Genomic DNA, 56,103 nt, shown 5'->3' on the forward strand with positions numbered 1-56,103 from the left:
TCTACCCGCCGCCCGGCCACTGATCCGGCACGCACCGGGGGCCCGGCCGGTTGCGTCAACCGGCGGTGCCACCGGTGGGTGGGATGCGTGTGCACGAGAGCGGGAACGGCACATGGCGCATGTGCGATGCTCAACCCGTGAGCGAGTCAGCCGGCCATGAGCACACCGGTACCGCGCCCGACATGGCAGCGCCGGCCAAGGTCGTGGCCAGACAGCGTGCCGAAATGGACTGGTTGCGGGACCAGGTCGCCACGTCCGTGGTGCTGGAGCGGGCCAAGGGCGTGATCATGGCGCTGACCGGGTGCACCCCGGACGCGGCCGGCGAGGATCTGCTCCAGCGCGCCAAGGCCGGCAACCGCACGCTGCTGGAGCAGTGCTGGATCACCCTCGGCTCCCTGTCCCCGCTCGGCGCCGCCGCACAGCCCCACGTCGGCGACGACCTGCCCGGCGCGCCGTTGTCCGCGGTGCCCGGCCCGGCCGGTCCCCCGTCCCTTCCGTCGGGCGCCACCGCCCCCGCCGGGCGGGACACCAGCGACCTGGACGACGGCTTCACCGCGCTCGGCCGCCTCGGCAAGGCCCTCGTCCATGTGGCCACACCGCAGGACCTGGCCGACTGTCTCCTGGAGGAGCTCAGGGAGGACGTCGACGCCGACGCGCTCCTGCTCTTCCGGTCGCTGCCGTCCGGAGGACTCGAACTGATCGGCCACGCCGGTGTCGACGCCACCCTGGCCGGCCAGTGGGCGCGGGTTCCCCCGCTGAGCGGCATCGCCGCGCTCGAAGCGCTCCGGGCGCGGGAGCCGCGCTGGCTGGAGGACTTCGCGGCGGACCGCGAGCGGCACCTGCTCAAAGGGGATCCGCCCGAACGCTGGCTGTCCCGCGCCTGGCTGCCGGTGCCGACCGGCGACGGGGCCGAGGTCTGCATCGGGATACTGCGCGCCCGCGGCGGACCGTTCTCCCCGCAGGACCGGCAGCTCCTGCGGGCCGTCGTGCGGCTGTGTGCCGGCCGGCTGCGGTCCTTCGGCGCCCGGCCCCGGCCCGGGGCCGCCGCCACGGCCGCGGCCGTGCAGCCCGTGCTGGACTCGCTGCCGGGCTCGGTGATGCTGCTCACGCCGCTGCGCGGCCCCTCCGGAGAGGTCGCGGACTACCGTGTCGACGCCGCCACCGAGGAGGCGGTCGACGTCGTGGGCCGCACCCGCGGGCAGCTGCTCGGCCGCCGGATCCTGGAGTGCTTCCCGAGCATGGCGGACGAGGCGGTGTGGCACGGCCTGCTGCGCACGCTGACCACCGGCGAGCCGTTCGGGGGCGAACCGTTCGCCTACCAGGAGGTCGTGGACGGCGCCGCCGAACTGGTCACGTACGCGCTGCACGCGGCCCGCCTCGGCGGCGCCCTGGTCGTCACCTGGGTCCGCCACGACTCCTCCGACCGGCAGGAGCAGCGCCTGGCGGACGTGCAGCGGCTGGGGAACCTGGGCTGGGCGAACTGGAACCTGGTCACCGGCGAGGGCAGCTGGTCCTCCCAGACCTTCCTCGTCATGAACCGGGATCCCGCGCTCGGACCGGTCCGGCTGTGCGACCTTCCGCGGCTGGCGCTGCCCGAGGACGCATCGGTACTGGCCCACGCCGTGCAGGAACTCGTGCGCGCCGGCCGTCAGTTCGACGTGCCGTTCCGGATCCGGGCCGGGGACGAGGTCCGCCATCTGCGGATGGTCGCCGAAGTCGTCACGGACACCGAGAACGAACCCGTCGAGGTGCACGGCTTCGTCCAGGACCTCACCGCGCAGCGCAGCGCCGAACTGGCCCTCGTCGAGAGCAAGCAGGCGATCGTCACGCAGCACGGGGTGCTGCACGCCGAGCGGGCCATGGCCGCCCGCCTCCAGCACGCGCTGCTGCCCCTGCCCACCCGGCCGGTCCGGCTCGCCGGACTCCGGGTCGAAGTGGCCTATCTGCCCGCCCAGTCCGGGATTCACGTCGGCGGCGACTGGTTCAGCGCCATCGAACTGCCCGACGGAGACGTGCTGTTCGTGGTCGGTGACGTCGCCGGGCACGGTATCGACGCCGTGGCCACCATGGCCCAACTGCGCTTCACCGCCAAGGGCATGGTCATCACGGGCTCGTCGCTGACCGGTGCGCTCGCCCGTCTCAACACCCTGCTGCTGCACTCGCGCGACTCCCACGGCACCGCGACCATGGTCCTGGCCCGCTACGACCCCGACGAGCGCTGCCTGGTGTGGGCCCAGGCGGGCCATCCGCCTCCGCTGCTGGTGCGCGGCGGACAAGTGCGCTATCTGGAGCGGCCGTTGGGCATGCTGCTGGGGGCGTGCTCCGATCCGGACTTCCAGGAGGCGCGCTGTCTTTTGGAGCCGGGTGACCGCGTCCTGCTCTACACCGACGGCCTGGTCGAGAGGCCTCCGGACGGCATCGACCACGGCCTGGACCGGCTCGCCGCGGCCGTCGCGGCCCACCCCACGGACGAGCGCGGCTCCCTGGCCCCGCTGCTGGCCTCGGTACTGGAGGGCGAGCGGCGCGACGACGTCTGTGTCGTGGACATCCGGGTGCCGTCCGGGCGAGAGTGAGCCGCCGGCACCCGCGCGGTGTTCCCGGCCGGGTGATCCGGGGCGTGCGCTCCGGTGAGCCGGTGAGCAGGGCGTTCAGTGCGCCGGTGGCGTCCTTGCCGGTCGGCCTGCACGACCAGGAAGGCGATGAGGACGGCCACGGCGACGGTCAGGACCGTCATCGTCGGCTCGACGACCACCATACGGCGCCGGGTGGCCAGTAACTACCGGCGGCCCTGCGTCCAGGGGCGCCGCTGCTCGTCCGCCGCCGGTTTCAGGGTCGAGGTCGTCGGACATCTGCCGTGCTCAGTCCGCCGGGTGGCCGGGCGAGATGGAGACGGCGTCGGACAGCCGCAGCAGCTTCGCGCCCCCGGTGTCCTCGCGCTCACCCCACGCCTCCGGTTCCAGGACGAACCCGACATGGTCACCGCCCTCGACACGCTGCACGACCTTGCCGACGAACCACGCCGCCGCCTCCTCCAGTACGACGGCCCCGCCGGCCTCCTCCCGCCAAGGGACCTGGGCGAACTTGTCGGTCCGGTCCCCCGTCTCCCCGCCGAACAGCTCGGCGAGGCCACGCTGTTCGCGGGTGAGGAGGTGGACCGCGAGACGGTCCGCGGTGCGGGCCACCCGGTAGGTGCGGTTGGCCTTCGACAGCCACACCGCATACCGCACGGGCTCGATCGAGCACTGTGAGGCGAATCCGACGAGACAGCCCGCGCGGTCGCCGTCCGTGGCGGCGGTCACGACGCACATGTCGGGGTCGAGCCGGTCGATGAACGCGTCCATGCCGGCCATCTTCCACGATCAGCCGCCCGTGCGGGACTCCAGGTCGCGCCGGGTGTCGTCGCCGTACACACCGTCCTCGTCGCCGCGGATGCCGTACCAGAGCTGGAAGCGGGCCACGGCGGCGGTCAGGGTCGTGTCGTAGGTGCCGTCGGTGGAGCCGTTGTCGTAGACGTTCGGGATGTGCCGCAGGCGTTCCTGCAGGTCGGTCACCTCGGGGCCGCTGTCTCCCTGGCGGAGGGTGCCGGGGCCGTCGGGATCGGCGGCGCCGGAGGCCGTCGGGGTCGGCGTGGGTGTCGCGGCGGTGGTCGAGGTCGGCTGCGGGGCCGCTGCGGCGGTGTTCTCCGTGCGGTCGGCGAGCAGGAGGGCACCGCCGAAGCCGATCACCGCGGCGGCGGTGACGGCCACCGCGATCGCCGTGCGGCGCAGTCCCGGCACCCGTCCGCGCGGGATGTCACGGGAGCGCCGGGTGCGGTCGTGGTCGTCCCTGACGGGCGGCAGTTCCTCGGTCGCGTCCTCGGTTTCCGACGGCCGGCCGGGCAGCGTGAAGGACTCGTATCCGACGGCCGCTCGGGGCGGCAGGTCCTTCATCAGCTCCGCGAGCGCGTCGGTACGGCGCGGACGCAGCACCCGGATGGGTTCGAGCGGCGTGCGGTCCGGCGGCGCCCCTCGGTCGGACGGTGTCGGCATCCTGGTCTCCTTCCGTCCCGCGCTCACGGGTCTGGCCGTCCCCCACGAAGAGATACGGCGAGGCGGGCCCGGGAGTTCAGCGCTCGCGCTCCGTACCTCGGGCGAGAAACCCGTGCAGGGACGTCTTCATGGCCGCGACGAAGGCGTCCCTGCCCGCCTCGTCCAGGGCGTCCAGGGAGAGATACGGGTTGAGGTCCTCCAGCTCGACCAGCAGGAGTCCGCCGCCCGGGGCCCGGCAGGCGTCCACGCGCTGGATGCCGTGACCGAGGGCGTTCCAGTCGATGAAACGCCGGGCGAACTCCAGGTCGTCCGGGGTGGGTTCGTACGGCTCGAGGGCCCAGCGCCGGTCGGCGTGCGGGGCGTAGAGGGCGTACTGGAAGTCGTGGTCGACGAAGTAGAAGGACACCTCGTAGGCGAAGTCGACGCACGGCTGGACGAGGACCTGTCCGTCGACGTGGTCGCGCACCTCGCCGGCGGACAGGATGCGCAGGCCGATGGAGTCGGCGCCGAGCCTGGGCTTCACGACGTACCGGTCCGTCGCGGGCAGCCGGTCCAGGTCCTCGGCGCGGTCGACGGTCGGGATGACGGGGTGGCCCGCGGCCGTGAGATCGAGCAGGTACTGCTTGCCGGCCATGTCTGCCTTGCCGGACAGGGGGTTGTACACGCGTGTGCCCTGTCGCAGCGCCTGCTCGCGGAAGGCGTCGTACGCCTCCTGGTACGCCAGGACCGGCCCGCTGTTGCGAACGACGACGGCGTCGAAGCGGTCCGCCAGCGCGGCGGCGTCCAGGGGGTGGCACAGTACGAGGTCGAAGTCCTCTCTGAGGCGGGAGGTGAGGAGGATGTCCTCGTCGCAGTAGCGACGCCCGCGGGCTTGGTAGGCCAGGTCGGTGACGTACAGGAGGGTGGGGCGACGGGACATGCGGGGCTCCTCGGCGGGCGACAGCCGATCGTATGCGGCGAGACCCCACCGACACGCCACCGGGCAACACAAAGGGCACTCAGTTCCCTCCTCATACTGCACCCAGTGCCAGAGCGGCGGTTCAGGTGCTACGTTCGCGACCATGAGCTCCACCAAGCCCGCCATGCGGGACGCGCTGGTCGCGGCCGCCTTCCAGCTGTTCCTGGAACGGGGTTACGAGCAGACCACGGTCGACGACATCGTCACGCTCGCCGGAGTCGGACGCCGCTCGTTCTTCCGGTACTTCCCGTCCAAGGAGGACGTGGTCTTCCCCGACCACGAGCGGTGCCTGACCGACATGACGGCCTTCCTCGCCGCGAGCGACCCCGGGTGCGACCCGCTCGAACGGGTCTGTGAGGCGGTGCGCCTCGTGCTGCGCATGTACACCGAGAACCCGACGTTCTCCGTGCAGCGCTACCGCCTCACCAAGCAGGTGCCCGGTCTGCGCGCCTATGAGCTGTCCGTGGTGTGGCGCTACGAGCGCGCCTTCGCCGAGTACCTGCGCGGGCGGCTGAAGGGGCTGCACGACGGGACGCTCCGGGCCGACGTGATCGCCGCCGCCGTGGCCGCGGCGCACAACAACGCCCTGCGCTCCTGGCTGCGCTCGGACGGGCACGGCGACGCCGAGCAGGCGGTGGAGCACGCGCTCGGCTATGTGCAGGCCGCCTTCGGGGGACCCGGCGCACCGTCCGCCGACGAGCCGGCCGAGGACGTGGTGGTGATCGTCTCCCGCCGTGGTGCCCCGCTGTGGCGGGTGGTCCAGGAGATCGAGTCCACGCTCGACCGGGACTGAGCCGTACCGCCCGCCCAAAAAGAGGGTACGCAGTACCTTTACGGCTGACACTCAGTGCCATACATTGACGGTGTGCACGGCGGCACAGGGAGCCGCGCACGTCCGTGCACGGTTACCCGAGCACGTGGGATTCCGGCCGAGCGCAGGGAGTTGACCAGCGTGTACCACCACTCAGGAAGCATTGCTCGTCAGGCAGCCGGATCCGGGACGGGCTTGCTCGAACCCGCCGCCCCGGCCACGGACGCGATCCTCTTCCAGCGCTGCACCTGGTGCGGTACCGCGATGTACCACCGGCTGCTGTGTCCGGTCTGCCAGGGCGGCGACCTGCGCACGGAGCGCAGCGAGGGCGTGGGCACGGTCCGCCACTCCACGGTGGTCCACCGCAACACCCCCGCCGCCCGCAATGTGTCGCTGATCGAGCTGGCCGAGGGATTCGTCGTCCGGGGCCGGGTCATGGGCCCGCCCGCCGCGATCCACAGCGGTGACCGGGTGCGGATGTCGACGGCCAAGGACCCGGTCCGCGGCGAGCCGGTCTTCCAGCTGCTCGACGAGCCGTACCGCGCCTGGAGCTGACGCACCATCAACTCCTGCTGATTGCACGGGGTCTCACCAGGCGCCGGGGATCAGATCCCGCACCCGCACCGGCTGCCCCGTCTCGAAGCACCGGTTGGCGGCGATGCCCACGCCGAGCGCCAGGGCGCCGTCCCGTTCGGTGGCCGTCGGATGCCCCGCCGCACCGGCGTCCTCGCTCACGGGCCCCGCGCCGGGGTCCACGGGCCCGAAGAGCGCGTCGAGCATGCGCGGGTCTCCCCCGCCGTGCGCCTCGTGGGCGGTGACGAGCGGCACGTCGACCGGGGGCTGCCACAGCGGGCGCAGGGTCAGCCGAGCACCGCCCGCGTGGTCGGCCGCGGTGTCCCCGTGCAGCGCGCCGCTCGCCGAGCTGATCCTGGTCCGGGGTGCCTGCCAGCGGCTCTCCTCGACCTCCAGTTCCAGCCGGCCCGCACTGCCGTTGAACATGACCCGGTAGCCCTCCCACGGGGAGTAGGCGGTGAGGTGGTACGTCATCGTCGCGCCCCGGGCATGGCGGACCAGGAGCGCCATGTCGTCCTCGATGGTGACGGGCCCGTCGAAGACGTTGCGGTCGCGGAGGTAGCCGTCGTCCTGCTCCGCGTCGAGGTACAGGGCGCGCAGGGTGTCGTCGGTGGCGAGGTCGAGGGCGAAGGGGTCGTCGGCGGCCGGGCCCGCCTGGTGGGCCCGGGTGTAGTCGCGGCGCAGGCCGTGGCGTTCGCCCGCCGCACGGCCGTAGAAGCCGAGCCGTCCGTAGCCGAAGACCTCCTGCGGCTCGTCGGCGAGCCACCAGTTGACCAGGTCGAAGTGGTGGCTCGCCTTGTGGACCATCAGGCCGCCACTGTGCCGTTTCTCGCGGTGCCAGCGGCGGAAGTAGTCCGCTCCGTGCCGGGTGTCGAGGAGCCATTCGAAGTGCACGGAGAGGATCTCGCCGATCGCACCCTCGGCGAGCAGGGCGCGGACCTTCTCGTGGACGGGGTTGAAGCGGTAGTTGAAGGCGACGGTGAGGGAGTTGCCGGTGGCCTTGACCGTGTCCAGGATGCGGGCGCAGCGGTCGGCGTCCACCGTCATCGGCTTCTCGGTGACCACCCGGCAGCCTGCCTGGAGCGCGGGGACGATGTAGCGGTCGTGTTCGGCGTCGACGGTGGTGACCACGACCTCGTCGATGCCCTCCTGGGCGAGCAGCTCGGCGAAGCGCTCGGGTTCCCACTGGGCGGCGGTGGGTTCGCCGGCCTCGGTGAGCAGGCGGTTGTGGAAGGCCATGCGGGTGGGGCTGGGATCGCACAGGGCGGCGACCCGGTGACCGGGGCGTGCGGCCAGCGCCCGGGTGAACAGCTGGGCGCGGTGGCCGGTGCCGACGACGGCTGCGCGGAGGTGGGGAGTTCGGCTCATAGAAAGCGCTTCCCCCGTCCGGTGATCCGCTAGTCCCCGCGCCTTCAGTGGCTTGTTCGCGTTCCCGTTCCGCGATCCACGGCACCTCACAGACAACCCACAGACGCCTCCCTCTCGTCCTAGGTGACGCGAGAGGCGCCCGGGACCGACGGGACGTCTGCGCACGGGGTTTCGAGGAGAGAACCATTGATCCATGCCCGGCGAATATGTGTGACCGCCGTGGCGGTGGTGGCGGCCCTGGCGGGCTCGCCCGGACTGGCACAGGCTCAACAGCCGTCTCCGACACGGTTGTTGAGCACTACGGACGACAACAGACTTCCGCCGGGATGGCGGATCGACGGGGAGCACGGGGCGCGTGAGCTGGTCTGGCGCGCGCCGAAGTCCGTGCCCATGGGGGACGCACGCGTCGAGTTCCGCGCCGGGGACCGGCTGCTCGGTGTGCCGAAACCGGCGAAGGACGGGCGGACCTTCCGGCTCGCGCTCGACGAAGCCGGATCAACCGCACTGACCGACCTGCAAGTCACCGCCGCGGGACGCCGGTTGGACGCGGCGGCCGACCAGCCGCGCGAGTCCGACGCACCAAAGGTGCGGCTTCCCGCGCAGGCACCGGCGAACGGTGTCGATCCCGGGAAGCCCGGCTCGTACCGCACGGTCAGCGGCTCGTACGACCTCGCCCCCGTGCGCCTGCCGGGGTTCGCCACCCCGGTCGAGATGCGTGCCCAGGTGGTGGCCCCGAAGGGTGCCACCGGCAGCCGGCCGCTCGCGCTGTTCCTGCACGGCCGTCACGGGACCTGCTACAAGCCGGGCAGCGAGGACGACGTGACGATCGACTGGCCCTGCGCGGACGGCTACAAGCCGATCCCCAGCGACAAGGGCTATCTGCGCGACCAGAAACTCCTGGCCTCCCAGGGCTATGTGACCGTGTCGATCTCGGCCAACGGCATCAACGCCCAGGACTGGCAGCCCGAGGACGCCGGCGCGCAGGCGCGCTCCTCGCTGGTACGGCAGCACCTCGCCCGCTGGGCCGACTGGACCGCCCACCGCTCCACCGCCCCGGCCGTCGTACGCCAGGCGCCGAAGGCCGACCTCTCGCGGGTCCTGCTCGTCGGCCACTCGCGCGGCGGCGAGGGCGTCAACCGGGCCGCCATGGACAGCCTCTACCCGCCGCCCGCCGCCGAGGACGGTTACCGGGGGCCGGTGCGCTGGAAGGTACGCGGGACCGTGCTGATCGGACCGACGATCTTCGGCCAGAATCCGGTCGCCGACGTGCCGTCCGTGACCCTGCTGCCGGGCTGTGACGGCGATGTCTCCGACCTCCAGGGCGAGGACTTCGTCGACGGCACCCGCGGTGTCAGCCGGGGCACCGCGCTGCACAGCGCGGTCTACGTGGTGGGCGCCAACCACAACTACTTCAACAGCGAGTGGACTCCGGGCACGGCCGAGGCTCCGGCTCAGGACGACTTCGGAACCGACCCGGAGCAGACCGACCCGGTGTGCACGCCGGGCGCCCCGACCCGGCTGACCGCCGCCCAGCAGCACAAGGCGGGTTCCACCTACATCGCCGCGGCGGCCCGGCTCTTCCTCGCCGGTGACGACCGGGTGCGTCCGCTGCTCGACGGTTCCGGCAGGCGGGCCCCGTCCGCCGATCCGGCGCGGGTGCTGACCCACGCGGTCGGCGGTCGGCGCATCGGTGGCTTCCTTCCGGACGCCGGCGCCAAGGTGACCGGCGCCCGGCGGTGTTCGGCGATCGATCCGAACCCGGCCGTGGCCTGTCTGGACCCGGAGACTCCCGGCTCGTCCCCGCACTTCGCGTGGTGGGAGACGGAGAAGGAGACCGGCCGCAGCGCGGTGGCCCTGAAGTGGTCCGCGCCGGGCACGGCCGCGCGTGTCACCCCCGCCAAGCCGCTTTCCCTGCACGGCTCCCAGAAGCTCGCACTGCGGGTCTTCGTACCGCCGAACACGACCGGCACGAAGTTCGACGTCTCCGTCACCGACTCCGCCAACCGCCGGGTGACGCTGGGCCGGGCCACGGTGGCGGGCCTGCCGGGCTCCGCGAGGACCGCGTCCTACTGGGCTCAGGAGCTGCGGGTCCCGCTGACGGCGGCGACCCGGGCCGGGCTCGATCTCCGGCACGTCAAGTCCCTTGAGCTGACACCCCGTTCGCGGTCCGGGCGGGCCTGGCTGATGGACGCCTGGGGCTGGGCGCCCGGCACTCCCGCCGTCAAGGCGGCCGCACTGCCCCGCGTCGATGTGGGCCGCACGATCGTCAAGGAAGGCGACTCGGGCACCCGCACCTACCGCGTCCCGGTCAGGATCTCCGGGCACGGCAGCGGCCAGGTCCGGGTGTACGTCCTCGAACCGGACAGCGGTCGGGCCCGGAGCAGGCTGGTGACGGTCCGGCCCGGCAGCCACGCGATCGACGTGCCGGTCGAGGTGAAAGGCGACACGGTCTACGGCGAGGACGTGCAGCACGACATCGCGGTCAAGGCCGTGCGGGGCGCCGTCGTCGGCAAGCACCGGGGTGGGCTCACCGTCGAGAACGACGACCCCGAGCCGGTGATCACCCTGTCGCCGGTCGCGGACCGGGTGACCGAGGGAGAGACGCTGACCTGGCGGCTGTCCATCGACGCGTCCTCGGTGGTCGACATCTGGCAGCCGGTGCGGGTGCTTCCGGTCACCGAGGGCACCGAGCTGTCCACCAAGGACGTGGACCCGCAGTGGCTCAAGGACTGGTCCGGCGACGTGCCCGACCCCGAGCGCCGGCTGTCCGACGCGAACCTGTGGGTGTGGCTGAACATCCCGCCCGGGAGCACCAGCGTGGACTTCGTCACGCCGACCGTGCGGGACCAGGTGGCCGAGCCGACCGAGTCGATGCGTATCGCGCTGACCGACCGCAACGCCGAGCCGCTGCCGGACAGGCCGGCGCTGACCGGCACGGTGCTCGACCGGCCGTGAGTCCCCTCTCGCGCGGTTGAGCCTGTGGTGCGGGGCCCGGAAGACCGGGCCCCGCACGTCAGAGGGTCACGCGGATCCCGACCGTGCCGTCCAGCCCCCGCCGCAGCCTGCTGCCGAGGAGGCTGAGCCGGCCGAGGACGCCGTATTTGCGGGCCAGGAGTTTTCGGTAACGGGCGGTGGTCGCCGCGTCGCAGATCTCCGCCGCGGCCGGCATCTGGTCGCCGGTCGGGTTGCCCCGCGCGTCGCAGGGGCCGACGAGGACGTCCGCGCGGGCCCGGATGCGCTTCACCTTCCACGCGTCGGCGGCCGACCACACGCCGAGCGCGTCCCCGTCGCGGACCACCCACACCGGGGTGGCGACCGGCGTGCCGTTCTTGCGGAAGCTGGTGAGCAGCAAATACTTGCCCGCGCCGAGCCGCTCCAGCGGCGTGTCGTCCATGACGGAAGTCTAGGCAATGGAGTGCGATCCGCGCGCGGGCGCGGTGCGGGTGCCTGGTCGTGGAGCACGGCACAGGGGGCGACGGCGTGGCCTGCCGTGACGGGATCGCGAGCGCCGAGTCCGTGCAGTGGGCCGACGTGCTCATCGAAACCGGGGGCCCGGGTGCACGTGGACCGGCCAACACCGCTGCGTGCATGGCTGGTTGAGGCGCCTCGGGGCGATCCCGTCGTACCGGATCACCGACTGTCGTGAACGCGCCCGGGCCGGGCCGCGTATGGAAGGAGGGCACTCAACGACCGGAGGGCCCTGCGGTGCCTGGCACCGCTTGTTCGGGTTCGGGAGCCATGCATGAGGCACGCACGACGACGGGTCGTCCGGCGAGTGACACGGCTGGCGGCAGTCGGCGGACTCCTCCTGGGAGGTGCGATGGTCACACGAGCCGTCGCCAGCGAGCCTCCCGCGACCACCGCCGTGCCGCACACCTACGCCATGAAAGCAGGGCAGACGGGCGCGGATCTCGTGTCGCGGCTCGGCAGCTCCCGTACCGCCGGCACCTGGATCGGCGCCGACGGCAAGCCGGTCGTCGCGGTCACCGACGAACAGGCGGCGGCCGCGGTACGCGCGGCGGGTGCCAGGGCCAAGATGGTCGGGCACAGCATGGACGAGCTCAAGTCGGCGGCGAAGACGCTGCGTTCGGCGCCCAGGGTCGCCGGGACCGCCTGGTCCATGGACTACCGGACCAACGAGGTGGTCGTGCAGGGCGACAGCACCGTCTCGGCGTCCGACTGGGCGGCGATGACTCAGGTCGCGGACGGTATCGGCGGCTTCGTCCGCATGGAGCGCACCGAGGGCACCTTCACTCCCCGTCTGAACGGCGCGCAACCCATCCTGTCGACCGGCGGCCGCTGTTCGGCCGGTTTCAACGTGACCAACGGCCAGAGCGACTTCATCCTCACGGCCGGACACTGCGGTCCCACCGGGTCGGTCTGGTTCGCGGACACCGGGGGCACCAACCAGCTCGGCAGGACGGTCACCCAGAGCTTCCCGGGCAACGACTTCTCGCTGGTGCAGTACGCCAACGGGAAGGCGGGCGACGGCGCCGGGGTCGTGTTCATCGGCAACGGCAAGGGCGTGCAGATCACCGGCGCGGGCGATCCGTCCATCGGGCAGCGGGTGTTCCGCAGCGGCAGCACGAGCGGGCTGCGCGACGGTCAGGTCACGGGGGTCAACTCGACGGTGAACTACCCCGAGGGCACGGTCACCGGGCTGATCGAGACGAACGTGTGCGCCGAGCCCGGGGACAGCGGCGGTCCGATGTTCTCCGAGGGGATCGCGCTCGGCATCACCTCGGGCGGCAGCGGTGACTGCACCCAGGGCGGTACGACGTTCTTCCAGCCGGTGACGAAGGCGCTGAAGGAGCTCGGCATGCAGTTGATCGTGTCGAACCCGGCCGCCACCGCGGGCGGGGCCTCTCCCGCGCCGTCCGCCACCTCCGCGCAGGGCTCGATCGCTCCCGGCGCCGCCTCTCCCGGTTCCGCGGCTGCGGTGCAGGGGGCCGAGGGCACGCCCCTGCTGAGCCGGCTCACGGACACCCGGAACGTCGGGCCCGGTCTGCTGATCGTCGGAGGAAGCCTTGTCGCGCTGGTGGCGACGCGGTACATCCGCTCGGAACAGGACCGCAAGGCGTATCAGCGGTATTACTCGGCGACTTGGGGCTGAGCCCCGCCCGCCCTTCCTCATCCCAGGCTGAGCAGGACCGTCGCGACCCCGGCCGCCAGGAGGCCCACCACCTGTGTGCGGCCCAGCCGTTCGTGCAGCAGGGCCAGTCCGAGGATCACGGGCAGGGCCGGGTAGAGGGAGGCCAGGACGACGGCGACGGCCAGCAACTGCCGCTGTGCGGCGAGCAGATAGAGGATGAGCCCGAGGGCGGCGCCCGCTCCGACGAGCACCGCCTGAAGGGCTCGCACGGGCGGCAGGCGCAGCCGCCGGGGATGCCGTGCCGCAGCGGGCAGCAGCACGAGTACGGCGGCGGCCCGCCCCGCGGCCACCGGCCACAGTCCGCTGGAGGCACCGGCCTGGGCGAGGGCGATGCACTGGAGCGCTACACCGGCACTGGCCAGCAGCCCGTCGGGGACTCCCCGCCGTCGTCGGTGCCGCCGCCGCAGACCATCCACAGCGCGGGCGCCGAGAGGGCGATCCCCAGCCAGGCCACGGCGGTCGGCCGGTCGCCGAGCGCCACCCCGCACACCACGGAGAGGCCGACCCCGGTGACGGCGCTGACGGGTACGACGACGCTCATCGCGCCGTGGCTGAGGCCGCGGTTGAGGAAGTGCATGGCGGCGCCGCTGCCGACGCCGGACAGGGCACCCCACAGGAGGTCGACGGGATGTACGGCGTCGGCGGAAAGGAGCAGCGCGGCGGTGGTCGCGAGCAGCAGGCCGCCGATCTGGCCGAGGAGGGTGACGGCGGCGAAGTGGACGCGACGGGACAACAGACCGCCGGTGAAGTCGACGATGCCGTAGCAGACCGCTGAGGCCAGTGCGAGGAGAGGGCCCATCCCGTCAGGGGTGCCCAGGGACGGGGCGGTGATACCCCGCGCGGTACGCGGGGGTCAGGCCGCCCGGACCGGCTGCGGAGCGGCGGCGGCCCACTCCAGGACGAGGCGCTGGTATTCCTCACGCTGCTCGCCGCTCAGTGTCCCGCCCGCCCGGCGCCACAGGGCCCGGATCTCCTCGTTGACCTCGTCGGCCGATCGATCGGTCACGGGTTCAACAGTGGTGGACATGGTGTGAAGCATACGGCTCCGGAAGTGAAGGCGCCGTGAGTAATCACATCAGAAACGGGCATAGCGGACCGTGTTACTGATCACGTCCTCCTGTCAAGGCGCCCGATGTCAAGGGGCGCGGCCAGATTCACACTTGGTGACCCGCTTCACACTTCGGCCACACCCAGGACCAGCACCTGGATCGCCAGTACGGCGGCTCCGCGGGCCCAGTCGTGGAAGTCGGACACCCTGGTCTCCAGATCGATCGGGGCGGCCAGGGGATGGCGGTGGGAGCGGATCGTGTCCTTGACGGTCTTGCCTGCCACGTCCATCAGCCCGACGCCCTCTCCGGCGAGCATGATCTTCTGCGGCATGGCGAAGTTGGCGATCTGGGCGACCAGGACACCGAGGGCGCGCCCGGCCTCGTCGATCACGCGGGCGGGCATGGGGTCGCCGGCCGCGGCGCGGGCGAGGATCTCCTCGTAGGTGTGGTCGCGGCCGGTGGCGGCCTGCACCTGGTAGCGGATGTTGGGGATGGTGAGCAGGGAGACGGCGCTGCCGCGGTTGCCGTCGGGCGTGAGGGGTCCGTTGGGGTCGATGATCCAGTGCCGCCCGAAGCCCCGGTCCTCCTCCGCGTAGGGGACGCGCCGGCCAGCGAGGACCAGGCCGTAGCCGATGCCGGCGCCGATGGTGAGGACGACGAAGCGGTCGAGGCCGCGGCCGGCGCCGAACCAGGTCTCGGCCTCGACGAGGGCGGAGACGTCGTTCTCGACGACCACCGGCAACCCCGTGCGTTCCTCGACGAGTTCACCGAGGGGGACGTCCCGCCAGTGCAGGAAGGGGGACTCGCCGACCACGGCATGCTCCTGGACGAAGCCGCCGACCCCGATGCCGATTCCGGCGAGCCGCGGGTACGCGCGGGCCAGTTCGCTCGTCATCTCCGCGAGCAGGTCGGCCACTTCGGCGGGGTCGTGGCTGGTCAGGGGGCGGTCGTGGCGGGCGACGATCTCGCTCCTGAGGGTGGTGACGACGCCGTAGACCATGTCCTCGGTGATCTTGAAGCCGATGAAGGAGCGGGATTCGGCGACCACGTCGAGGGGCTGCGAGGGGCGCCCCTGGCGCACCTCGGCCGGAGTGCCCGCCTCGGGGACCTCGATCAGCAGGCCCGACTCGATGAGCGGCTTGGTCAGGCGGGTGAGGCTGCCCGCGGAGAGGTCGAGGCGGCGGGCGAGTTCGGTGCGCGACAGCGGGCCGTGGACGAGCACCTCGATCGCCACCGAGCGCTCACCGGCGCTCAGGGGAAGCCAGCTGGCGGCAACTGCGGTCATGAAGGTCAGACTCCCACATGATTTCTTTCACCGTAAAAGCAACACGACCAGACTAAGGCACTATCAACGGCCCTGAAAAGATGTTCGCCGAGGTATTGACGCATGGATTCTTTCGCGACAAAAGTAAGTGGCCCGAGGACGAGCCACCGAAGACGAGGGAGTCTCCCGATGACCATCGCCTCCAGCAGCCCTCCGTCGCGTCTGCCGCTCAGCGGCGCCGCGGAGGCACGGACCGAACCGGGCACGCAGCGGAGCTCCGGCGGGTCGAACGGGGGCGACGGGCGCCTGGCCGCGGTGTTCATCGCCCCGGCCCTGGTGGGCTTCGTGGTCTTCCTGCTCTGGCCCACGCTGCGGGGCATCTATCTGAGCTTCACCCGCTTCAACCTGCTGACCCCGGCGGAGTGGGTCGGCCTCGCCAACTACGACCGGATGATCCACGACCCCATCTTCTGGGAGTCGCTGAAGGTCACCGTCGAGTACGTGGTCATCAGCATCGGTGTCCAGACGGTGTCCGCCCTCGCCATCGCCGTGCTCCTGCAGCGCCTGACGCAGTCCCCGGTGCTGCGCGGGATCGTGCTCACGCCGTACCTCATGTCGAACGTCGTCGCGGGCCTGGTCTGGCTGTGGATCCTCGACAACCAGCTCGGCATCGGCAACGAGATCATCGCCGGGCTCGGCTTCGACCGGATCCCCTTCCTCGCGGACGAGACCTGGGCGATCCCGACGATCGCCCTGATCAATGTGTGGCGGCACGTCGGCTACACCGCGCTGCTGCTGTTCGCGGGGCTCATGGCCATCCCGAACGACATGTACGAGGCGGCGAAGGTGGACGGCGCGAGCGAGTGGCGGATGTTCTGGCGGATCACCATGCCGTTGCTACGGCCGGTGCTGGCGGTCGTCCTGATCATGACGGTGATCGGTTCGTTCCAGGTGTTCGACACGGTCGCCGTGACCACCGCGGGCGGTCCGGCGAACGCCACCAACGTGCTCCAGTTCTACATCTACCAATCGGCCTTCGGCCGCTTCCAGTTCGGCTACGCGTCCGCGATGTCGGTGGCCCTCCTGGTCGTGCTGAGCGCGATCACCGTCCTGCAGTACCGGCTCACCCGGGCCGGCCAGACCGATCTCGGCTGACCCGGAAGGAGTCCACATGGCTGCCGTGACCACCACCACGACGACACGCGTACGGCCCACCGGGCGCCGCCCCCTCTCCCCCGGCCGCATCCTGGCCTGGACGGCGATGGGCGCGATCGTGCTCGTGGCCCTGCTGCCGTTCTACTGGATCCTGCGCACCGCGCTGTCCACCAACTCCGGGCTCGCCGCCCACGCCTCCGACCCCCTGCCGGTGAACCCGACCGGCACCGGATTCGCCCGCGCCCTGGGCCTGGAGTCCACGAAGGACGCCATCGCGCAGGGCGGCGCGGGCGGCGGGCTGAAGTTCTGGCGCTATCTGCTCAACTCGGTGATCGTCTCGACCCTGGTGACCGTCTGCCAGATCTTCTTCTCCGCGATGGCCGCGTACGCCTTCGCCCGGCTGCGCTGGCGGGGCCGTGACCAGGTGTTCGCGCTGTTCCTGGCCGGACTGATGGTGCCGACCATCTTCACGCTGCTGCCGAACTTCGTGCTCATCAAGGAACTCGGCCTGATCGACAATCTGTTGGGCATCGCCCTGCCGACGATGTTCATGACGCCGTTCGCGGTGTTCTTCCTGCGGCAGTTCTTCATGAACGTGCCCCGCGAGGTCGAGGAGGCGGCCCTGCTGGACGGCGCCGGGAAGGTGCGGATCTTCTTCCGGGTGCTGCTGCCGATGGCGTCCGCTCCGGTCCTCACCCTGGCCGTGCTGACGTACATCACGTCCTGGAACGACTACTTCTGGCCGCTGATGGTGTCCTACAGCGACAACTCACGCGTCCTGACCGTCGCGCTGGCCATCTTCCGGGCCCAGACCCCGCAGTCGGGTGTCGACTGGTCGGGCCTCATGGCGGCGACGCTCATCGCCGCGCTGCCGATGCTGGCGCTGTTCGGGTTCTTCGCGCGTCGCATCGTGTCCACCATCAGCTTCACCGGGATCAAGTGAGGGACTCCTGATGCGACTTCGTACGCTGACCGCACTGGCCGGCGCACTGGCCCTCTGTCTGACCGGGTGTGCGCGGAGCGGCTCCGCCGGGTCGTCCTCGCACACGGTGACGTACTGGCTGTGGGACTCCAACCAGCAGCCCGCCTACCATGCCTGCGCCAAGGACTTCGAGAAGCAGAACCCCGGACTGCACGTGAAGATCACCCAGTTGGGCTGGGACGACTACTGGACCAAGCTCACCGCGAGCTTCATCGCGGGCACCGAGCCGGACGTGTTCACCGACCACATCCAGAAGTTCGGCCAGTTCGCCGACCTCAAGGTCCTCGAACCCCTCGACGACCTGGGCATCGACGACTCCGCCTACCAGCCCGGACTGGCCGCCAACTGGATGGGCCAGGACGGCCACCGCTACGGCGCCCCCAAGGACTGGGACACCGTCGCCCTCTTCTACAACAAGAAGCTGACCGACGCGGCCGGGCTCACGGCGGCCCGGCTGAACGATCTCGCCTGGAACCCGAAGGACGGCGGCAGCTTCGAGAAGGCCGTCGCCCACCTCACCGTCGACAGGAACGGCAGGCGTGGCGACGAGCCGGGCTTCGACAAGAACAACGTCAAGGTGTACGGCCTCGCCACCAACGGCGGCGGGGACGGCGACGGCCAGACCCAGTGGAGCACCTTCACCGCCTCCGCCGGCTGGAGCTACACCGACAAGAAGCGGTGGGGCACGAAGTACCGGTACGACAGCCCGGCCTTCCAGTCGGCCGTCAAGTGGTACTTCGGACTGGCGAAGAAGGGCTACATGGCACCCTTCACCGACTACAACTCCCAGTCCAACCAGGCCAACACCCAGGTCGCGGCGGGCAAGGCTGCCACCGCCTTCGACGGGGCCTGGATGATCTCGACGTACGCCGGGTTCAAGGGCCTCGACATGCGCACCGCGGTCACCCCCGAAGGCCCCACCGGCAAGCGCGCCACCATGATGAACGGCCTCGCCGACTCCATCACCAAGAACGCCCGCAACAAGGAGGGCGCCCGCAAGTGGGTGACGTACCTGTCCTCGGACGAGTGCCAGAGGACGGTGGGCAGTTACGGCATCGTCTTCCCCGCCACCCCTGACGGCACCGCGGCCGCCGTGGCCGCCTACAGGAAGAAGGGGATCGACGTCACGGCCTTCACGAAGCCAGTCGCCGACAAGAAGGACTTCACGACCTTCTCCTACCCCATCACCAACTACGCCGCGGACGTGTACGCGTTGATGCATCCCGCCATGCAGGACATCTTCGGCAACGGCAGGTCCGTGACCAGCCTCGACCGGACCAACGACCAGATCAACCTGATCCTCTCGCAGTGATCCCGCGACCAGTGAAGGACACACCCCGCATGACGTTCTCCCTCGGCATCGTCGGCGCCGGCCAGTTCTCCGGCCAGTTCGCCACGCTGTTCCAGGCCCACCCCGGTGTCGGCGACGTCTACGTCACCGATCTTCTGCCCGAACGGGCCGAGCAGCTCGCCTCGGCGCAGGACCTGGCCGGCACCTTCCCCACCTACGAGGCCATGCTGGAGTCGAAGGAGGTCGACGCGGTCGCGATCTTCACCCAGCGCTGGACGCACGGCCCCCTGGTGCTCCAGGGCCTGAACGCCGGCAAGCATGTGTACTCCGCGGTCCCCATGGCCATCACCACCGAGGAGACAGCGGCGATCATCGACGCGGTCCGGGCGACCGGGCTGACGTACATGATGGGCGAGACCAGCCAGTACAACCCGGCGACCGTGCACGCCCGCAACCGGATCGCCGAGGGCGCCTTCGGGCGGCTGTTCTACGCCGAGGGCGACTACGTCCACGACATGGACCTCGGGTTCTACGAGGCGTACCAGTACAGCGGCGGCGAGACGTGGAAGGAGACCGCCAGCTATCCCCCGCTGCTCTACCCCACGCACTCGGTGGGCGGGGTGCTCGGCGCCTGGCAGACGCACGCGGTGAGCGTGTCGGCGATCGGTGTCGTCGACGACCGCGGAGACGGGGTGTTCGACAAGGAGGTCAGCCAGTTCGGCAACGACTTCTCCAACGCGACCGCGCTGTTCGAGGTCGCGGGCGGCGGGTCGTTCCGCACGAACGAGTTCCGGCGGGTGGGCTACCCCTCCCACATCCGGGAGTCGCGTTTCCGGTTCTTCGGGACCGAGGCGAGCATGGAGCAGCTCGCGACGGTGGCCCTCTGGCAGGACAAGAAGGGCGTGCAGGACATCAGTGAGCTCCTGGAGCCCAAGCCCACCATGACTCCTGACGACCCGTCACTCCAGCACATCGCGCCGGACCTGCGGGCCGCTTTCACGTCCGGGTCGGCACCCGTGCACGACCGGGCGCGCCTGCCGCGGGAGTTCGACCACCTGCACAACGGCCACGAGGGCAGCCACCACTTCCTGGTGGACGACTTCGTGACCGCGGTGAACACCCGCACCCTGCCGTCTGTGAACGCCTGGGTGGCGGCCCGCTACACCCTGCCGGGCATCGTCGCGCACGACTCCGCGCGGCAGGGCGGGGCAAGGCTGGAGATCCCGGACTTCGGGGACGCGCCTGACGCGTGACCGTGCCCTCGCGCCGGGCGCCTGGTGTCTCAGGTGCCCGGCTTGCGGCCGTACACGAAGACGTCGTCGCCCTTCTTCAGCAGCGACCAGTACTTCTTGGCGTCCTTGGGGGTCATGTTGGTGCAGCCGTGCGAGCCCGGCGGGTTCCACATGCTGAGGTTCACCGAGTGGAAGGCCTGGCCGCCGTCGAAGAACTGGCTGTAGGGCATCGGCACGTTGTAGATGTTCGACACGTGGTCGATGTCGCGCCAGTAGATCTTCTTCAGGCCGGTGCGGGTCTCGTAGCCGTCGCGGCCGGTGCGGACCGGGACGGGGCCGTAGACGAGCCGGTCGCCGTCCTGGATCCAGCTCAGCTGGAGGGTGAGGTTCACGCACGCGATGCGGCCCTTGTTCGTCGGGCACTTGCCGTCCCGGTTGGGGTTCGAGCCGACGGCCTTCTGCTTGTTCATCAGGTCCATCACACCCCAGGTGACGGACCCCGCGTAGCCGATGTTCGGTGAGATGCCGTGCTTGGTCTGAAAGGCCTTGGTCGCCTTGCAGTCGGCGGCGGACTGCCTGCCGTCGACCGGGCGGCCCAGGAACTTCTCCACCTTCTTCTGGTACGGCCCCGCCTGCGTGGTGCAGCTCGCCGCCTGCGCGGGCGCGGCGCCCAGCGCGATGGTCAGCGGTGCGACGAGTCCGGTGATGCCGAGTGCGATGGCACCCCGTCTGCGTATGTCCCCCATGGCCCTGTCCCCTTCATAGGTCCTGCGATCTCTTACCTCTAGACAGGTCTCCGAGCCACTTCGTTGTACCCCGGGGCGTGCTGGGACGGAACGGTGACAAATCTCATGACGAAGACTTCCGGCCGGGGTGGACCGCCGTGTGGAAGCCGGTGTTGACCGCGGTGAGGCCTCCGTCGACGACCAGTGTCGTGCCGGTGATCCACGCCGCGTCCGAGGAGGCCAGGAAGGCGATCGCGGCGGCGATGTCCTCGGGTTCACCGACCCGGCCGAGAGGATACAGCTGCTGCAGCTCGGTGAGCTCGCTCTCGCGCCCCTCCCAGGCGGAGGTGCGGACCGTGCCCGGGACGACCAGGTTGACGCGCACCCCGCGGGCGGCCGCGTGCCCGGCGAGGGTACGGGTCAGGGAGCCGAGTCCCGCCTTGGCTGCGCTGTAGGCGTGGTTGCCGAAGTCCTGGAGGCCGTTGACGGAGCCGATGTTGACGATCGCGCCGCGCCCCGAGGAGACCAGGTGCGGGAGCGCGGCCCGCGAGCAGCGGTACGGCCCGCCGAGGGTGACGTCCAGGTCTCGCGCCCACTCGTCGTCCGAGTCGTCCTCGAAGAGCGGGGTCTCCGGGGTGCACCGGGCGGCGCAGTTGACCAGGACGTCGAGCGAGCCGAACGCGTCGACGGCATGGGCGACCGCTGCCTCCACCGCCGTCCGGTCCGCCACGTCGCACTCCGCCGCCCGGGCGGTGAGACCCTGGTCACGCAGGCGCGCGGCGGTGTTCTCGACCACCGGCCCGTCGCGGTCGGCCAGCACGACCCGTGCCCCCTCCTCGGCTAGCCGACGAGCCGCCGCCGTGCCGATCCCGCGGGCCGCGCCCGTGACCAGAGCCGCGTATCCCTCGAAGCGCTTGGTGTGGGTCATGGGCCGAAGATAGCCCGTCGGTGATCAACGTGGCAGATACCGTGCGTCCATGGCCGCGTTCATACAGCAACTCCCCGCGCTCATCGGTGTCGTCATCGGCGCACTCGGTTCGCGGAGGACACGGCCAGCCGCCGCTCCTCCCAACGGGCCGCCTTTCACGGTGAAAGCGCGCGGTCGCTGCGCACGACCGCCACATACAGGAGGCCGCCCCGCTGTTGGCGGAGTCCACGCTCGCCCGGGACCCGGACGGGGAGGCGCTGCTTCTGCTGGGGAGCCCCGAGGTGGTGGAGAAGGCGCGGGTCTGGGTCACGGTGGTGCTGGAGACGGAGCAGTTCCTGCGCGACGGGACGCGCGATCCGGCGGCGTGGCGGGCGCTGCTCGAGCGGCATCGCAACGGGCGGGACGGCTACTACGCCGCCGTACGCGACGACCTGGCACTGCCACCGGGCCTGGCGGTGCGGTGGCAGCTGCCGCCGGTGCACCCCTCCTGATCTAGCGGTAACCCGTCACGTCCGCCGGCTTGCCCGCGTCCTGGACCTCGACCATGTACCGCCAGGCGTCGGGGCGGCTGCCGTCGACGTCCGTGAAGCCGTAGGTCCGGGCGAGCGAGCCGCTGTCGAGGGACGTGCCGTTGAAGCGGGCGACGTCGGGGTCGGTGGCCAGCGCGGCGACGGCGCGGCCCACATAGCGCGGGGTCTCCGAAATGGCGAAGTGGGGGACGCGGTCGAGGGCGTCGCGCCAGTTGTCCTCCCGCACCCCGAAATGGTCGAGCATCATCTCCGAGCGCAGCCAGCCCGGGGTCAGGGCGACGGCGGTGGCGCCGCGCGGACCGAGTTCGTGGCCGAGGGAGAACGCCATGCGCAGGACGGACGTCTTGGCGAGGTCGTAGAAGAAGGAGACGCGGTAGTTCTCGCGGTTGTAGGCGTCGGTGCCGTCGGTCATCTCGACGACCAGGCCGCCGGGCCGGCGCAGCAGCAGAGGCAGGGCGTGGTGGCTGGTGATCGCGTGCGTCTCGATCGCGAGCCTGAGCAGACGCAGGCCGTTGTCGAGGTCGTGCTCCCACACCGGGCTGTCCCATGCGAAGAGGTGTTCGCCGCCCCAGATGTCGTTGACGAGGACGTCGAGGCGGCCCTGCTCGCCGGCGATCCGGTCGACGAGCGAGCGGACCTGCGCGGGGTCCAGGTGGTCGGTGGGTACGGCGATGCCCTGGCCGCCGGCCGCGGTGACGAGGTCGGCGGTGTCCTCGACGGTCTCGGGGCGGTCGTACTCGGAGCGGCGGGCCCGGGTACTGCGTCCGGTGACGTAGACGGTGGCGCCCGCCGCTCCGAGCTCCACGGCGATCCCGCGCCCGGCTCCCCGGGTCGCCCCGGCGACCAGCGCGACCTTGCCCCGCAGTGGCTGTGACATGTCCGACCTCCCGTTGTGCCCGATGTCCCTTCGAGCATGACCGGGAAGCCGGACAACCTCTGTCGTGATTTACGGGCGGTTCACCCGGTCGGCGTCAGTGACCGCGGTCGATCCATTCCTGGAGGTGGGGAGCCTCGGCGCCGATCGTGGTCGGGTCGCCGTGCCCGGTGAGGACCTTCGTCTCGGGCGGCAGGGCCAGCAGGCGGTCACGGATCGAGTCGATGATCGTCGGGAAGTGGGAGTAGGAGCGTCCGGTGGCGCCCGGACCGCCCTGGAAGAGGGTGTCGCCGGTGAAGACGGTGCCGAGGCCCGGGTCGTAGAGGCACACGGCGCCCGGCGCATGGCCAGGGGTGTGCAGCACCCTGAGATCGGCGCCCGCGGCCTCGATGACCTGGCCGTCGCGCAGATGGGCGTCGGGGTCGCGGTCGGGGTGGGTCTGCTTCCACAGCGGCAGGTCGTCGGGGTGCAGCCAGATCGTGGCGCCGGTGCGGTCGGCGAGGGCGGGTGCGGCGTCGATGTGGTCGTTGTGGGCGTGGGTGCAGACGATCGCGGTCAGCCTGCGGTCCCCCACCGCCTCCACGATGGCGTCGGCGTCGTGGGCGGCGTCGATGACGATCGCCTCGTGGTCGTCGCCGACGATCCAGACGTTGTTGTCGACGTCCCAGGTGCCGCCGTCGAGGCTGAACTGCCCGGAGGTGACAAGGCGTTCGATGCGGACGGACATCAGAGCACCACCACCGAGCGCAGGACGTCGCCGTGGTGCATGCGCTCGAACGCCTTCTCCACCTCGTCGAGTTGGATGGTCTCGGTCACGAACGCCTCCAGGTCCAGGCGGCCCTGCAGATGCAGGTCGATCAGCATGGGGAAGTCGCGGGAGGGCAGGCAGTCGCCGTACCAGGACGACTTGAGCGACCCGCCGCGCCCGAAGACGTCCAGGAGCGGCAGCTCCAGCTTCATCTCGGGGGTGGGCACGCCGACGAGGACGACCGTGCCGGCGAGGTCGCGGGCGTAGAAGGCCTGCTGGTACGTCTCGGGGCGGCCGACCGCCTCGATGACGACGTCGGCGCCGAAGCCGCCGGTCAGCTCGCGGATCGCCTCGACCGGGTCGGCGTCCTTCGAGTTGACGGTGTGGGTCGCGCCCATCGTGCGGGCCTTCTCCAGCTTCCGGTCGTCGATGTCCACGGCGATGATCTTCGCCGCGCCCGCGAGGTTCGAGCCGGCGATCGCCGCGTCACCGACGCCGCCGCAGCCGATGACGGCGACGGTGTCGCCCCGGCCGACGTTGCCCGTGTTGATCGCGGCGCCGATGCCGGCCATCACGCCACAGCCCAGGAGCCCCGCGACGGCGGCCGAGACCGAGGGGTCGACCTTGGTGCACTGTCCGGCGGCGACCAGCGTCTTCTCGGCGAAGGCACCGATGCCCAGGGCGGGCGAGAGTGCGGTGCCTCCCCCAGACTTCGTCCGGGAGGTGCCCCCAGTGAGGGTCATCTTCTGCTTCGCGTTGTGGGTGTTGAAGCAGTACCAGGGCCGCCCGCGCAGACAGGCACGGCAATTGCCACACACGGCACGCCAGTTGAGGATCACGAAGTCGCCGGGCGCGACATCGGTCACCCCCTCGCCGACCGACTCCACGACACCGGCGGCCTCGTGGCCGAGCAGGAAGGGAAAGTCGTCGTTGATCCCGCCCTGCTTGTAGTGCAGGTCGGTGTGACAGACCCCGCAGGCCTGCACCTGGACGACGGCTTCTCCCGGCCCCGGATCGGGCACCACGATCGTCTCCACCCGCACCGGCTCGTCCTTGCCGGGTGCGATCACTCCGCGTACCTCCTGCGCCATGGTCCTGGCCCTTTCCGTCGCCCGGTGCACGTCCCTTCGACCCTACGCGCGACTGATCGGTAACGGCACGCCAGACCGGGAACCGCCGGCCCCTTCCGCGCGGCGCCGGCCCGAGGGCTCTCTGTTCGCGGCGGTGACCTCCCCCTGCGGCCACCGGCGGGGCGGTGTCCGGGCGGCCGCCGTCCGACCCTCGGGATCGCTCAGCCACTGCTGCAGCCCCGTCTCGCTCGTCTTGATCACGCCGTCCCGGTCGCATCCTGGTCCGCGCCGCGCGGGAACGCGGACGTAGCCTGAAGGCTCCGCACGCCGTCGGGCCCGAAGGAGCACCGTGAGCAGCACCGAGACGGAGACCGGTCTTCCCACCTGGCGGCTGCTCCTCGGGTACGTACGGCCGCACCGGTGGACCCTGCTCGGGGGTGCCGTGCTGTCGCTGCTGACGGGCGCCACCGGTCTGCTGCTGCCGCTGGTGGCCCGGGAGTTGATCGACGACCTGTCCCACGACCGCACGATCACCGGCGCGTTGCTCGTCATGTCGGTGCTGGTGGTCGGCAACGCGGCGGTGGGGGCGCTGGGTTCGTATGTGCTGCGGCGCACCGCGGAGTCGGTGGTGCTGGGTGCGCGGCGGGCGCTGTCGTCGTATCTGCTGCGCCTGCGCATCCCGGCCGTGGACCGCACCGAACCCGGCGACCTGATGGCCCGCATCACCTCGGACACCACCCTGCTGCGCGAGGTCACCACCGACTCGCTCGTGGGTCTGGGGACCGGCGGGCTCACGCTGGTGGCGACCGTGGTGATGATGGGCCTGGTCGACCCGGTGCTGCTGGGCGTCACGCTGGCGGTCATCCTGGTGGCGGGCACGGTCCTCGGTGTGATCGTGCCGCGCATCAACCGGGCGAGCCGGCAGGCCCAGGACGCCGTCGGCGTGATGGGTGCCGCACTGGAACGCATCCTCGGCGCGCTGCGCACGGTCAAGGCGTCCGGCGCCGAGCACCGCGAGGAGCGGACGCTGCACGCGGCGGCCGAGGAGTCGTGGCGGCAGAGCGTGCGGGCCGCCAAGTGGTCGGCAGCCGCGGGCAATACGGCGGGGCTGGCGATGCAGATCGCGTTCATCACGGTGCTCGCGGTGGGCGGCGCGCGGGTCGCGACCGGTGCCATCGAGGTCGGCACGCTGGTCGCGTTCCTGCTGTACGTGTTCTATCTGATGTCGCCGATCCAGCAGGTCGTCGGCGCGATCACGCAGTACCAGACCGGGGCCGCGGCGCTCGCCCGGATCCAGGAGGCGCTGCGGCTGCCCGCCGAACCGGCCGCGCTGCCCGCGCCGTTGCCGACCGACGGGGCCGCGCCGGCTTCCGTCGCCTTCACGGACGTCCGGTTCCGGTATGCCGACGATCTGCCGTACGTCCATCACGGGGTGACCTTCGAGGTGCCCGCGCGGGGCATGACGGCGTTCGTCGGGCCGTCGGGCGCGGGCAAGACGACGGTGTTCTCGTTGATCGAGCGGTTCTACGACCCCGAGGCCGGGGTCGTGACCCTGGACGGCCGGGACCTCGCGGAGTGGGATCTGCCTCAACTCCGGTCCGCGATCGGGTACGTGGAGCAGGACGCGCCCGTCCTGTCGGGGTCTCTGCGGGAGAACCTGCTGCTCGGGAATCCCGACGCGGACGAGGACGCGGTGGCGCGGGTGCTGAAGACGACCCGGCTCGACGGTCTGGTGGCCAAGCTGCCCAGTGGACTGGAGACGCTGGTCGGGCACCGGGGGACCAAGCTGTCGGGTGGGGAGCGGCAACGGGTGGCGATCGCACGGGCGTTGCTGCGGCGGCCTCGGCTGCTGCTGTTGGACGAGGCCACGTCCCAGCTGGACGCGGTGAACGAGGCGGCCCTGCGGGACACGGTGGCGGATGTGGCGCGTACGACCACGGTGCTGGTCGTCGCGCACCGGTTGTCCACGGTGACGATGGCCGACCGGATCGTGGTCATGGACGCGGGGCGGGTCCGCGCGGTGGGGACACATCGGGAACTGGTCGCCGGGGACCCCTTGTACGCGGAACTCGCGGCGACGCAGTTCCTTTCCACGGCAGGCTGAGCGGACATGCGTCGAGGGCCGCCGGGTGATCCGGGCGGCCCTCGTCTGCGTGCGGGAGGGTCAGTGGACGGCCGGTACCAGCCCGGTGACGGGGGCGACGAGACCGGTGAGCTGGCCCAGCTGGTTCAGGTCGTTGAGCTGGTTGAGGCCCGCCAGCTGCCGGGAGACCGACGGGATCTCGCCCTTGTGCTCCGCGGGGATGCTGCTCGCCGCGAGCGAGTCGATCACGGCGACCGGGTTGAGCCCGCCGCCCGGGGCGGCCACGTCGGCCGCGTTCGCGAGGGGGGCGGTGAGGCCGGTGACGCCGACGGCGAGACCGACGGCGGCAACGATACGTCGAGTTGAGATCATGTTCTCAGCAACGCGGGGCCGCCCCTCACGGACACGGCCTGCCGACGCCCCTCACCCGTCAGGCGGAGCACCCGGTCTGCGCTTGCCGTGGCCGCCGGTGCGGAGGAGTCTCGAAGAAAGAGGCCCTACGGCCCGCTCCTTGTCGGCCGGGGCCTTCGAAGGAGGTCATCATGGGCACCGCGGCACGACCCGGCTTCGACACCGACATCCTGCGCCAGGGCATCGAAGGACACACCCCGGAGACGCTTCTGTCTCTGTACGCGGACGACGCGGAAATACGCCTCGTCAACCGGAACGCCACACCCAGCAATCCCAAGGTCCTGCACGGCCGTGACGAGATCGGCGAGATGCTGAGCGACGTCTACAGCCGCGACATGACCCACAAGCTGGAAGGGTGCGTGGTCCAAGGCGATCGCGCCGCCTACAGCGAGTCCTGCCAGTACTCGGACGGCATGCGCGTCCTGTCGGAGTCGATGGTCACCCTGCGCGACGGCAAGATCTCCGAGCAGATCATCATCGAGGCCTGGGACGAGTAGGAACCAGAGCCGGGAGGGACCCGTCACATCACGGCTGACCTGGGCCTTCCCGGCCCGTCCGGGGATGACTCGGCGGCCACGACCAGCTTCCGCAGCAGGTCCGCGAGTGTGCGCCGCTCTGCCGGGGTGAGCGCCGAGAGCAGCGCGAGCTCACCCGCTTCCTCCGAGACGACCTGCTGTTCGAACGCGGCGTGCCCGGCTTCGGTGAGCCGGACCCGCACCCGTCGCCGGTCGTCGTCCTCGTGCGTCCGGACGATCAGCCCGGCGTCCTCCAGCGGCGCCAGCCGGGCCGACAGGGCTCCCCGGGTCAGTCCGAGATGGTCGGCGAGGAGCGAGGGGCTCCCGGTGTACGGCGGGCCGAGCCGGCGCAGGGTCAGCAGCACCTTGTACTGCCAGTTCCGCAGTCCGTCGGAGTCGAGGGTGTCGCGGCGGGCCTGAGACGCGTGCCGGGCCAGGATGGCCAGCCGCGCGAAGATCGCCTCCTTGACGGGGTCCATCCAGTCGAGTTCCTTCGCCCACCCCTCGACGTGCTGGTCGACCGAGTCCCGCATTACCCGCCCCCCGCAATGGTTTTCTTGTGGATGGTTTTTCGTCTGACTACCTTGCCCTGTCATGACCAACACCACGGGCACAACCGTCGAATTGGACGAACTCCTCGCCTCTGCACGCGAGTTGTCGCTGGCAGGAAGGTGGGACCGGGCACTGCGCCTCCTGGACGCGACGACCTGTGACACCGCCGGGGACCGCGCCCGGCTCGCTCTCGCGGCGGCCGAAATCGCCCTTCAGAGCGACTGGTTCGGCGGTACGGACCTCACGGCCGGCCGTGCCGAGCAGGCGGAGAAGGAATCGTCGGGCGCCGACTGGGATCTGGCCTTCGTCCGGCTGCGGCACGACTACTTCCGGCTGCTGCGCAGCGAGGGCACCTTCCGGCCCGGCCCCGAGGGCAAGGATCCCGAGGCACTCGCCGGCCTCCGGCGCGACGCGCAGGCCCTGCGCGAGGACGCCCCGGACGAGGTGCGGCGCGGCTGGGCCTCGATGTATCTGGGGCTGATCGCCGACAACCTCTTCGCCGAGCGCACGACCGCCCCCGCCCACTACGAGGCCGCCCTGGGCGCCGGTGAGTCGGGCGGCGACGATCTGCTGGTCCGGGAGGCGCTGCGGCATCTCGGCGACCACGACCACGACGCCGGCGATCACGAGGGCGCCCTGGAGCTCTGGCAGCGGGCCACCGCCCTGGGCGCTCGGGCCGGGATGGTCCCCGGTGTACTCACCCAGCAGATGCTCCTCGCGGTCCACGCCCGCGACACGGGTGACGAAGCCGGAGCGACCGCGCTGGCCGGGGAGATCGCCCGCTGGGCCGGGGCGATCGGCGCCGACCACGTCCAAGCCCAGGCGGCCGGTTTCCTCGCGGGGGCCGATCCGACGGCTCCGCCGCGGGAGAACGGGGCGTGACCGCCGTAGCGCGTCGGCTAATCTGAGGTACGGACCGTGACTGGCGCTGAGGTGGAGCACCACCGGGGAGCGGTCCGCACACTCGATGCCGTGCGCCTGGGCGATTTCTTCGATCGGCCCAGGAGTGGATCATGTCTCAGGCACGGCTCATGGACGGCACCGCGCTCGCCGGGCGCATCCTCGAGGAGACCGCCAAGCGGGCGGCCGACCTCACCGGGCGCACCGGACGGGCGCCCTGTCTCGCGACGGTGCTGGTGGGCGAGGACCCCGCCTCCGTCACCTACGTCCGTATGAAGCGCAACCGCTGCCGCAAGGCGGGTATCGAGTCGCGGCACGTGGAGTTGCCCGCGGCCACGACCACCGAACAACTCGTCGGCACCCTGCGGGAGTTGTCGGCCGACCCCACCGTGCACGGCATCCTGCTCCAGCACCCGATGGGCCCGCACATCGACGAGCGGGCGGCGTTCGAGGCGATCGCTCCGGAGAAGGACGTCGACGGCGTCACCTTCGCGTCCTTCGCGACGATGAGCTTCGGACTTCCGGGCTTCGTGTCGTGCACACCCGGCGGCATCATGCGGCTGCTCGACGAGTACGAGGTCGACCCGGCAGGCAAGCGTGCCGTGGTCGTGGGCCGCAGCGCGATCCTCGGCAAGCCGGCCGGCATGCTGCTGCTCGCCCGGGACGCCACGGTCACCTACTGCCACTCCCGTACGGCGGACCTGTCGGCGGCCGTACGGGAGGCGGACATCGTGGTCGCCGCGGTGGGCCGGCCCCGGTTGATCCGGGGCCAGGACATCAAGCCCGGCGCGGTCGTGGTCGACGCCGGGTACAACGCCGGGAACGTCGGTGACGTCGACTTCGACTCCGCGGTGGAGCGGGCCTCGCTGATCACGCCGGTGCCGGGCGGGGTCGGTCCGATGACCATCGCCACGCTGCTGGAGCAGACCGTCGACGCGGCGGTGACCGCCGCCCGGCAGAGCTAGATCAGTTCAGGGTCCACTTCTGGTTGGCCTGGCCGCCGCACGACCACAGGACCATCTGGGTGCCGTTGGCCGTGCCCGCACCGTAGGCATCCAGGCAGAGGCCGGCGTTGACGTTGGTGATCGTGCCGTCGCTGTTCACGTTCCACTTCTGGTTGTTCTGGCCGTTGCAGTCCCAGATCACGACCTTGGTGCCGTTGGCCGTGCCGAGGTTGTAGGCGTCCAGACACTTGTTGCCGTACACCACGAGTTCCTTGCGCGAGGTGTACGTCCACTGCTGGTTCTGGCCGCCGTTGCAGTCCCACAGCTCGGCCTGGGTGCCGTTGGTGATGGTGTTGTCGTAGATGTCCAGGCAGCGGCCGGACTGGGTGCCGACGGCGAGGGTGCCGTTGGTGCCGGGCAGCGGGCGGACCGTGATGTCAGCCAGGGTCGGGGCGCCGGTGAAGGTCAGCGTGTTCGAGGAGCCCTTGGACAGGCCGACCTGGACCGAGACGGTGCCCTGGGAGGAGCCGGTGGGCGGGAAGGAGACCGTGGTCGCGCCCTGGCCGTTGACCTTGAGGGTCGCGGTGCGGGCCGCCGAGGTGTTGTTGGTGTAGGCGACGTCGACGGTCTTGATCCCGGTGTTTCCGGCGACCACGCCGGTGAAGCTCGAGGTGCCCGGGTACGTGCTGCTCGCCGCCTCCGTGCCCCCGGTGACCGTGAGCATCACCGAACCGCCCGCCGGGACGCTCGTGGTGTAACCCGTGCCGTACGAGCCGACGTCGGAGCGCGCCCACAGGTCACGGACGGTCGCGTTGGCGTTGGTCAGACCGAGGTCGGACCAGCGGACGGTGATGTTCTGGGCGGAGGAGGTGCGGTTGAGGAGGACGACGGCACGGTTTCCGGTGCCGGACAGGACCTTGCCGTAGACCTGGAGCCCGGTGGTGTCCTCGGCGACCTTGACGCCCTGGAGCCCGCGCGAGTCCTGGTCGACACCGATGACCTCGGGGTTCTTGAGGATGTTCGCGGTCTCGGTGGTCATGGTGGCCAGGTTGTTGCCGGCCAGGAGCGGGGCTCCGGAGATGGCCCACAGGTTCATGTGGGTGCGGTTCTGTGCGGCGCTGAAGCCGTCCATGCCGACCATCAGCATGTCCGGGTCGTTGTAGTAGCCGGTGTGCTGGGCCGTGGGGTGGAGGTTCCGGTCGAAGTTGGTCAGCAGGTTCGTCATCGACGGCTTGTTGCCGTAGAGGATGATGTCGTCGTTGGTCCGCCACATCGCGCCCTGCCCCGGAGCCCAGTTCCACGGGTTCTGCCTGCCCCAGTTGCACAGCGACAGGGTCATCGGACGGCCCGTGGTGGCGGTGGCCCGGGCGATCGCGTCGCTGATCGACTGGTACGTCGTCTTCGCGTCGAGTCCCTCCGCGTCGCCACCGCACCAGTCGACCTTCACGAAGTCGAAGCCCCACTGGGAGAACTGGAGCATGTCCTGGTCGTAGTGGCCCTCGCTGCCGGAGCCGGGGGCGGCGGGCCTGCCCGTCGGGTAGTAGTAGCCGCAGCCGTCCTTGCCCGCGTCGGTGTAGATGCCGGCCTTGAGGCCCTTGCCGTGGATGTAGTCGGCGATGGCCTTCATGCCGCCGGGCCACTCGGACTGGTCGACGGTGATGTTCCCGGCGCTGTCGCGAGTGCCCTGCCACCAGCCTTCGTCGATGTTGATGTACTTGTATCCCGCCGCGGGCAGACCGGACGCGACGAACGCGTCGACCTGCGCCTTGATCACGTTGTAGTCGATCTTCGCGGCGAAGCTGTTCCACGACGCCCAGCCCATCGGTGCCGAGGGCACCGGAATCTGCCGGCTCGTCGCGGCCAGCGCGGGGGTCGGCTGGGCGAAGAGCAGCGCGGCGGTGGCGGTCAGGGCGAGGGCGAGAGCACGGACGGCGGCGGTTCTGAAACGTCCTGCGAGACCTCTGCGGGTCTTTCGCGGCGGGGGGTACATGCGGCTCCTTCTAGCGGGGGGGGTGCCGAACCGATCGAAATGTCGAACAAGGATCGGCTATTCGAACACCATGCGCGCCGAAGCTAGAGTCCGGAGAGGGGGAAGTCAACGGCTGTGACAGGAGTGAACTGGCCGGTGTGTACGGGTCGTTCGCGCGGGACGACGGCCCCCGGCGCCATACTGTCCGTTGTGCGGGTAGCGATCATGACAGCGGGTTCCCGGGGTGATGTGGCCCCCTTCACCGGGCTGGGTCACGGACTGGCGCAGGCCGGGCACGAGGTCACCCTGGTCACCCACGGCCGCTTCGAACCGCTCGCGGCGCGGGCCGGCATCGGCTTCCACGCCCTGCCGGTCGATCCCCGTACCGAGCTGGAGTCCTCGCGCGGTCGGGCCCTGCACCGCAGCAGAACCGGCGTGGGCAAGCTGGCGCGGGTGGTCATGATGGCGCGGGCGCTGGCCGTGGAGATGGCCGACGACCTGGTGGCCGCCGCCCGGGTGAGCGACGCGCTGCTCCTGTCCGGATCGGTGGCCCCGCTGGGCCACGCCGTCGCCGAGGGCCTGAGACTGCCCAGCCTGGGCCTCAACCTGCAACCCCTCGCGGCCACCCGGGAGTTCGCCCCACCGCTGCTGGGCACCGGCTCCTGGGGCCCTGTGGGCAACCGGCTCGCCGGGCTGGCCCTGAACCTGGCGGTGGAGCAGGTCTTCACCGCGGCGCTCCCCTCGGTACGGTCCCGGCTGGGCCTGCCCCCGACGGGCCCGGCCGCGGCACTGCGCACCCGCGAACGGCAGGCCTGGCCGGTCCTGCACGGTTTCAGCCCACGGGTGGTCGCCCGGCCCCGCGACTGGCGGTCCGGACTCGACGTGGCGGGCTACTGGTGGCCGTACGACGGCGACGCGCCGCTCCCCGACGACCTGCGGAGGTTCATCGACGCCGGACCGCCTCCGGTGTTCGTCGGTCTGGGCAGCGCGACGGTGCCCGATCCCGCGCGGGTCAGCGCCGAGATCGTGCGGGCGCTGCGCCGGGCCGGTCTGCGCGGAGTCATTCAGCGCGGCTGGGCGGACCTGTCGGCGACGGGCGACGACATGCTGACGGTCGACGAGGTGCCGCACTCCGCGCTGTTCCCCAGGATGGCGGCGGTGGTCCACCACTCGGGCGCGGGCACGACGGCCGCGGGCCTGCGCGCCGGGGTTCCGGCGGTCCCGGTGCCGATCCAGTTCGACGAGAGCTTCTGGGCGGCGAGACTGGTCACGCTGGGCGTGGCGCCGCGTGCGGTACCACTCAGACATCTGACCGCCGACTCGCTGGAGGCGGCCCTGGTCCGGGTCACGCGGGACACCGGGTACCGGGAGCGGGCGCGGGCACTCGGGGTGCACATCCGCGGGGAGGACGGCGTGACGCCGGTGCTGGACGCGGTGGACAGGTTCTGAGGCAACCGCCCGCCGACCCGCTCACGCCCGAACCGGCTCCCACCCGGGCGGCCGCAGGATCCCCAGCAACTGCCGTACCAGCTCCTCCACCACCTCGTCCAAGGTCGCGTCCACCCACCCGGCGTTCCAGTCGTGCAGCAGCCCGTTCACACTGCCGATGAACCCGGTCGCCGCCAGCCGGTAGTCGCGCGGGGCCGCCTCCCCCCGCGCGACGGCCCGGTTCGCCTCGGCGCACACCAGATCCACCCAGTGCGCCCGACGGGCCAGCCGCTGCTCCTCCAGCCGCGCGCTGACGCCGATGATCTCCACGAACGTGATCCGTACCCGGCGGGGATCGGAGGTGACGTTCGCCGCGTACGCGCGGAAGATGGCGGCCGCGCGCTCGGCGAGCGGCAGGTGGTCCGCGTCGGCCACCGCGGTCACCACGGCCGCCGTCGCCCAGTCGTTGACCTCCAGGTGAAGCTCGGCCAGGACGTCCTCGAGGGTGCGGAACTCCTCGTAGAACTGGCGGGTGGACAGGCCCGCGGCCTCGCTGAGGGCCGCGACGGTCGTGGCGCGGTAGCCGGGAGCGTCCCCGAAGAGCTGGAGTGCCGCGTCCAGGAAACGGCGGCGTCGTTCGGCCTGCCGCTCGGCGGCCGTCTTGCCGCCGTAGCGACCGGTCGGGGCTCTGAGCCTGCCCGTCACCGCACCTCCCACCCGGGCCGGAGCGTCCGACCTCCCGTATGAGTGCAATTTTGTCGTGTACGGAGTCTTGTGGAGAAGGGCCCCCCTTCCTTACTTTGCAGTAAGTTCAATCTGAAAGTACGCGTCTTCAGTTTTGCCGCCTTGGCATGCCCCCGTCATGAGCCGCCCAGAGGGAGATCCGTCATGCCTGTTCTCAAGCCCAGACACCTGTGTGCCATGGCCGCCGCCGTCGTCCTGACCGTCACCGCCCCCGCGACCGCCGCCTCCGCCGCGGACTCCGCCGCGCTGCGTGAGGTGCTGTTCGTGGCCAACAACTGGGACGGCACCGCCGACGTCATCAAGTCCTCCGGCGACCTCGCGAAGATCGGCCGGATCAACGTCATCCCCGACAAGGACGCGCGGATGGCGGAGATCAACGCGAATCCGATCAAGTGGATCTACTTCATGGCGATCCGCAACAGCGTCGGCGAGGGCCACGACCAGTTCGCCGACGACATGTACTCCACGCCGGACGGAAAGTCGGTGGTCGTATCCCGGCCGAGTTTCGCGGACGTGGTGTCGATCGACCTGGCCACCGGGAAGGTTAACTGGCGCTTCCCGGTGTCGGGTTACCGCGCGGACCACATGGCGGTCTCCCCCGACGGCACCCGGGTCGCGGTGTCCGCCTCCACCGCGAACACCGTGCACGTGCTGAACATCAACACGGGGCAGCAGCTCGGTTCGTTCGCCACCGGCGACAAGCCGCACGAGAACATCTTCACCAAGGACGGCAAGTACATCTGGAACATGGGGATCGGTGACGTGAACACCGACTCCGACGCGCCCTGGCTGGACTGGACGAAGGGCGACCGGCACATCACGGTGGTGGACGCGACCACCTACAAGCAGGTCAAGACCATCGACATGCGGGACAAGCTGGACGCGATCGGTCTCACGGACTACTCGGACGCCGTCCGCCCCGCCGTGTTCTCTCCGGACGAGTCCAAGCTGTACTTCCAGGTGTCGTTCTTCAACGGCTTCTTCGAGTACGACGTCGCCACCGACAAGATCACCCGTATGAAGACCCTGCCGAAGAACCCGGCGACCAGCGACGACCGCACCACCATGGTCAACGACTCGCGCCATCACGGCATCTCGATGAGCCCCGACGGCAGCAAGCTGTGTGTCGCGGGCACTATGGACGACTACGCGACCGTCGTGAACCGCACCACCCTCCAGGAGGGCCCGCTCGTCCCCGCCTCGAAGCCCTACTGGGCCACCGTCAGCGGTGACGGCAAGAGCTGTGTCGTCTCGGAGAGCGGGGCCGACCAGGTCACCGCGATCGACTTCGCGACCGGGCAGAAGACGGTGTCCGTGCCGGTGGGCGACCACCCGCAGCGGGTGCGCCTCGGGCACGTGGCCGCCAACTGGACGAGTCCCTCCTCGTAACGGCTCAGGCACCTGCCCTCGCGTCGGGGCCCGCTCAGGCCCCGACGCGAGGGGACGGTCACCCGATCTTCTGGTTCGCCCAGTTGGCCAGCTCGGACCTGGCCGCGTTCAGCACGGACGCCGAGGGCGAGCTCGCCCCGTTGGTCACCAGCGCGTAGTGCAGGACGCCGGAGTCCGAGTCGGTCAGGAGCAGCCGCCGGCTGCCCGTGCCGCCCGGTTCGACAGCCGCCCCGACCGGGGTGGACGAGGTGTACGCGGGCGGGCCGTAGACCGTGCCCAGGTCGGAGACCACCGTGGTCGTCGCGGTCGGGAAAGAGGCGGGCAGGTGGAGCTCGGTGGGCGCCGAGCCGCTTCCCGAGCGCCACACCAGGACCGCGTACTGGCCGGACCCGACCAGCGACGACACATTGGGCAGGCTGCTCGGCACCGGGTTCCAGGTCAGCGTCGTGGAACCGTCGCGCGAGCGGTCCTCGTAGGTGAAGGCGAGCGTCGTACCCGAGGCGGCGCTCGGGTAGATCCGGTCGAGGAGCCGGGCGTCCTGGCGGAGTACCGCCGTGCCCGAGTCGTCGAGCCGCACGGCTGACAGATCCTCGTCGTTCCAGGCGTCCCCCGAGGTCATGACCTTGTCGGGGTTGTCGTTCATCAGCTCGTGGTGACGGCCGTTGTAGATGTCCCACTGCCACTGCGTGCCGGAGAGGACCGGTCCCGAACCGGCGGGCGCGGACCACCAGTTGGCGCCCTTCACCCGGGAGTCGAGGGCCTGGTACATGGCCTTGAGGACGGTCGGCGCCTTGCCGGCCGTCGAGCCGTTCAGCGGGTGCCCGAACTCGCTGACCACGGCCGTCGTGCCGGTGGCCGCCGCGCGGTCGCGGATGGTGCCGAAGTCGCCGACGTACTGGCCGTCGGAGGCGTTGCCCCACATCAGGATGCCGGAGATGGCCTTCTGATCGTAGAAGTGGGTGTTGAAGACGTACCGGGAGCCGAGCGTGCCGACGTCGAGGAGGCCGCCCTCCTCCTTGCTGACGTTGCCGTTCCAGAAGAGGTTCGGCTCGACCATGGCGGGCTTGTCCGTCCAGCCCGCCGCGTCCATCCGGGCCCGGAACTTCACGTAGAAGGGCCACAGCAGGTCACGCTCCCAGGTGCGGCTGTTCTGCCCGGAGTCGTAGCTGCCGGCGTAGGGCTCGTTGTAGGGGTCGAAGCCGACCACGCCGGCGAACTCCTCGGAGCTGAGGTTCGCCTTGAGGTACGCCATGGTCTTCTGGGCGGTGGCCAGGAAGGCGTCCTGGAGGCCGTGGTTGTTGTGCCAGAAGTCGTACTGGCCGGCCTTCACCGCGCCGTTCTGGGTGATGTTCTGGCCCCACGTGAAGCAGATGCCGCAGGACTCGGCGGGGTAGTTGCCGAGCGCGACGGCCCACGCGGGGGCGCCGTCGCCGGTGTACCAGCTGCCCGAGTTGAACAGCCAGCGGGAGTACAGGTCCTGGTGGAAGTCGGGGTAGACCCGGATGCCCGCGTCGAGGAAGGCCCGTAGCTGCGCGGTGGCGTTCGCCAGGTACGCGGTGTCGACCTGGCCCTTCACCGGTTCCGCGTAGGCCCAGGAGAGCAGGAAGCGCACGGAGTTGCCGCCGCCGAGGGCTCTCAGCGCGGTGGCCGACTTCCTGGCGTCGGCGACCGAGGCGAAGGGCAGGCCCTTGTTCTCGGCGAGCTTGGTCTCGCCGGAGACGTTGTAGCCGCGCAGCACGACCTCGCGGCCGTTGCCGTCGACAAACCGTCCGTTCTGGACGGTGAGGGGGGTGTCGTCGAAGGAGAGGGAGTCGGCGATGGTGGCGGCGGAGGCGGACGGGGTACCCGCCACCGTCAGGAATCCACAGAGGACAACCAGAACAACGAGCAGACGCGCACGCATATTCGGCATGTCCATAACAGTCCGACTCATCCGGCACACCGTCAACACTTATGACTGATGAGTAAGTTTCAGCTTTTCCGGGTAGGGGTCGTCCGATAAGGGACCGGGGAGGGCGGTGGCGAAAGGAGCCGAGGATGCGTGACATCCTCCCGGTGCTGAACGGCTGGTACACGGCAGGGACGCCGTTCGGCCTGGCCACGGTCGTCTCGACGAGCCGCAGCGCGCCGCGCGACCCCGGCGCGGCCATGGCCGTGGGCCCGGACGACGAGGTCGTCGGCAGTGTGTCCGGCGGCTGTGTCGAGGGGGCCGTCTTCGAACTGGCGCAGGAGGTCGTGGCGAGCGGCGAGGCCCGTCTGGAGACCTTCGGGTACAGCGACGAGGACGCGTTCGCGGTGGGGCTGACCTGCGGCGGGGAGATCACCCTTCTGGTACGGCCCGTGACGGCCGCCCTCGATCCCGCGTTCAGCGAGATCGCGGAGTCGGTCGCCGCGGGCCGCCCGGTGACCGTGGCGACGGTGACCGACGGCCCCGCACCCCGCGGTGCCACGCTGGCCGTGTGGCCGGACCGCGTCGCGGGCACCCTCGGCACCACGGGCCTGGACGTGGCGGTCACCGCCGACGCACGCGGCGAACTCGCGCTGGGTGCAACGGGGTTGCGACACTACGGCCCGCGCGGGGAGCGCCGTGAGGACGCGGTCACGGTCTTCCTGCACTCCTTCGCCCCGCCGCCCCGCATGCTGGTCTTCGGCGCGATCGACTACGCGGCCGCGGTCGCCCGGATCGGCGCCTTCCTCGGCTACCGGGTCACCGTGTGCGACGCCCGCCCGGTCTTCGCCACGCCGAAGCGCTTCCCGGAGGGCGTGGAGGTCGTCGTGGACTGGCCGCACCGCTACCTCGGCGGCACCGCCACCGACGAACGCACCGTGATCTGTGTCCTGACCCACGACCCGAAGTTCGACGTGCCCCTGCTGGAGGTGGCGCTGCGCCGGCCCGCCGCGTACATCGGGGCGATGGGCAGCCGCCGTACCCACGACGACCGGCTGAAGCGGCTGACCGACTCGGGGCTGTCCGAGGCCGAGCTGTCCCGGCTGCGCTCGCCGGTCGGCCTCGACCTCGGAGCCCGTACGCCGGAGGAGGTCGCCGTGTCGGTGGCCGCCGAGATCGTGGCACTGCGCTGGGGCGGCAGCGGTGCCCCGCTGACGGCGACGGCGGGGGCGATCCATCCGCCTTCGTGAAGCCCGCCTGGCGGGAGTGCCGGCTCGGTGAAGGTCGCTGTACGAAGAAGGCGGAAGCGGCGCGTGTGAGCCGCGCTCGAAGGGGTACGCGGCGAGCAGCCGGAGAGGGTTTCCGAACCCTCACCCCGCCTCCGATCGGGAAGGAGGTCCGTGAAAGCGCACACTCGCAGCGTCCGGGCCGCTTTCCGCTACGCGGAGCGGCCCGGATCCATGAGTGCCGATGGGTCGGTGTGAGCGCGCCCGGCAACAGAGGAAGGCCGGCAGCAGATCGGCGAACCCTGAAGGGGTCCCGGCGCGGGCCAGGAGCGCGAGCCGGAACGGCGGTCAGCGCTGGGGCAGCCGGTGCAGTTCCACGTCCTGGAGGCGCCCGTCAGCCGCCGTGGCCGTCATGTAGGTGCAGCGGGGCTGGCGGCGGCGATCGGTCGGCGAGCCGGGGTTGAGCAGCCGCAGTCCGCCGGGGGCGGTGGTGTCCCAGGGAATGTGACTGTGGCCGAAGACCAGGACGTCGGTGTCGGGGTAGCGGGCGGCGCAGCGGGCCTCGCGTCCCTGGGCGGCGCCCGTCTCGTGGACGACGGCGAAGCGCAGGCCGCCCACTTCGGCGTACGCCACCTCGGGCAACCTGGCGCGCAGCTCGGGCCCGTCGTTGTTGCCGTAGACCGCGACGAGCCGTGCGCTGCGGCTCTCCAGCAGGTCGAGGGTGGCGGTGTCGACCCAGTCGCCGGCGTGGAACACGACGTCGGCACGCGGGAGTTCGGCGAGCAGCGGGGCCGGGAGCTGCTTGGCGCGCTTGGGGAGGTGGGTGTCGGACATCAGCAGCAGGCGCACAGGACCACCCTAGAGGGGCTTGCGGCCGGCCCCGCGCCACATGGGCGGCGCGCCACTCGGTCAGCTGGATGACTCCGGTTGCGGCGACCTCTTCGGCCTCGCGCAGGTCTGCCCGGAGGTGGTCGGTGGCGCCCCCATGGGTGTGGTCGGCGGGGGGAATGACGTGGACGCAGGGGCGGTAGCGAGGGCCCAGTGCGGAAGCACCCGACGGGCGCAATGCCGGCGGTCAGCTCCTCGGTGGCCCACCCCCGCGCGTGTCCGCGACCCCTTGGCTGGACGGCCGCGACAACCACCCCGCTGACCAAGCCTCCGCCGCCGACCCGTGCATCGTCCCCGCCGCCCGGGCCGACCGGGACTCCCTGGCACGGGCGGGCCGTGCGCGAACGGGCCGCAAAGGCGGGCACTCGCGGGCCGCACATGGAAGACTCGTCCGGCGGTCACCCGGACCGTCCCGGCGAGCGCCGCCAAGACGGCCTGCTGACACGGCACTTACCCGTCGCCGATAACATCGGCGCACAAAGCGTCGATCCGTGACGCAAGCCACAAGCCACCCAAGGAGTCCGGACACCGATGCCGGTCAAGGTCAGCGTCGTCATCCCCGTCTACAACCCGGGGAACTACATCGAGGACTGCATCGCCTCGCTGCGCAGGCAGTCCCTGCCCCCGGACGAGTTCGAGGCGATCTTCGTCGACGACGGTTCGACCGACGACACGCCGGCCCGGCTCGACGCGCTGGCCGCCGAGGTCGCGAACATGACGGTCATCCACCAGGAGGCCTCGGGCTGGTCGGGCAAGCCCCGCAACGTCGGGATCGCCGCCTCCCAGGGCGAGTTCGTCATGTTCGTCGACAACGACGACTACCTCGGCGACGAGGCCCTGGAGCGGATGTACGACTACGCGGTCGCCAACGGCGCCGACGTGGTCGTGGGCAAGATGGCCGGCAAGGGGCGGGGCGTTCCGGTGGAGCTGTTCCGCCGCAACCATCCGCGCGCCACCGTCGACAACGCCCCGCTGATCGACAGCCTGACCCCGCACAAGATGTTCCGGCGGGCCTTCCTCGACCGGATCGGTCTGCGCTTCCCCGAGGGCAGGCGCCGGCTGGAGGACCACGTCTTCGTCACGGAGGCGTATCTGCGCGCGGACAACGTCTCCGTGCTCAGCGACTACGTCTGCTACTACCACCTCAAGCGTGACGACGCCTCGAACGCGGGCTTCCAGCGCTTCGACCCGGTGGGCTACTTCGCGAACCTGCGCGAGGCGCTCGACGTCGTGGAGAAGTACACCGAACCGGGTCCCGCCCGCGACCGGCTGTTCCGTCGCTGGCTGCGCAACGAGATGGTCGAGCGGATGCGCGGCAGGCGGCTGCTCGCCGCGCCCGAGGACTACCGCAAGGAGCTCTTCACCGAGATCCGCGGGGTGGTCGTCGAGCGTTTCGGGCCCGGTGTCGCGGCCGGCCTCCAGCCCACCCAGCAGGTCGTCGCCGCGCTCATCGCCGACGGCCGGCTCGAGGACCTGGTCGCGTTCGCCGAGTGGGAAGCCTCCGTCGCTTCCCTCATCGAGCCGGACGGCGTCGAGTGGGACGGCGGTGTGCTGCGCGTCGGCCTGTCCGCCGAGCTCGCCTCCCGCGGTACGCCCATGACCTTCCCCGCCGAGGGCAGCACCGCCCCGCTCACCGAGCCGCCGGCCACCGTCGCACAGGCCGTGGACTGGGTCGGCGCCCACAGTGTGGCCGGCTTCAAGCGCGCCACGGTCGAAGTGCTGCTGCAGGAGCGTGCCAGCTCCGCCCAGTACTTCCAGCCGGTGGAGTTCACCCGGGACACCGTCCCGGGCGAGGACGGCCGGGTGCGGCTGGTGCTGCGGGGCACGGCGGCCCTGGACCCGGCCACCGCGGCCGACGGCGGCCCCCTCGACGCCGGACTGTGGGACGTGTTCGTCCGCATCAAGCTCGGCGGCTGGACCAAGCAGTCCCGGCTGGGCCCGGTCTCCCTCCGGGGGCGGACGGCCGCGGACGCCGGTGTGGCGGGCGGCCGCGTCGTGCTGCCGTACTGGACCGCGAAGCAGGGCACTCTCGCCCTGGACGTGGACACCGCGAGCAAGCGTCTGGCCCTCGGGCAGATCGCCTCCGGGGAGGTCACCGTCACCGGTGACCGCGTCGAGGTGCCGGTGCCGTTCCACGTGCCCGGTGACACGCCGGTGCTGCTCGAGCTCACCCGTGGATCCGGCGCCGCGCCCGTGAAGGTGGCAGGCACGCTGCACCCCAGGGACTCCGCGGCCCTGCTGGAGGCGGTGCTGCCGGTCGGCGACCTGACCGGAGGGGCCTGGCGGGTCGCGCTGAGCCCGGCGCCCGACGCCGAGGAGCCCCGCTTCCATCCGCTGCCGTTCGAGCTGCGGGTGCAGGGCGGCGGGGTCCAGGTCGTGGCCGTGCGCCCGCCCCGGCCCGCCGTCGGACAGCCGCTGGTCCGCAGGGCCAGACGGCTGGCCGGGAAACTGGCCAGGCGGCTCAGGGCGCGCGGCAGGTAGAAGCAGATCCGGGGAGGACGCGGACGCGTCCTCCCCGGCTCACCGCACGTAGCTCAGCCGGCGTCGCTGAGCTGCTTCAGGCTGGTGCGCAGGTGCTCCCAGCTGCGCTCCCGCTTGCTGCCGCGGTTGCGGGCGTTCACCAGGGCCTTCCAGAAGGGAGCCTCGATCAGCGTCTCGGGCTTGATCGCCACGGTCCGCTCCAGGACCGTCTCGGGCACCTTCTGCGGGTCGGGAACCACGAACTCCGCGATGATCTCGTCGTACTTGTCCTTGAGCACCGTGTTGGTCGGGTCCGCGCCGAAGACCACGAGCTGCCCGGTGGGCTCGGTGTCGACCAGGACCGTCACCAGGTCGGGCCGGTAGCGGTTCAGGACCTCGATAACCTTGTAGACGTCACCGGTCCAGGCATTGGTGTGCCGGTCGCGGGCCGCCTCGTCCACGTTGCGCGGCAGCATGTCGTCGAAGACGATCACGCTTGCCCAGTCCGCGTACTTCTCGACGTTGATGAAGTCGCGCAGCGCGTACTCGAACAGGTGCATGCCGTCGATGAACGCCAGGTCGAGCGTGACGTCCTTCCAGTAGCCGAACGGGCTGCGGTTGCGGACGATGTTGCGCAGCGGGTGACGGCCGCCCTTGAGGTGCTGCAGCGGGTTCTCCCGCGCGAAGAAGTCGTCGCTGGTGGCCTTCGCCAGGTGGACGTCGCAGCGGATCTCCGAGACCACCTTGAACGCCGGGTCGATCGCGATGCTCGGTACCCGGGAGAACGTCAGGCTGCGGCCGTCGTTGACGCCGATCTCCAGGTAGTTGCGGTTCGCGCTGGCTTTGTGGAGCCCCCGCAGGAACTCGTGACGTTTCACTGGGAAATCTCCTTGCGGATGTGTGTCAGTGCTTCGTGCAGGGCGGACCGCCGGTCCCGGTGCGAGGCCGACGCGACCCCCGTCCACCGGTCGTGCCCTAGGGCGCTGTGGGCGGCGCGTGGTGCGGGCCCTTTGCAGGCCCCGCTGCTGGTAGGGCCGCCCCGGTCCGGGTCGGCCGAGGTGCCGGAACATTCAACCGGTTCCGTGGAACATACCTGCTGTGAGCTCCCCATGACAGGACTTCGCGCCGAGGAGCATGATCCTGAGGGAAAAGGCGTGCAAAGTGCGGAAAGGCGGAGGGCGGTCCTCCGGGTGCGGGCGGCGGTACCGGGCCCATCGGCGCACAGGTGGTCGGCGGCGAGGAGGCTCATGAAACGGTCTGCGCCTTGCGCTGCCGGACGGCGTGGAGAATCTCCAACTCGGCGCGCCCGTACGGCTCGACGGGCCGTACGGCGTCATGGACGACCGGCGTGAACAGATGCTCGCCGAGGATCACTCGGACCCGGCGGGTCTCCGAGACGGCGATGGGTTGCGGGCCGTCGGACAGGACGGCCCGGTGGGCGACGGGCACCGGTTGTGCGGGCGGCGTGTGCGTGATCGGCCGCGACCGGGGACCGGCCCCGCCGGACAGCACGAGAGCCTTCATCTGCGTCACCATAGCCCGGATCCGGAGGGATCCGTCATGGCGGGGGGTGGTTCCAGCGCCCTGGGGCGCCGAGCGGCGGCCGGACGGCATGGCGGTGGAGACGTACCGCGGTGCGGTGGCTCGGCGCGGGGGCTCAGTCCTCGCCGCGGAAGATGTTGCCCTCTCCCGTGTGTGCCGTGGTGGGTCCGACCGGGTCCTCGACCGCGGGCAGGCAGGTCCGGAGGTCGCCCTTGCTCTGCAGGCGGCGGGCCCTGGACCAGCCCGTCTCGGGCCGGCGTGCGACGGATTTCTCAACGGTCTGCGGGGTCACGGCGGTTCACCGTCCTTCCATGCTGCCCCCCGGGTCCCCAGGGGGGCGCGGGACAAACGGACCGGGAGGCCCGTCGACCCCTCGCCCCCGCACACACATTCGCCGAGGATCCGAGGCACCGGAACTTGACGGCGGACCGAACCGGCCCGCCGGGCTCAGGTGTTGGGCCGTGCCACGCTGATGTCGCCCAGGGCCGATCCGGGATCGCGTTCCATGGCCGTGTCGCCGAGGGAGACGATGCCGACGGCGTGGCCGTGGTCGACGACCGGGATCCGGCGCACGGCGTGCTCGCGCATGAGCTCGATCGCGTGGTCCAGGTCGTCCTCGGGTGTGACGGTCACCAGGTCGTCGCTGCACGCGTCGGCCACGGTGGTCTTTTCCGGGTCGCCGCCCCCGGCGAGTGAGCGCACGACGAGGTCGCGGTCGGTGACCAGGCCGCGCAGTTCGTCGCCGTCGGTGACCAGGACGGCGCCGAGGTCCTGGTCGCGCATGATCCTGGCGACGGCCGTCACGGAGGTCTGCGGCTCCACGGTGGCCGGGGCGCTGGTCATGATGTCGCTGACGTGCTGAGTCATGACGTACCTCTCTGCTGCGGGGATGGTCCGTCCCGGGTACCCCTCCTCAGGCGTCCAGTGCGATCTCGCTCCACACCTGTTTGCCGCCGCTGACGGGGACGCTGCCCCAGGCCGCCGACACGGCCTCGACGAGGAGGATGCCGCGTCCTCCGGTGGCCTCCCAGCCGATGTTGGTGGGCTTGGCGGGGGTCCGGGGCGAGGTGTCGGAGACGGAGACGCGCAGCCGCGTGCCGACGAGGGTGAGGTCGAGGCGGACCTGGCCGCCGGTGTGCACGAGGGCGTTGGTGACGAGTTCGGAGACGACGAGCAGGGCGGTGTCCATGGCGTCCTCGGGGACGCCCCACACGCGCAGGGTGCGCCGGGTGAAGCGGCGGGCGTGCCGGGCGGCCTCGGGGACCCGCCAGACGGTCCAGCCCTCCCTGAGCGGGTGGGTGGCCATGCCGTCGTAGCGCAGCAGGAGCAGGGCGACGTCGTCACTGCGGCGGGCGCCGCCGAGCAGGGCGTCGGCGACGAGGCCGAGGTGGGCCGGGTCGGAGACGGCCAGCCCGTGGGCGAAGTGGGCCATGCCCTCGTCGATGTCGGCCTCGGTGGACTCCACGAGTCCGTCGGTGGTCAGGGCGATCAGGGTGCCGGGCCGCAGCCGCAGCGGGGTCATCGGGAAGTCGGCCTGGGCGACCACGCCGAGCGGGGGGCCGCCGTCGGACTCGACGATCTCCGTGGTGCCGTCCGGGTGGCGCAGCACCGGCGGCAGGTGGCCGGCCCGCACGCACCAGGCGGTGCCCTCCTCCATGTCGATGTCCACATAGGTGCAGGTGACGAAGAGGTCGGTCTCCAGGTCCATGAGGAGCCGGTTGGCGTGGGCGACGACGACGTCCGGGGGATGGCCCTCGACGGCGTAGGCGCGCAGCGCGGTGCGCATCTGGCCCATGAGGGTCGCGGCGGCGGCGCTGTGTCCCTGGACGTCGCCGATGACCAGGCCGACCCGGTGGTCGGGCAGCGGGATCACGTCGTACCAGTCGCCGCCGAGCTCCAGGCCCGCGGTGCTGGGCAGATAGCGGGCGACGGCGACCGCGCCGGGCAGTTTGGGCAGCCGGCGGGGCAGCAGCTGGCGCTGCAGCATGCCGACGAGTTCGTGCTCGGCGTCGAGGGCGTGGGCGCGCATCAGGGCCTGCCCGGCGAGGCCGGCGGAGGCGGTGAGCAGGGCGCGTTCGTCCGGGTCGAAGTGGTGCGGGGTGTCCCAGCCGATGAGGCAGGCGCCGGCCATGCGGCCCGCGGCGGGCAGCGGCAGGACGGCGAGGCCGCCGGGGCCGACGTCGGCGAGGGCGGGTTCGAGGACGGTCCCGGCGGGCCAGATCTGGGCGCGGCCCTCGCGCAGGGCGGTGGCCAGGGTGGGCATGGCCCGTACGGGTGCCTCGGGCCACTCGCTGCGCCACTCCAGGCGCCACAGCTCGGGCCAGGACTCCGGTTCGGGCGGGTCGAGGACGGTGACGACGAGCCGGTCGTTCTCCAGCTCGGCGAGGGCGATGCGGTCGGCCCTGAGCGGGGCGCGGAGGGCGGAGACGACGGCCTGGCTGACGTCGCGGACGGTGCCGGCCATGGAGAGGGCGGCGGCCAGGCGCTGGACGCGGGCCACGTCGGTGACGTCGGAGCGCAGGGTGGAGGCGTCGGCGACGGTGCCCACGAGCCGGGCGGGGCGGCCCTCGCCGCCGGCCAGCATGCGGCCCCGCAGCCTGAGCCACTTGGGCGGCCCCGTGGGCTGGAGGATGCGGAACTCCAGCTCGCGGTCGCCGATGGACATGTGACCGGCCTCGAACAGGGACATCAGCGAGGGCAGGTCCTCGGGGACGGTCAGGCCGAGCAGGGTCTCGATCTTGCCGTCGAAGGCGGCCCGGCTCATGCCGAACAGCTCCAGGAGCCCGTCGCCGACCTCGACCCGGCCGGTGTCCATGGCGAGGCTGAACGCGTGGGAGCCGAGTTCCGCGCCCTCCAGGACGGCCACGGGCAGGGGGCAGACGATCGCGTCGGCGATCAGTTCGAGGCACTTGCGGTCCTCGTCGTCGAAACCGTGCGGGTCCTCGCCGACGGCGACGAGACAGGCCTTTCCGTCGTCGCCGTGCGCGGGCAGCACGGCCAGGTGGAAGTCGCGCCGGGCCACCCTGCGGGACTCCGCCCAGGCGGCGAGCTCCTCCGGGCCGAGGAAGAGTGGCCGGCCCGAGCGGTGCGCGTCGGCGGGTGGGGAGCCGCCGGAGCCGGGATAGCTGTCGCGCAGCCCGTAGACCGTCCGGGGGACACCGGCCGATTCGACGAGGTACAGCACGTCCCCGTCCTCACCGGGCGTGTACACGGCGGCGAGTGTCGCCCCGGCGAAGACCAGCGCCTGTTCGAGGACGCGGCGCAGCCGTTCCGGCGATTCGGGACCGTCCGTGATCGATGTCAGGGCATTTTCGGCACGCAACGCTCTCGTTCTGCGGCCCGCAGCGCCCTCACTCACCACGTTCGCCATTAGAGCGCTAATACGGCACGTGCGCAGCCCCTGTGAGCGTTCCGTGGAGCGACCGCGGCGGCCGTGCTCGAATCCCTTCGAACACTTCTTGACGCATGCGTTTCGCACGGTGATCTCGTGACAGCCGTGACTGTCCGTGGCCGTGGCCCCCTGGAAGGCTCTGTGGTGGGCCAAGGAGGGGGACGCATGGACAAGCGCTACGAGGTGTACGCGCTCGCCGACAGACACTTCTACGAGACGCCCGACCGGATCTCGGCCGGTGAGGCGCCCGTCTACGAGACGGCGCGCCGCGCGGTGCCGGACGGCTGGGACGCGGCACGCATCGGCGACTGGCTGACGCTCACGCCGCTCGGCCCGGACGGAAAGCCGGCGCCGGGTCCGTCGCAGGGCTGGAAGATCCACGCCTCGGCCACCCGGGCGAACGCGGAGCGGATCGCGGCGATCGTGTGGGACTACTGCGTGCCCCGGCGCATCGCGTTCAAGTTCGTGCCGGGCCCGCATCTGCTGCACCTGCGCAACACCAAGTACGCGGCCCGCGACACCAGCGGCAAGTTCGTCACGATCTACCCGGCCGACGAGGAGCAGCTGCACGACGTGCTCCGTGAGCTGGGCGGGCTCCTGGAGGGCTTCGAGGGGCCGTACATCCTCACCGATCTGCGCTGGCACGAGGGCCCGCTCTATGTCCGCTACGGCGCGTTCGCGCGCACCTTCGTCGTCGACGACCGGGGCTCGCTGGTGCCGGCGGTGCGGGACGGCGAGGGCACGCTGGTGCCGGACCGGCGGGAGCCGTCCTTCCAGGTGCCCGAGTGGGTGACGCTGCCCGCCTTCCTGGAGCCGCATCTGGAGGCGCGCAACACCACGACGGTCGGCGAGCTGCCGTACAAGATCGAGAAGGCGCTGCACTTCTCCAACGGCGGCGGGGTCTACACGGGCACCGACACCCGCGACGGGCGCAAGGTCGTCCTGAAGGAGGGCCGGCCGCACGCGGGACTGGCCGCCGACGGGGCGGACGCGATCGCCCGGCTGGAGCGGGAGAAGGACGCCCTGGAGCAGGTGGCGGGGACGGGTGTGGTGCCCGAGGTGCGGGACTGGTTCACCCTCGGCGACCACCGCTTCCTCGTCATGGACTTCCTGGAGGGGCGCCCGCTGAACTCGTTCTTCGCCGAACGGCATCCGCTGCTCACCCCGGACCCCGATCCGCAGGCCGTCGCCGACTACACGGCGTGGGCGGTGCGGATCCACGGGGCGGTGGAACGGGCCGTGGAGGCGGTGCACGCGCGCGGGATCGTCTTCAACGACCTGCACGTCTTCAACATCATGGTCGGCCCCGACGAAGAGTCGGTCTCCCTGCTGGACTTCGAGGCGGCGGCGCCGGTCGAGGAGAACGGCCGCCAGGTCGTCGCCCACCCCGGCTTCTTCGCCCCGCCGGACCGCAAGGGCATCGACGTCGACCGCTACGCCCTGGCCTGTCTCAGGATCGCCCTGTTCCTGCCGGTGACCACGCTGTTCGTGGTGGACCGGGGCAAGGCGGCCCATCTGGCCGAGGTGATCCTGCGTCAGTTCCCGGACGTGCCCAAGGAGTTCCTCGACGAGGCGGTCGCGGAGATCACCCGGGACACCGGCGGTGAGCGTACGGCCGTCCGTGTCGAGGCCACGCCGTCCTTCGTCGAACCGGGCGACTGGCCGCACAGCCGCGACTCCATGGTGAAGGCTCTCCTCGCCTCGGCCACCCCCGAGCGCGAGGACCGGCTCTTCCCCGGTGACATCACGCAGTTCAACGACGGCGGCGGCCTCGGGCTCGCGCACGGCGCGGCCGGAGTGCTGTACGCGCTGGACGCGGTCGGCGCGGAGCGGTACGAGGAGGGCGAGCGCTGGCTCCTGGCCCGCACCGCTCCCCCGCCGACGGGCACTCCGCTCGGGCTCTACGACGGTCTCGCGGGCGTCGCCCACGTCCTGGACCGGCTCGGCCACCGGCAGCGCGCCCTCGACCTGGTCGAGCGGGTCCTCGCGGAACGCTGGCAGAACCTCTCCGCCGACCTGCACGGCGGCCTGGCCGGGCTCGGCCTGGTCCTCGGTGAACTGGCCCGCACGACAGGCGAGTCGGAGCTACGGGAGCGTGCCGCCGAGGCCGCCGACGTCCTCGTACGACGCCTCGCGCAGCCTCTCGCGGACACCCCCAGGCGGCGCCGGGCCGGGCTGCTGCGGGGCTGGACCGGGCCCGCGCTGTTCCTGCTGCGGCAGTACCAACACACCGGTGAACCCCTGCTGTTGAGGGCGGCCGAGGTGGCGTTGCGCAGGGACCTGGAGTGCTGCGTGGCGCATCCGGGCGGCTCGCTGGAGGTCGACGAGGGCTGGCGGACACTGCCCTACCTCGGCGAGGGAAGCGCCGGCATCGGAATGGTCCTGGACGACTACCTCGCCCAGGGCGCCGACACCGAGGGCGAGTTCGAGCGGGCCCGGGCCGGCGTGCTGACCGCCGCCACCAGCCGCTTCTACGTCCAGCCCGGTCTCTTCCAGGGCCGTGCGGGGATGATCCTGCACCTCGCGCGCACGGACACCCCTGGCGCGACCCGCGAACGGCTCGCAGAACAGATCGACGGGCTCGGCTGGTTCTCGATGGACTACCAGGGCCAACTGGCCTTCCCCGGCCACCAGATGATGCGGCTGTCGATGGACCTGGGCACCGGAACGGCAGGGTGCCTGCTCGCGCTCGGCGCGGCCCACGCGGCCCCCGGCGACCCGACAACCGCACACCTGCCGTTCCTGCCGCCGCTCGGGCGGCCCACAGAACGCGGTTCCGCGATGTGACGGAGCCGTGAACCCAACCCCGTCCCCACGGGTGGACGACACCGAGGAAAGGAAACCGAGATGGCACTTCTCGACCTGCAGACGATGGAGTCCGACGAGCACACCGGCGGCGGCGGCAACAGCACCCTGAGCCTGCTGTCCTGCGTCAGCGCCGCGAGCGTCACGCTCTGTCTCTGACAGACATCGTGCGCCCATGACTCCGGGCGGTCCACTCCCGCGAGGGAGGGGCCGCCCGGGGTCCTGCGCACCTCGGGAAGGCCGCCGTATGACGACTCGCACCTCGACGCCGGCCGCGCAGGGCCTCCTGGGTCCGGCCCCCGTCCGCTGTCTGGTCCTGTGCCTGGTGAGCACGGCCGCGACCGGCGCCGGACTGCTGCTGCCCGCGGCTCTCGGCCGCACCCTGGACCTGCTGCTGGCGCACGCGCCGGCGACCCGCTGGATCCTGTACTGCGCCGCACTGGTCCTCCTCATCGCGCTCTTCGATGCGGCGGAGACCGTCCTCGGCGGCACCCTCGACGCCAGCACCACCGCCTGGCTGCGCCGCCGCCTCACCCGGCACGTCCTGTCCGTCGGCCCGCGCGCCACCGCCCGCTTCGGGCCCGGAGACCTCGTCGCCCGCCTCGTCGGCAACGCCGCACAGGCCGGCACGGCACCGACCGCCCGCGCCGCCCTGCTCGCCGCGCTCGCCGGACCGGTCGGCGCCGTCGTGGCCCTCGGGCTCATCTCGCCCTGGCTCGCGACCGTGTTCCTGGCCGGAGCGCCGGTGCTCGCCCTGCTGCTGCGGGCCTTCGCCCGGGACACCCGGGAATGCGTGACGCGCTACCAGGAGGTGCAGGGGCGGATGGCGCAGGCCCTCTCGGAGGCCGTCGGCGGCCACCGCACCATCCGGGCCGCGGGCACGGAGGACCGGGAGACGGCCCGCATCCTGCGCCCGCTGCCCGAGCTGTCCGAGGCCGGTCACCGCATGTGGCGGGTGCAGGGCCGGGCCTCCGGTCAGTCCGTCGCCGTGGCCCCGCTGCTCCAGCTCGGTGTCGTCGCCGTGGCCGGGGTCCTGCTCGCCCGGCACCGGGTGTCCGTGGGCGAAGTCCTCGCCGCCTCCAGGTACGCGGTCCTCGCGGCCGGCGTCGGCGTCCTGGTGGGGCAGCTCGCCGGCCTGGCCAGGGCCCGGGCGGCGGCGGGACGTCTGGACGAGGTCCTCCAGGAGTCCCCCGTCCGACACGGCGAACGCCGGCTGCCGCCCGGTCCGGGCCGCCTCGAACTGCGCGGCGTCACCGCCCTGCGCGGCGCGCGTGCCGTGCTCGACGGTGTCGACCTCGTCGTACCGGGCGGGACGACGCTCGCCGTGGTGGGCCGGTCGGGGGCGGGCAAGTCGCTGCTCGCCGCGCTCGCCGGGCGGCTCGCCGACCCGGACTCCGGAGAAATCCTGCTCGACGGGGTGCCGCTGCGCGAGCTCACCCACGACGAACTGCGCCGAGCCATCGGCTACGCCTTCGAACGCCCCGCCCTGCTCGGCGGCACCGTCGAGGAGGAGATCGGCCTCGCCCTCCCGTCCCGCTCCCCCGCCCGCGTCCGGGAGGCCGCCCGCACGGCCCACGCGGACGACTTCGTGCGCCGGCTGCCCGACGGGTACGACACCCTCGTCGCCGACGCACCGCGCTCCGGCGGGGAGTCCCAACGGCTGGGCCTGGCCCGGGCGTTCGCGCACGGCGGCCGCCTGCTCATCCTCGACGACGCCCTCTCCAGCCTCGACACGGTCACGGAGGCCCGCATCGCCGAGGCCCTGGTGAGCGGCGGGGCGGGCGGCACCCGCCTGCTCGTCGCCCACCGCACCGCCACGGCCGCCCGCGCGGACGCGGTGGCCTGGCTGGACGGGGGCCGGGTACGGGCAGTGGGGCCGCACGAGGAGCTGTGGCGGGCGCCGGAGTACCGGGCGGTGTTCGGGAGCGGGCCGGAGGGGGCGGACGGCTGGGACGGGGGGCCGTCATGAGCCACGGCTCGGCAGGGCACCGTGCCGGGATCTACACGCGCGGTCTCCGGTTCCTGCGGGCCCGGTGGCGGGTCCTCGTCCGGCTCGGTGGATGGTCCGTGCTGGAGACCGGGCAGACCTTCCTCACCGGGTACGCGCCCGCCCGGGCCCTGGACGAGGGGTTTCTGGCCGGGCGGCCCGGCGTCGGGCTCGGCTGGCTCGGGGTGGCCGCGGTCGGGGTGCTGGTCGGTGCGTACGGGACGGTGCGGGTGTACGCCGCCGTCGCCGCGCTGGTCGAGCCGCTCCGTGACCTCCTGGTCGGGCGGGTGGTGGAGCGCGGGGTGCGGGAGGCCGACACGGGGGCGCTGTCCGGGCTGACCCAGCAGGTGGAGATCGCGCGGGACACGTTCGCCGGGCTGGTGATGGTGTCGCGGTCCTTCGTGTTCACGGCTGTCGGCGCGGCCGTCGGACTGGCCTCGCTCGACCCGCTGCTCCTGCTGGTCGTGGGGCCGCCGCTCGCCGCCGGACTGGGCCTGTTCGCGGCGACTCTGCGGCCGCTGGCCCGCCGCCAGGAGGAGTTCCTGGTCGCCGACGAGGCGCTGGCCGACGGTCTCGGCAGGGTCTGCCCGGGACTGCGGGACATCACGGCGGCCGGTGCGGAGGACCGGGTCGCCGCCGACACGGGACGGCTTGTCGGCACCGAGCAGCGGGCCGCGTACGCCCTCGCCCACTGGTCCGTCCTGCGCGTGGTCTCGCTCGCCGTCGGCGGCCAGCTCCCGATCGTCCTCCTCCTCGCCTGCGCCCCCTGGCTCCTGGCCCGCGGCGTCACCACGGGCGCCCTCGTCGGCGCCCTCGCCTACGTCACCCAGTCCCTGCTCCCCGCCCTGCGCAACCTGGTCCACGGCCTGGGCACGAGCGGCTCCCGGCTGGTGGTGGTCCTCCGGCGACTGGTCCGCGAGCCCGCCGCCGACACCATCGCCGTGGCCGCAGGCGCTCCCGCGGAGTCGGACACGCCCGACGACGAGACCGGCGACCGCCTCACCGACGAACGGGCCGCCGACCGGCACGCCGAGCCGCGCCAGCGCCTCGCCCCGCACACCGGAGCACGGACGACGGACCGGGATCCCGGTAGCAGCCGCACCGAAGCCGACACTCCACACACTCCGGCACGCAGGGAAGACCACGACCCCGACACCAGCCGCACAGACGCCGACACCCCGCAGAGCACCCCACCGCACCCGAGAGACCACACCTCCCCGCACGCCCCCGCCCTCTCCCTCACCTCCGTCTCCTTCGCCTACGGCCCCGCCGCCACCCCCGTCGTCGACCGCCTCGACCTCGTCCTCCCGCCCGGCGCCCACCTGGCCGTCGTAGGCCCCAGCGGGATCGGGAAGTCCACGCTCACCGCTCTGATCGCCGGGCTCCTCCAGCCCACCGGCGGAAGGATCCGGCTGTGCGGGCACCCCGTGCCCTCCGCCGACGCGGCCGCGCTGCGCGTGCTCATCCCGCAGGAGGCGTACGTCCACAGCGGCACCCTCGCCGAGAACCTCGGGCACCTCAGGGCGGACCCGGTGCCCGAGCCGGAGCTGTTCGCGGCGGCCCGGGCGGTCGGGCTCACCCCGCTGCTCGAAGCCCTGGGCGGGCCCCGGGCGACCGTCGACCCGGCCACGCTGTCCGCCGGTGAGCGGCAGCTCGTCGCGCTCACCCGGGCCTATCTGTCGTCCGCCCCCCTCGTCCTGCTCGACGAGGCCACCTGCCATCTGGATCCCCGGGCCGAGGAGCGCGCCGAGCGGGCCTTCGCGAACCGGCCCGGCACGACGCTGGTGGTCGTCGCCCACCGGATCAGCTCGGCCCGCCGCGCCGGCCACGTGCTGCTGATGGACGGCCCGCGCACGGCGTACGGCACCCACGAGGAGCTGGTGCGCGACTCACCCGCGTACCGCGAACTCGTCGGTGGCTGGACGGCCGTTCCCCCCGAACGGTCAGAGCCAGCCCTGACCCTGGGAGATCCGGATCGCGTCGATGCGGTTGCGGGCCCCGGTCTTGCGGGTGATCGCGGCCATGTAGTTGCGCACGGTTCCGTGGGACAGGCACAGGTTCCCCGCGATCTCCGCGATGGAGGCGCCCTCGGCCGCGAGGGATAACACGCTCAGCTCCCGTCTGGTCAGCGGCATCTCCGCGGCCTGGAGGAAGCCGAAGCCCAGCGAGTCATCGACGAAACGTTTCCCCTCGGCGACCCGGCGGATCCCGTGCACGAGCCGCTCGGGCGCCGCCCCCTCCTTGTCGACGTAGCCGAGCGCCCCCGCCTCGACGGCCCGCTTCAGCAGCCCCGGCCGGTTGGCGCTGGCCATCACGAGAAGGCGCGGCGGACATCGGTCCGGCTCGCGCACCGATAACTCCCCCAGCGGCGGGATGCCGTATGCGTCCGAGCAGTCGAGGTCGGCCGCGCAGACGTCGGGACGTACGGAACGCAGACGGCCGGGCGCGCTGTGCCACGGGGTGTCGAACACCCCGAGGTCGGGTTCCCGGCGGAGCCACTCCGCCAGGGCCGATCTCACCAGACACGCGTCGTGCACCAGAAGCACCCGGATCACTGCTCGTCCCCCTCGACTCACGCTGCTCGGTTCCGTGGCATGAAACGCGTGCCCCATTGTTCGGGTCCCGGACCGCCCTGGGGCGCGGAGAATTGGCCATCAGGGTGCGCGGGGGCGCACGAGCGGCGCCCGCGTGCCGTGGCGCGCTTCGACTGTGGGGGCATGGTCCTGGACCGAAGGGGTACGCGGCCGTCCTCGCCGTCGCAGGGGCACCCGTGTGCCCGCACCCGGAAACGCTCGCCGTGCGGGACGCGCCCCGAGGGTGGAGATTTGATGCCTGGGGACCCGGCACGCGACAGCGGCCCGCGCTCCTTGTGGGACGCGCCCCCTGCGAGGAGGTGGTCGGCGTGTCCGACGGGCATATGTCCCCGGCGCCGGCGGGCGCCCGGACCCGGGTCGGACGGCCGCTGCTCTCCCTCGCGCTGGCGTCGATGATGGACGAGGTGCACGCCCACTCCGGCGCGGTGTATCTCCTGGCCGCCGACGAACCCGTACTGGAGATGGCGGTGATGGCGGGCCTGCCGCGGGCGTTCGCCGCACCCTGGGAACGGGTGGGCCTGAGCGCGCCGATCCCGGTGGCCGAGGCGGCGCGTGAGCGGCGGCTGGTGTGGGTGGGCGGCGAGCACGAGATGGCGCGCCGCTATCCGCGGATCGCCGTGGTGCTGCCGTATCCCTTCGCGCTGGCCGCGGTGCCGGTGGCGACTTCGTCCAAGGTGTACGGAGCGGTCTTCGTGACCTGGCCCGGTTCGCACCCGCCGGAGCTGTCGGACCGGGAGCGGGACCATCTGACCGCGGCCTGCGGGCGGCTCGCGATGCGGCTGGAGCGGGCGATCGAGGACAGCGTGGCGCCGCACGCCGAACCGGATCTGCTGGGCGCGGCCCAGGTCGGAAGCCCGGCCGGGACGCTGGGCACGGTGGAGGCGGCGCGGATGGTGGCGAGGCTGCCGTACGGACTGTGCTCGCTCGATCTGCACGGGCGGATCTCCTTCGCCAACGCCGCGGCGGCCGAGCTGATCGGCCTCCCGGTCTCCCGGTTGCTGGGCTCGCAGCTGTGGGCGGCGGTGCCCTGGCTCAACGACCCGGTCTACGAGGACCGTTACCGGGCCGCGCTGCTCAGCCAGCACAGCACGTCGTTCGTGGCGCTGCGGCCGCCCGGGGACTGGCTGTCGTTCCGGCTGTACCCGAGCACGACCGGGCTGAGCGTCCGGGTCAGCCGGGCCCGGGCGGTGGCGGAGATGAACCGGGCCGGGCCGCAGCCCGGGGACGCGCCGTCCCGGCTGGTCACGATCTCGCAGGTGCTGAGTCTGGCCGGGGCCCTGACCGAGGCGGTGGGCGTGCAGGACGTGGTGCAGCTGGTGGCGGACGAGATCGCCCCGGCGGTGGGGAGCCAGGCCCTGGTCGTGCTCGGTTCACGCACGGGACGCCTGCACGTGCTCGGGCATCGCGGATATGCCGACGCGCGGGTCGTGGAGCGGTTCGACGGACTGCCGCTGACCGAGCCGACACCGGGCACCCATGCCCTGACCACCGGGGTGCCGGCGTTCTTCGAGTCCCGCGAGCAGTTGGAGCGCCTGTATCCGGGGCGGCAGGCCACCCCCGACGGGTTCGCGGCCTGGGCGTATCTGCCGCTGATCGCCTCCGGGCGCCCGGTGGGCACCTGCGTGCTGGCCTACGCCGAGCGGCATCCC

At 71.7% G+C, this 56,103-nt stretch carries 49 protein-coding genes, 1 pseudogene and 1 riboswitch (2 of these 51 running past the window's edge); of the genes and pseudogenes, 24 read left to right on the forward strand and 26 right to left on the reverse strand.

Annotated features, from left to right (window positions below; all coding sequences use genetic code 11):
• Positions 1-23: the 3' portion of an antibiotic biosynthesis monooxygenase gene (locus tag ACZ39I_RS06935; protein ID WP_467243416.1), read on the forward strand. It extends 544 nt beyond the left edge of the window; 23 of the gene's 567 nt are visible here — the last part of the coding sequence; its start codon lies off the left edge, out of view; its stop codon occupies positions 21-23.
• A 159-nt stretch (positions 24-182) separates the two neighbouring features.
• A complete protein-coding gene (locus ACZ39I_RS06940) occupies positions 183-2,573 on the forward strand; it encodes a SpoIIE family protein phosphatase (protein ID WP_467244351.1) in 2,391 nt (796 codons plus the stop codon).
• 285 nt (positions 2,574-2,858) lie between these two features.
• Here the strand turns inward: ACZ39I_RS06940 and ACZ39I_RS06945 are convergent, their stop codons facing one another.
• The 3 genes from ACZ39I_RS06945 to ACZ39I_RS06955 form a co-directional block, all read right to left on the reverse strand.
• Entirely contained in the window at positions 2,859-3,350 is a 492-nt protein-coding gene (locus ACZ39I_RS06945) for a flavin reductase family protein (protein WP_467243417.1), read from the reverse strand.
• Between the two features lie 9 nt (positions 3,351-3,359).
• Complete coding sequence (locus ACZ39I_RS06950) at positions 3,360-4,028, reverse strand: peptidoglycan-binding domain-containing protein (protein ID WP_467243418.1); 669 nt, start codon at positions 4,026-4,028, stop codon at positions 3,360-3,362.
• 76 nt (positions 4,029-4,104) lie between these two features.
• On the reverse strand, positions 4,105-4,947 hold the full coding sequence (locus tag ACZ39I_RS06955) for an ATP-grasp domain-containing protein (protein WP_467243419.1): 843 nt from the start codon (positions 4,945-4,947) through the stop codon (positions 4,105-4,107).
• Between the two features lie 142 nt (positions 4,948-5,089).
• On the opposite strand from ACZ39I_RS06955, the gene ACZ39I_RS06960 reads away from it, so the two are divergent.
• On the forward strand, positions 5,090-5,779 hold the full coding sequence (locus tag ACZ39I_RS06960) for a TetR family transcriptional regulator (RefSeq protein ID WP_352384976.1): 690 nt from the start codon (positions 5,090-5,092) through the stop codon (positions 5,777-5,779).
• Between the two features lie 159 nt (positions 5,780-5,938).
• A complete protein-coding gene (locus ACZ39I_RS06965) occupies positions 5,939-6,352 on the forward strand; it encodes a Zn-ribbon domain-containing OB-fold protein (protein WP_451472581.1) in 414 nt (137 codons plus the stop codon).
• A gap of 33 nt (positions 6,353-6,385) precedes the next feature.
• On the opposite strand, the gene ACZ39I_RS06970 is transcribed toward ACZ39I_RS06965, so the two are convergent.
• A complete protein-coding gene (locus ACZ39I_RS06970; RefSeq protein WP_467243420.1) occupies positions 6,386-7,738 on the reverse strand; it encodes a Gfo/Idh/MocA family protein in 1,353 nt (450 codons plus the stop codon).
• Between the two features lie 210 nt (positions 7,739-7,948).
• Between ACZ39I_RS06970 and ACZ39I_RS06975 the strand changes: the two genes are divergently transcribed.
• Positions 7,949-10,693, forward strand: a complete 2,745-nt coding sequence (locus ACZ39I_RS06975; protein ID WP_467243421.1) for an alpha/beta hydrolase — start codon at positions 7,949-7,951, stop codon at positions 10,691-10,693.
• Positions 10,694-10,751: 58 nt separating this feature from the next.
• On the opposite strand, the gene ACZ39I_RS06980 is transcribed toward ACZ39I_RS06975, so the two are convergent.
• Entirely contained in the window at positions 10,752-11,132 is a 381-nt protein-coding gene (locus ACZ39I_RS06980; RefSeq protein WP_467243422.1) for a PPOX class F420-dependent oxidoreductase, read from the reverse strand.
• Between the two features lie 348 nt (positions 11,133-11,480).
• Between ACZ39I_RS06980 and ACZ39I_RS06985 the strand changes: the two genes are divergently transcribed.
• The gene (locus ACZ39I_RS06985) at positions 11,481-12,851 is read left to right on the forward strand and encodes a S1 family peptidase (protein WP_467243423.1); all 1,371 of its coding nucleotides are present in this window, start codon (positions 11,481-11,483) and stop codon (positions 12,849-12,851) included.
• Positions 12,852-12,868: 17 nt separating this feature from the next.
• Here the strand turns inward: ACZ39I_RS06985 and ACZ39I_RS06990 are convergent, their stop codons facing one another.
• From ACZ39I_RS06990 to ACZ39I_RS07005, 4 genes are all read right to left on the reverse strand, one after another.
• Entirely contained in the window at positions 12,869-13,306 is a 438-nt protein-coding gene (locus ACZ39I_RS06990) for an EamA family transporter (protein ID WP_467243424.1), read from the reverse strand.
• On the reverse strand, positions 13,234-13,689 hold the full coding sequence (locus ACZ39I_RS06995; RefSeq protein WP_467243425.1) for an EamA family transporter: 456 nt from the start codon (positions 13,687-13,689) through the stop codon (positions 13,234-13,236). Before ACZ39I_RS06995 ends, ACZ39I_RS06990 begins: the two co-directional genes overlap by 73 nt.
• Before the next feature lie 54 nt (positions 13,690-13,743).
• Entirely contained in the window at positions 13,744-13,929 is a 186-nt protein-coding gene (locus ACZ39I_RS07000; RefSeq protein ID WP_007386663.1) for a hypothetical protein, read from the reverse strand.
• Positions 13,930-14,063: 134 nt separating this feature from the next.
• Positions 14,064-15,224, reverse strand: a complete 1,161-nt coding sequence (locus ACZ39I_RS07005) for an ROK family protein (RefSeq protein WP_467243426.1) — start codon at positions 15,222-15,224, stop codon at positions 14,064-14,066.
• A gap of 168 nt (positions 15,225-15,392) precedes the next feature.
• Between ACZ39I_RS07005 and ACZ39I_RS07010 the strand changes: the two genes are divergently transcribed.
• From ACZ39I_RS07010 to ACZ39I_RS07025, 4 genes are read left to right on the forward strand one after another with little or no spacing between them, the layout of a single operon-like run.
• Entirely contained in the window at positions 15,393-16,358 is a 966-nt protein-coding gene (locus tag ACZ39I_RS07010; protein WP_467243427.1) for a carbohydrate ABC transporter permease, read from the forward strand.
• A gap of 16 nt (positions 16,359-16,374) precedes the next feature.
• Positions 16,375-17,301, forward strand: a complete 927-nt coding sequence (locus ACZ39I_RS07015; RefSeq protein ID WP_467243428.1) for a carbohydrate ABC transporter permease — start codon at positions 16,375-16,377, stop codon at positions 17,299-17,301.
• Between the two features lie 10 nt (positions 17,302-17,311).
• Complete coding sequence (locus ACZ39I_RS07020) at positions 17,312-18,652, forward strand: ABC transporter substrate-binding protein (protein ID WP_467243429.1); 1,341 nt, start codon at positions 17,312-17,314, stop codon at positions 18,650-18,652.
• Positions 18,653-18,681: 29 nt separating this feature from the next.
• A complete protein-coding gene (locus tag ACZ39I_RS07025; RefSeq protein WP_467243430.1) occupies positions 18,682-19,884 on the forward strand; it encodes a Gfo/Idh/MocA family protein in 1,203 nt (400 codons plus the stop codon).
• Between the two features lie 29 nt (positions 19,885-19,913).
• Here the strand turns inward: ACZ39I_RS07025 and ACZ39I_RS07030 are convergent, their stop codons facing one another.
• Positions 19,914-20,609 carry a L,D-transpeptidase family protein gene (locus tag ACZ39I_RS07030; RefSeq protein ID WP_467243431.1) on the reverse strand — a complete coding sequence of 232 codons (696 nt, stop codon included), beginning with the start codon at positions 20,607-20,609 and terminating at the stop codon, positions 19,914-19,916.
• Positions 20,610-20,712: 103 nt separating this feature from the next.
• On the reverse strand, positions 20,713-21,516 hold the full coding sequence (locus ACZ39I_RS07035; RefSeq protein WP_467243432.1) for an SDR family NAD(P)-dependent oxidoreductase: 804 nt from the start codon (positions 21,514-21,516) through the stop codon (positions 20,713-20,715).
• 215 nt (positions 21,517-21,731) lie between these two features.
• Between ACZ39I_RS07035 and ACZ39I_RS07040 the strand changes: the two genes are divergently transcribed.
• Complete coding sequence (locus ACZ39I_RS07040; protein WP_467243433.1) at positions 21,732-22,007, forward strand: hypothetical protein; 276 nt, start codon at positions 21,732-21,734, stop codon at positions 22,005-22,007.
• Between the two features lies 1 nt (position 22,008).
• Here ACZ39I_RS07040 and ACZ39I_RS07045 read toward each other — a convergent pair whose 3' ends face one another.
• The 3 genes from ACZ39I_RS07045 to ACZ39I_RS07055 form a co-directional block, all read right to left on the reverse strand.
• Entirely contained in the window at positions 22,009-22,923 is a 915-nt protein-coding gene (locus ACZ39I_RS07045; RefSeq protein ID WP_467243434.1) for an SDR family oxidoreductase, read from the reverse strand.
• A 94-nt stretch (positions 22,924-23,017) separates the two neighbouring features.
• Positions 23,018-23,647: an MBL fold metallo-hydrolase gene (locus ACZ39I_RS07050; protein ID WP_352384945.1), complete on the reverse strand. Its 630-nt coding sequence runs from the start codon at positions 23,645-23,647 to the stop codon at positions 23,018-23,020.
• Positions 23,647-24,759, reverse strand: coding sequence for an S-(hydroxymethyl)mycothiol dehydrogenase (locus tag ACZ39I_RS07055; RefSeq protein ID WP_467243435.1), 1,113 nt, complete (start codon positions 24,757-24,759; stop codon positions 23,647-23,649). The genes ACZ39I_RS07050 and ACZ39I_RS07055 overlap by 1 nt, the downstream gene beginning before the upstream one ends.
• A gap of 328 nt (positions 24,760-25,087) precedes the next feature.
• Here ACZ39I_RS07055 and ACZ39I_RS07060 point away from each other — a divergent pair, with 328 nt between their 5' ends.
• The gene (locus ACZ39I_RS07060) at positions 25,088-26,842 is read left to right on the forward strand and encodes an ABC transporter ATP-binding protein (protein WP_467243436.1); all 1,755 of its coding nucleotides are present in this window, start codon (positions 25,088-25,090) and stop codon (positions 26,840-26,842) included.
• Positions 26,843-26,902: 60 nt separating this feature from the next.
• On the opposite strand, the gene ACZ39I_RS07065 is transcribed toward ACZ39I_RS07060, so the two are convergent.
• Positions 26,903-27,193, reverse strand: coding sequence for a hypothetical protein (locus tag ACZ39I_RS07065; protein ID WP_467243437.1), 291 nt, complete (start codon positions 27,191-27,193; stop codon positions 26,903-26,905).
• A gap of 170 nt (positions 27,194-27,363) precedes the next feature.
• Between ACZ39I_RS07065 and ACZ39I_RS07070 the strand changes: the two genes are divergently transcribed.
• Positions 27,364-27,729: a nuclear transport factor 2 family protein gene (locus ACZ39I_RS07070; protein WP_266393573.1), complete on the forward strand. Its 366-nt coding sequence runs from the start codon at positions 27,364-27,366 to the stop codon at positions 27,727-27,729.
• A gap of 23 nt (positions 27,730-27,752) precedes the next feature.
• Here the strand turns inward: ACZ39I_RS07070 and ACZ39I_RS07075 are convergent, their stop codons facing one another.
• Positions 27,753-28,280, reverse strand: a complete 528-nt coding sequence (locus ACZ39I_RS07075; protein WP_467243438.1) for a MarR family winged helix-turn-helix transcriptional regulator — start codon at positions 28,278-28,280, stop codon at positions 27,753-27,755.
• Positions 28,281-28,341: 61 nt separating this feature from the next.
• On the opposite strand from ACZ39I_RS07075, the gene ACZ39I_RS07080 reads away from it, so the two are divergent.
• Entirely contained in the window at positions 28,342-29,181 is an 840-nt protein-coding gene (locus ACZ39I_RS07080) for a hypothetical protein (RefSeq protein WP_467243439.1), read from the forward strand.
• Positions 29,182-29,207: 26 nt separating this feature from the next.
• Positions 29,208-29,290: riboswitch (ZMP/ZTP riboswitch) on the forward strand.
• Positions 29,291-29,312: 22 nt separating this feature from the next.
• Positions 29,313-30,164: a bifunctional 5,10-methylenetetrahydrofolate dehydrogenase/5,10-methenyltetrahydrofolate cyclohydrolase gene (locus tag ACZ39I_RS07085; protein ID WP_467243440.1), complete on the forward strand. Its 852-nt coding sequence runs from the start codon at positions 29,313-29,315 to the stop codon at positions 30,162-30,164.
• 1 nt (position 30,165) lies between these two features.
• On the opposite strand, the gene ACZ39I_RS07090 is transcribed toward ACZ39I_RS07085, so the two are convergent.
• Positions 30,166-32,133: a ricin-type beta-trefoil lectin domain protein gene (locus tag ACZ39I_RS07090; RefSeq protein ID WP_467243441.1), complete on the reverse strand. Its 1,968-nt coding sequence runs from the start codon at positions 32,131-32,133 to the stop codon at positions 30,166-30,168.
• Positions 32,134-32,337: 204 nt separating this feature from the next.
• Here ACZ39I_RS07090 and ACZ39I_RS07095 point away from each other — a divergent pair, with 204 nt between their 5' ends.
• Positions 32,338-33,561: a glycosyltransferase gene (locus tag ACZ39I_RS07095; protein WP_467243442.1), complete on the forward strand. Its 1,224-nt coding sequence runs from the start codon at positions 32,338-32,340 to the stop codon at positions 33,559-33,561.
• 21 nt (positions 33,562-33,582) lie between these two features.
• On the opposite strand, the gene ACZ39I_RS07100 is transcribed toward ACZ39I_RS07095, so the two are convergent.
• Complete coding sequence (locus ACZ39I_RS07100) at positions 33,583-34,245, reverse strand: TetR/AcrR family transcriptional regulator (RefSeq protein ID WP_467243443.1); 663 nt, start codon at positions 34,243-34,245, stop codon at positions 33,583-33,585.
• A gap of 183 nt (positions 34,246-34,428) precedes the next feature.
• Here ACZ39I_RS07100 and ACZ39I_RS07105 point away from each other — a divergent pair, with 183 nt between their 5' ends.
• Positions 34,429-35,673, forward strand: coding sequence for a YncE family protein (locus tag ACZ39I_RS07105; RefSeq protein WP_467243444.1), 1,245 nt, complete (start codon positions 34,429-34,431; stop codon positions 35,671-35,673).
• 58 nt (positions 35,674-35,731) lie between these two features.
• Here the strand turns inward: ACZ39I_RS07105 and ACZ39I_RS07110 are convergent, their stop codons facing one another.
• Positions 35,732-37,591 (reverse strand): glycoside hydrolase family 5 protein, encoded by a 1,860-nt coding sequence (locus tag ACZ39I_RS07110; protein ID WP_467244352.1) that lies wholly within the window; start codon positions 37,589-37,591, stop codon positions 35,732-35,734.
• A 119-nt stretch (positions 37,592-37,710) separates the two neighbouring features.
• Between ACZ39I_RS07110 and ACZ39I_RS07115 the strand changes: the two genes are divergently transcribed.
• On the forward strand, positions 37,711-38,811 hold the full coding sequence (locus ACZ39I_RS07115; RefSeq protein WP_467243445.1) for an XdhC family protein: 1,101 nt from the start codon (positions 37,711-37,713) through the stop codon (positions 38,809-38,811).
• A 324-nt stretch (positions 38,812-39,135) separates the two neighbouring features.
• On the opposite strand, the gene ACZ39I_RS07120 is transcribed toward ACZ39I_RS07115, so the two are convergent.
• Positions 39,136-39,636: a metallophosphoesterase family protein gene (locus ACZ39I_RS07120; protein WP_467243446.1), complete on the reverse strand. Its 501-nt coding sequence runs from the start codon at positions 39,634-39,636 to the stop codon at positions 39,136-39,138.
• Between the two features lie 570 nt (positions 39,637-40,206).
• On the opposite strand from ACZ39I_RS07120, the gene ACZ39I_RS07125 reads away from it, so the two are divergent.
• Positions 40,207-42,156: a glycosyltransferase gene (locus ACZ39I_RS07125; protein ID WP_467243447.1), complete on the forward strand. Its 1,950-nt coding sequence runs from the start codon at positions 40,207-40,209 to the stop codon at positions 42,154-42,156.
• Between the two features lie 53 nt (positions 42,157-42,209).
• Here ACZ39I_RS07125 and ACZ39I_RS07130 read toward each other — a convergent pair whose 3' ends face one another.
• The 5 genes from ACZ39I_RS07130 to ACZ39I_RS07150 form a co-directional block, all read right to left on the reverse strand.
• Entirely contained in the window at positions 42,210-43,013 is an 804-nt protein-coding gene (locus tag ACZ39I_RS07130) for a class I SAM-dependent methyltransferase (protein WP_467243448.1), read from the reverse strand.
• A 367-nt stretch (positions 43,014-43,380) separates the two neighbouring features.
• Positions 43,381-43,659, reverse strand: a complete 279-nt coding sequence (locus tag ACZ39I_RS07135; protein WP_467243449.1) for a hypothetical protein — start codon at positions 43,657-43,659, stop codon at positions 43,381-43,383.
• A gap of 133 nt (positions 43,660-43,792) precedes the next feature.
• Positions 43,793-43,969: a hypothetical protein gene (locus tag ACZ39I_RS07140; RefSeq protein ID WP_467243450.1), complete on the reverse strand. Its 177-nt coding sequence runs from the start codon at positions 43,967-43,969 to the stop codon at positions 43,793-43,795.
• Between the two features lie 155 nt (positions 43,970-44,124).
• On the reverse strand, positions 44,125-44,544 hold the full coding sequence (locus ACZ39I_RS07145; protein ID WP_467243451.1) for a CBS domain-containing protein: 420 nt from the start codon (positions 44,542-44,544) through the stop codon (positions 44,125-44,127).
• A 46-nt stretch (positions 44,545-44,590) separates the two neighbouring features.
• Entirely contained in the window at positions 44,591-47,047 is a 2,457-nt protein-coding gene (locus tag ACZ39I_RS07150; protein ID WP_467243452.1) for a SpoIIE family protein phosphatase, read from the reverse strand.
• Positions 47,048-47,233: 186 nt separating this feature from the next.
• Between ACZ39I_RS07150 and lanKC the strand changes: the two genes are divergently transcribed.
• The 4 genes from lanKC to ACZ39I_RS07170 all read left to right on the forward strand — a co-directional run bounded on the left by lanKC (position 47,234) and on the right by ACZ39I_RS07170 (position 53,965).
• On the forward strand, positions 47,234-49,855 hold the full coding sequence (gene lanKC / locus ACZ39I_RS07155; RefSeq protein ID WP_467243453.1) for a class III lanthionine synthetase LanKC: 2,622 nt from the start codon (positions 47,234-47,236) through the stop codon (positions 49,853-49,855).
• Positions 49,856-49,915: 60 nt separating this feature from the next.
• Positions 49,916-50,032, forward strand: a complete 117-nt coding sequence (locus ACZ39I_RS07160; RefSeq protein ID WP_020117173.1) for a SapB/AmfS family lanthipeptide — start codon at positions 49,916-49,918, stop codon at positions 50,030-50,032.
• An 88-nt stretch (positions 50,033-50,120) separates the two neighbouring features.
• A complete protein-coding gene (locus ACZ39I_RS07165; protein ID WP_467243454.1) occupies positions 50,121-51,842 on the forward strand; it encodes an ABC transporter ATP-binding protein in 1,722 nt (573 codons plus the stop codon).
• Complete coding sequence (locus ACZ39I_RS07170) at positions 51,839-53,965, forward strand: ATP-binding cassette domain-containing protein (protein WP_467243455.1); 2,127 nt, start codon at positions 51,839-51,841, stop codon at positions 53,963-53,965. Before ACZ39I_RS07165 ends, ACZ39I_RS07170 begins: the two co-directional genes overlap by 4 nt.
• Here ACZ39I_RS07170 and ACZ39I_RS07175 read toward each other — a convergent pair.
• Positions 53,888-54,472, reverse strand: a pseudogene (locus ACZ39I_RS07175) (LuxR C-terminal-related transcriptional regulator); the annotation flags it as partial. The gene ACZ39I_RS07170 and the pseudogene ACZ39I_RS07175 sit on opposite strands and share 78 nt — an antisense overlap.
• Positions 54,473-54,753: 281 nt before the next feature.
• Between ACZ39I_RS07175 and ACZ39I_RS07180 the strand changes: the two are divergent.
• Positions 54,754-56,103: the 5' portion of a SpoIIE family protein phosphatase gene (locus tag ACZ39I_RS07180; RefSeq protein WP_467243456.1), read on the forward strand. It continues 795 nt past the right edge of the window; the window shows 1,350 of its 2,145 coding nt (coding positions 1-1,350); it begins with the start codon at positions 54,754-54,756; its stop codon lies off the right edge, out of view.

Source organism: Streptomyces sp. NPDC024687 (assembly GCF_055559055.1).

What these genes read in the sequence shown, in the direction of transcription:
- ACZ39I_RS06985 (WP_467243423.1), top strand. Translation starts at nt 11,481, where the DNA reads ATGAGGCACGCACGACGACGGGTCGTCCGGCGAGTGACACGGCTGGCG.
- ACZ39I_RS06980 (WP_467243422.1), bottom strand. Translation starts at nt 11,132, where the DNA reads ATGGACGACACGCCGCTGGAGCGGCTCGGCGCGGGCAAGTATTTGCTG.
- ACZ39I_RS06945 (WP_467243417.1), bottom strand. Translation starts at nt 3,350, where the DNA reads ATGGCCGGCATGGACGCGTTCATCGACCGGCTCGACCCCGACATGTGC.
- ACZ39I_RS07020 (WP_467243429.1), top strand. Translation starts at nt 17,312, where the DNA reads ATGCGACTTCGTACGCTGACCGCACTGGCCGGCGCACTGGCCCTCTGT.
- ACZ39I_RS07170 (WP_467243455.1), top strand. Translation starts at nt 51,839, where the DNA reads ATGAGCCACGGCTCGGCAGGGCACCGTGCCGGGATCTACACGCGCGGT.
- ACZ39I_RS06960 (WP_352384976.1), top strand. Translation starts at nt 5,090, where the DNA reads ATGAGCTCCACCAAGCCCGCCATGCGGGACGCGCTGGTCGCGGCCGCC.
- ACZ39I_RS07160 (WP_020117173.1), top strand. Translation starts at nt 49,916, where the DNA reads ATGGCACTTCTCGACCTGCAGACGATGGAGTCCGACGAGCACACCGGC.
- lanKC (WP_467243453.1), top strand. Translation starts at nt 47,234, where the DNA reads ATGGACAAGCGCTACGAGGTGTACGCGCTCGCCGACAGACACTTCTAC.
- ACZ39I_RS07000 (WP_007386663.1), bottom strand. Translation starts at nt 13,929, where the DNA reads ATGCTTCACACCATGTCCACCACTGTTGAACCCGTGACCGATCGATCG.
- ACZ39I_RS07010 (WP_467243427.1), top strand. Translation starts at nt 15,393, where the DNA reads ATGACCATCGCCTCCAGCAGCCCTCCGTCGCGTCTGCCGCTCAGCGGC.
- ACZ39I_RS07015 (WP_467243428.1), top strand. Translation starts at nt 16,375, where the DNA reads ATGGCTGCCGTGACCACCACCACGACGACACGCGTACGGCCCACCGGG.
- ACZ39I_RS06955 (WP_467243419.1), bottom strand. Translation starts at nt 4,947, where the DNA reads ATGTCCCGTCGCCCCACCCTCCTGTACGTCACCGACCTGGCCTACCAA.
- ACZ39I_RS07080 (WP_467243439.1), top strand. Translation starts at nt 28,342, where the DNA reads ATGACCAACACCACGGGCACAACCGTCGAATTGGACGAACTCCTCGCC.
- ACZ39I_RS07025 (WP_467243430.1), top strand. Translation starts at nt 18,682, where the DNA reads ATGACGTTCTCCCTCGGCATCGTCGGCGCCGGCCAGTTCTCCGGCCAG.
- ACZ39I_RS06950 (WP_467243418.1), bottom strand. Translation starts at nt 4,028, where the DNA reads ATGCCGACACCGTCCGACCGAGGGGCGCCGCCGGACCGCACGCCGCTC.
- ACZ39I_RS07125 (WP_467243447.1), top strand. Translation starts at nt 40,207, where the DNA reads ATGCCGGTCAAGGTCAGCGTCGTCATCCCCGTCTACAACCCGGGGAAC.
- ACZ39I_RS07150 (WP_467243452.1), bottom strand. Translation starts at nt 47,047, where the DNA reads ATGGCGAACGTGGTGAGTGAGGGCGCTGCGGGCCGCAGAACGAGAGCG.
- ACZ39I_RS07115 (WP_467243445.1), top strand. Translation starts at nt 37,711, where the DNA reads ATGCGTGACATCCTCCCGGTGCTGAACGGCTGGTACACGGCAGGGACG.
- ACZ39I_RS07135 (WP_467243449.1), bottom strand. Translation starts at nt 43,659, where the DNA reads ATGAAGGCTCTCGTGCTGTCCGGCGGGGCCGGTCCCCGGTCGCGGCCG.
- ACZ39I_RS07070 (WP_266393573.1), top strand. Translation starts at nt 27,364, where the DNA reads ATGGGCACCGCGGCACGACCCGGCTTCGACACCGACATCCTGCGCCAG.
- ACZ39I_RS07105 (WP_467243444.1), top strand. Translation starts at nt 34,429, where the DNA reads ATGCCTGTTCTCAAGCCCAGACACCTGTGTGCCATGGCCGCCGCCGTC.
- ACZ39I_RS07050 (WP_352384945.1), bottom strand. Translation starts at nt 23,647, where the DNA reads ATGTCCGTCCGCATCGAACGCCTTGTCACCTCCGGGCAGTTCAGCCTC.
- ACZ39I_RS07085 (WP_467243440.1), top strand. Translation starts at nt 29,313, where the DNA reads ATGTCTCAGGCACGGCTCATGGACGGCACCGCGCTCGCCGGGCGCATC.
- ACZ39I_RS07045 (WP_467243434.1), bottom strand. Translation starts at nt 22,923, where the DNA reads ATGTCACAGCCACTGCGGGGCAAGGTCGCGCTGGTCGCCGGGGCGACC.
- ACZ39I_RS07055 (WP_467243435.1), bottom strand. Translation starts at nt 24,759, where the DNA reads ATGGCGCAGGAGGTACGCGGAGTGATCGCACCCGGCAAGGACGAGCCG.
- ACZ39I_RS07035 (WP_467243432.1), bottom strand. Translation starts at nt 21,516, where the DNA reads ATGACCCACACCAAGCGCTTCGAGGGATACGCGGCTCTGGTCACGGGC.
- ACZ39I_RS07145 (WP_467243451.1), bottom strand. Translation starts at nt 44,544, where the DNA reads ATGACTCAGCACGTCAGCGACATCATGACCAGCGCCCCGGCCACCGTG.
- ACZ39I_RS07095 (WP_467243442.1), top strand. Translation starts at nt 32,338, where the DNA reads ATGACAGCGGGTTCCCGGGGTGATGTGGCCCCCTTCACCGGGCTGGGT.
- ACZ39I_RS06940 (WP_467244351.1), top strand. Translation starts at nt 183, where the DNA reads ATGGCAGCGCCGGCCAAGGTCGTGGCCAGACAGCGTGCCGAAATGGAC.
- ACZ39I_RS07075 (WP_467243438.1), bottom strand. Translation starts at nt 28,280, where the DNA reads ATGCGGGACTCGGTCGACCAGCACGTCGAGGGGTGGGCGAAGGAACTC.
- ACZ39I_RS07090 (WP_467243441.1), bottom strand. Translation starts at nt 32,133, where the DNA reads ATGTACCCCCCGCCGCGAAAGACCCGCAGAGGTCTCGCAGGACGTTTC.
- ACZ39I_RS07005 (WP_467243426.1), bottom strand. Translation starts at nt 15,224, where the DNA reads ATGACCGCAGTTGCCGCCAGCTGGCTTCCCCTGAGCGCCGGTGAGCGC.
- ACZ39I_RS07110 (WP_467244352.1), bottom strand. Translation starts at nt 37,591, where the DNA reads ATGGACATGCCGAATATGCGTGCGCGTCTGCTCGTTGTTCTGGTTGTC.
- ACZ39I_RS06970 (WP_467243420.1), bottom strand. Translation starts at nt 7,738, where the DNA reads ATGAGCCGAACTCCCCACCTCCGCGCAGCCGTCGTCGGCACCGGCCAC.
- ACZ39I_RS07165 (WP_467243454.1), top strand. Translation starts at nt 50,121, where the DNA reads ATGACGACTCGCACCTCGACGCCGGCCGCGCAGGGCCTCCTGGGTCCG.
- ACZ39I_RS06995 (WP_467243425.1), bottom strand. Translation starts at nt 13,689, where the DNA reads ATGGGCCCTCTCCTCGCACTGGCCTCAGCGGTCTGCTACGGCATCGTC.
- ACZ39I_RS07065 (WP_467243437.1), bottom strand. Translation starts at nt 27,193, where the DNA reads ATGATCTCAACTCGACGTATCGTTGCCGCCGTCGGTCTCGCCGTCGGC.
- ACZ39I_RS07030 (WP_467243431.1), bottom strand. Translation starts at nt 20,609, where the DNA reads ATGGGGGACATACGCAGACGGGGTGCCATCGCACTCGGCATCACCGGA.